The sequence below is a fragment of the Streptomyces mayteni genome (assembly GCF_054783955.1).
Map to the genome: position 1 here is coordinate 1 of NZ_BAAGPR010000012.1, position 55,930 is coordinate 55,930.

A 55,930-nucleotide genomic window follows, 5' to 3' on the forward strand; every position below is an offset into this window, starting at 1 on the left:
CGCCGGGACACGAACGCGGCGGCGATCGCCGCCGCCATGTCGGTGGCCGCCGCCGAGGTCGTGGTGCGTGGCGCGCCCGGCGGCCTCGACGCGCCGGTGCTGCCCGGCGGCCTGACCCTCTCCGGCGGCCAGCGGCAGCGGATCCGGCTGGCCAGGGCGCTGCTCGCCGACCCCGAGGTGCTGCTCGCGGTCGAGCCGACGTCCGCCGTCGACGCGCACACCGAGGCGGCGATGGCGCGGGGGCTGCGTGCCGCCCGCGCCGGCCGGGCCACGGTGGTCGGCAGCACGTCGCCGCTGCTGCTCGACCAGGCCGACGTCGTGTACTACCTGGTCGACGGCCGGGCCGTGGCCGTCGGCGCGCACCGCGAACTGCTGGCCGCCGAGCCCGGCTACCGGCGCCTGGTGGCGCGCGGCGTCGAGGACCCGAAAGCCCCGGCAGACCCAGCAGCCCCGGCAGACCCGGCAGCCTCAGCAGGCCCAGAGGTCCCGGAGGACGCGGCGGGCGCGGAGGACGGCGACGGCACGCCGGCCGCGGCGGTGCTCCGGTGAGCGCCGGCTCCGGGCTGCCGGTCGCCGGCCCGGCCGAGGTGCGCCGGGCGGTGGTCGCGCTGGTCCGCCAGGACGGCCGCGGCTTCGCCGCGCTGCTCGGGCTCAACGCGCTGGCCGCCGGCGCCGGGTTGGTCGCCCCCTGGCTGCTCGGCCGGGTCGTCGACGAGGTCAGGGCGGGCGCCGGGGTGGCCGTCGTGGACCGGTTGGCGCTGGTCATCGTGGTGTGCGGGCTGCTCCAGCTGGTGCTCGTCCGCTGGGCGCGGCTCGTCGGGCACCGGTTCGGCGAGCGGACCCAGGCGCGGATCCGCGAGGACTATGTGGACCGGGTGCTCGCGCTGCCGCCCTCCGTCGCCGAGCGGGCCGGCCAGGGGGACCTGGCCGCGCGGGGCACCACCGACGTCACGGCCGTGGGCCGCACGCTGCGGGACGCCGCGCCGGACGTGCTGATCGCCGGGGTCCAGGTCGCGTTCATCCTGGGCGCGGTCGTCGCGCTCAACCCGCTGCTCGGGGCCTGCGGGCTGCTCGGTCTTGTCGGCTGCTGGATCTCGCTCCGCTGGTACCTGCGTCGGGCCAGGTCCGCCTATCTCGCCGAGGGCGCCGCCAACTCCGAGCTGGCCGAGCTGCTCGCGGCCACCGCGGCCGGGGCCCGCACGGTCGACGCGCTCGGGCTGCGCGGGCGACGGCTCGCCGGCTGCGAGACGGCGGTCGCCGAGTGCCGGACCACCAGGATGCGCACGCTGTTCCTGCGCGGCGTGCTGTTCCCCACCACCGACCTGTCGTTCGTGGTGCCGGTGGTCGGGGTGCTGATGGTGGGCGGGGCCCTGTACGGCGAGGGCCTGGTCAGCCTGGGCACGGTCGTCGCGTCCGCCCTCTACCTCCAGCAACTGGCGGGCCCGCTGGAGTCGATCCTGTTCTGGGCCGAGCAACTGCAGAGCAGCGGCGCCTCGTTCGCCCGCGTCGAGGGCGTGGGCCTGGCGTCGGCCGGCCCGGCCGACCGCGGCCGGGCGCCGGAGGGCGACCTGATCGAGCTGACGGGCGTGGGCTACGCGTACGGCGGCGGCGACGACGTGCTGCACGGCGTCGACCTGACGGTGCGGCCCGGGGAGCGGCTTGCCGTGGTCGGCCCGTCAGGCGCCGGCAAGACGACGCTGAGCCGGCTGCTCGCCGGCATCGACGCGCCGCGCGTCGGCACGGTCACCGTGGGCGGGGCGCCGGTCGTCGAGCTGGCCCCCGACCAGCTGCGCCGACAGATCCTGCTGGTCACCCAGGAGCACCACGTCTTCCTCGGCACCGTCCGCGACAACCTGCTGATCGCCGCGCCGGCCGCGGCGGACGCCGAGCTGTGGGCGGCGCTCGACGCGGTCGGCGCCGACTGGGCGGCCGAGCTGCCGGCCGGTCTCGACACCGAGCTCGGCCCCACCGGGCACCGGGCCGACGCCGCGCAGGCCCAGCAACTCGCCCTGGCCCGCGTCGTGTTGGCCGACCCGCACACGCTGGTGCTGGACGAGGCCACCGCGCTGCTCGATCCGGCGACCGCCAGGCACGCCGAGCGCGCGCTGGCCGCCGTGCTGCGGGGCCGCACCGTCATCGCCATCGCGCACCGGCTGCACACCGCGCACGACGCGGACCGGGTCGCGGTGCTGGAGGACGGCCGGTTGACCGAACTCGGCCCGCACCACGAGCTGGTGGCGGCGGACGGCGCCTACGCCGCGCTCTGGCGGTCGTGGCACGGCACCTGACGTCCGCCGCTCCGCCCGCCGGCCGTCTCGCCTGCCGAGCCGGGCATTGACGGTCAGGGGTGGCCATGCTTGCATCGATGGCATGTCCGGTGCCCGGGTTCTGACGCGCCGCCGCTGCGTGGACTTCGTCCGCGTGGCCGCCGCGATCTGTTGCGCCTCCAGGTGATCCCCGCGCCCTCGGCGCGTCCGTGACCTCGATCTGACCGCCGTTCCGCGCGGTCCTGCCGGCTCTCCGAGCCACCGCCCACCCCTCGCCACCCGCCGGCGTCGCCGTGCTCCGGCGCGTGCGGGGTCGCCTCCGCCCGCCCGCCGACGGCCGCCCGCACGGCGGTGCCGTCGGAGGGTCGGTCCCTCGTGCCCGCGTCCCGTACCTCCGCACGTCCCGCCGCCCCCCGAAGGAGACCGCATGTCCGGATCCACCGCCATCGTCGCCCAGGTGATCCGGGACGACGCCGAGGCGCTGCGGGTCGCCGCCGAACTCGCCGACGCCTTCCGCGTCGGCGCCGCCGAGCGCGACGCCCGGCGCCAGCCGCCGCGCGAGGAGGTGGACCGTCTCTCGGCCAGCGGCCTGCTCGCCGTCACCGTCCCCGCCGAGTACGGCGGGGCCGACGTCGGCGCCGGCACGCTCGCCGAGATCTTCCGGCTGCTGGCGACGGCGGACGCCAGCCTGGCGCAGATCCCGCAGAGCCACTTCGTCTACGTCAACGTGCTGCGGCGCCAGGGCACCGCGGAACAGCGGGAGTTCTTCTTCGGCGAGGTGCTGGCCGGCCGGCGGTTCGGCAACGCCCAGTCCGAGGCCGGCACCCGGCACACGCAGGACTTCCACACCCGGCTCGAACCCGAGCCGGACGGCGACGGATACGTGCTGACGGGCGTCAAGAACTACGCGACCGGGGCCCTGTTCGCCGACTGGATCCCGGTGCTCGCCCGCGCCGCCCACGACGACGACCGGCTGCACGTCGCGTATGTGCCGTGGAACGAGCCGGGGTTGACCGTGGTCGACGACTGGGACGGCATGGGCCAGCGCACCACGGCGAGCGGCACGGTGCGCCTGGACCGGGTCCGGGTGGAGCCGGACCGGGTGGTGCCCCACCACCTCACCTTCGACGGCCCTCAACTGCACGGCGCCACCGCCCAGTTACTCCACGCGGCGATCGACGTCGGGATCGCCGGCGGGGCGTTGGCGGAGGCCGCCGAGTTCGTGCGGACGAAGAGCCGCCCCTGGTTCGAGAGCGGGCTCGGGACGGCCGCCGACGACCCGCTGCTGATCCAGCGCTTCGGCGAACTCGCCATCCGGGTGCGGGCCGCCGAGGCACTGCTCGTCGCCGCGGGCCGGGCCGTGGACGCCGCGGCCGGCGGGCTCACCGACGAGAGCGCCGCCGAGGCGTCCGTCGCGGTGGCCGCGGCCAAGGCGTTCGCCGGCGAGGCGGCCGTCGACGTCTCCTCGGCGCTCTTCGAGGTAGCCGGCACCCGCGCCGCCGCCGACGGCCTCAACCTGCACCGCCACTGGCGCGACGCCCGCACCCACACGCTGCACGATCCGGCCCGCTGGAAGGTGCAGCACATCGGCCGCCACCTGCTCAACGGCACGCCGCCGCCCCGGCACGGCCTGCTGTGACCACCCTCGCGAACGAGTCCACCCTCGCGAAAGAACGGAGAGCTCCCGTGTCCCTCACCTTCCACTGGTTCCTGCCCACCAACGGCGACAGCCGGCACGTCGTGGGCGGCGGCCACGGCGCCGCCGTCACGGCCTCCGGCCGCGACCGGCCGCCGACGGTCGGCTACCTCGGCCAGATCGCCCGCGCCGCCGAGCAGTTGGGCTTCGTCGGCGCGCTGACCCCGACCGGTGCCTGGTGCGAGGACGCGTGGCTCACCACCGCGATGATCAGCCAGCACACCGAACGCCTCAAGTTCCTCGTCGCGTTCCGGCCCGGGTTCGTCTCGCCCACGCTGGCCGCCCAGATGGCGAGCACCTACCAGCGCCAGACCGGCGGCCGGCTGCTGCTCAACATCGTCACCGGCGGCGAGAGCGCCGAGCAGCGCGCCTACGGCGACTTCCTCGACAAGGACGCGCGCTACGCCAGGACCGGCGAGTTCCTGCACGTCGTCCGGGGGCTCTGGGAGGGGAAGACCGTCGACCTGGCCGGCGAGCGGCTGAGCGTCGAGGGCGCCCGCCTCACCCGGCTGCCTGACCCGGTCCCCGAGGTCTACTTCGGCGGCTCCTCGCCGGCCGCCCTCGACGTGGCCGCCCGGCACGTCGACGTCTATCTGACCTGGGGCGAGCCGCCGGCCCAGGTGGCCGCGAAGATCGCCAGGGTGCGGGAGACGGCCGCCGAACACGGCCGCTCCCCGCGGTTCGGCATCCGGCTGCACGTGATCAACCGCGACACCTCGGACGAGGCGTGGGCCGAGGCGCGGCGGCTGCTCGACGGCTTCGACCCGGCAACCGTGGCCGCCGTCCAGGAGGGCCTCGGGCACAGCGAGTCCGAGGGGCAGCGCCGGATGCTGGCGCTGCACGGCGGCCGCCGGGACGGCCTGGAGATCCACCCCAACCTGTGGGCCGGCATCGGGCTGGTGCGCGGCGGCGCCGGCACCGCGCTGGTCGGCAGCCACCAGGAGGTCGCCGACCGGATCCTGGAGTACCACGCGCTGGGCATCGAGGAGTTCGTGCTCTCCGGCTACCCCCACCTGGAGGCGGCCTACTGGTTCGGCGAGGGGGTGCTGCCGCTCCTCGAACGGCGCGGCCTGTGGCACCACCCGTCCCGCGCCGATCGTGAACCCGCCGCTCCCCAGGTCCCGTTCGCCGGCGCCCGCGCCTGACCACCCCCCGGAGGCAGAACCCCCATGGCCGTCGTCGTCTCGATATCCGGAAGCCCCTCGCCCGTCTCCCGCACCGCCGGCCTCCTCGACCACCTGGGCGCCCGGCTGGCGCGCCAGGGCCACGACGTGATCCCGCTCGACGTCCGCGCCCTGCCGCCTGAGGCGCTGTTCGGCGCCGACCTCGCCCACCCGGCGATCACCGAGGCCGGCCGGCTGCTCGGCGAGGCCGACGGGGTGCTGGTCGGCACCCCCGTCTACAAGGCCGCCTACTCGGGGCTGCTGAAGGCGCTCCTCGACCTGCTGCCGCAGTACGCGCTGGCCGGCAAGACCGTGCTGCCGCTGGCCACCGGCGGCAGCACCGCCCACGTGCTGGCCATCGACTACGCGCTGCGACCCGTCCTCTCCTCGATGGGCGCCACCCACATCACCCCCGGCTGGTTCGTCCTCGACCGCCACGTCCTGGTGGCCGAGGACGGCTCGGTGACCCTCGACCCCACGGCCGCCGAACCGCTGGAACAGCTCGTCGACCGGTTCTCCGCCCACCTCGGGGCCCGAAGGCTGCGCAGCGTCTCCTGACCCCGCGCCCGGGCCGGCGGCAGGCGCCGATCCGCTCATCGGTTTGCCGCCGGCCAACCCGGTCGGATAGGAAGCACGCATGCTAAGAGGTACGAAGGTCGGGCTCAGGGCCCGGCACGAGGACGACATACCGATCCTGGAGGCCGAGCTCGCCGCCGACGTGGTCACCGCCTCGCGGGCCACAGGCGACCCGTGGCGGCCGATTACGCCAGGCTCGAAGGAGTCGCAGTTCGCGGTGGACGACACGGCGCGGGGCTTCGCCCACTTCTCCGTGGTGGAGCTGGCGGGCGGCACGCTGGTCGGCACCGCGACGCTGTGGGGCATCGACACCCACAACCGGTCCGCGCACATCGGGCTCGGGCTGCTGCCGTCCGCCCGCGGCAATGGCTACGGCACCGACGTGGTCGCGGTGCTCTGCCACTACGGCTTCGTCGTGCGCGGCCTGCACCGGCTCCAGATCGAGACGCTGTCGGACAACGAGGCGATGCTGCGCTCCGCCGAGCGGAACGGCTTCGTCCGCGAGGGCGTGCTGCGCTCCTCGTCCTGGGTGATGGGCGAGTTCCTGGACGAGGTACTGCTCGGGCTCCTCGTCCAGGACTGGAAGCCGGCCAGGAACGGCTGACCGCGGCCCGCCGCTCAGCCCCAGCGCAGCTTTACCCGCTGTTCCGCGAGGCCGAGGACGGCGTCGCTCGCCTTGCCGAGGACGGCGAGCAGCACGATGGTCAGCACGAGCACGTCGGTGCGGCCGGTGTTCTGGCTGTCGATCAGCAGGTAGCCGAGGCCCATCGTGGAGGCGATCAGCTCGGCGGCGACCAGGAAGAGCCAGCTCTGGGCCAGGCCGAGCCGGACCCCGGAGAGGACGGCGGGGGCGGCGGCCGGGAGCAGCACCTGGGCGAGCAGGGCCGGCCCCGAGCGACCGTAGGCGTGGCCGAGCTCGATCAGGCGGCGGTCGGCGTGGTCCAGCGCCGAGGAGACCGTGGTGTAGACGGGGAAGAACGCGCCGACGGCCACCAGGGTGAGCTTCGGCGTCTCGCCGATGCCCAGCCAGAGCAGCAGCAGCGGCACCCAGGCCAGCGAGGGCACGGCGCGCAACGCGCCCACCGTCGGGGCCAGCAGCGCGCGGGCCGGGCGGGAGAGGCCGACGAGGGCGCCGAGCAGCAGGCCGGCCGCGGTGCCGGCGGCGAAGCCGAGCAGCACGCGTTGGACGCTGATCGCGACGTGGTGCCCCAGGTCGCCGTGGGCCGCCAGGTCGCCGAGCGCGCGCCAGACGTCGGCGGGCGGCGGAAGCTGGGCGCGGGTGTAGGCGCCCGAGTGGGCGGCGAGCTGCCAGGCGAGCAGGAGCAGCGCGGGCAGCAGCAGGCCGGCCGCGCCGCGCGCCAGTCGTCGCGTCAACGGTCCGCCGCCGCGGTGGCGAACTCGGGCGCGAAGAGCGTGTCGAGCGCCTCGGCGACCGTCTCCTCGTCGGGCACCTGCCGCTCGGCCACCAGCAGGGGCGCCACCCGTTCCAGCACCGCGCGCTGCTCGTCGCCGGGCACCGGGGAGATGTCGAGACGGGTGCGGTCGAGGAGCTGGCGCTCGGCGACCTCGGTCGAGATGTCGGCCGCCTCGGCGAGGACGTCGACCGCCGCCCCCGGGTGGTCGAGGATCCAGGCGCGGGCCCGCTCGTAGGTGTCGACCACGGTCTGCACCAGCTCCGGGTGGGCGTCGAGGAAGTCCTCCGCGACGTTGAGGAAGCCGTAGGAGTTGAAGTCCAGATTGCGGTAGATCAGCCGGGAGCCCGCCTCCAGCTCGGTCTGCGCGGTATAGGGGTCGAGGCCGGCCCAGGCGTCGACCTGGCCGCGCTCCAACGCGGTCCTACCGTCCGCGTGTTGCAGGTTGACGATGGACACGTCGGAGGCGTCGAGACCGGCCTCGCGCAGCGCCTGGAGCAGGAAGAAGTACGGGTCGGTGCCCTTGGTGGCGGCGATCTGGCGGCCGGCGAGGTCGGCGACCGAGTCGATGTCGGAGCCGGCCGGCACCACAAGCGCCGACCACTCGGGCTGGCTGTAGACGCTGACGGTGCGCAGCGCGGTGCCGTTGGCGCGGGCGAGCAGCGCGGGGGTGCCGGCCGTCGAGCCGAAGTCGACGGCGCCGGCGCGCAGGTTCTCGTTGGCCTTGTTGCTGCCGAGCGACTGCAGCCAGCTGACGGTCACGTCCCGGTCCGCCAACTCCTCCTCCAGCCAGCCCTGTTCCCTGATGACCAGCGATTCGGGGTTGTAGTAGGCCCAGTCGAGGCGGAGTTCCACGGACCCGCCGCCGGAGCCGGCGGCGCCCCCGGAGTCCTCGCCCGCGACGCAGCCGGCGGCGGCGAACAGCAGAGCGGCGGAGAGGGCGGCGCGGAGTCGGGTGTTCGCGGTCATCGCAGGGCTTTCTGGGAGGTGGAGCGGTGGTCGGGCACGCCGAGTCGGCGCAGGAGTTCGCCGCGCAGCGGCGGCAGGGTGGGGTCGTCGTGCGCGCGGGGGCGCGGCGTGGGGACGTCGAGGGTGGCGACGACGGAGGCGGGCCGGTCGCCGAGCAGCACGATCCGGTCGGCGAGCCGCAGCGCCTCGTCCACGTCGTGGGTGACCAGCAGCACCGTGGTGCCCGAGGTCCGCTGGACGTCGTCGAGCAGGTCCTGCATGCGCAGCCTGGTCAGCGCGTCCAGCGCGGCGAACGGTTCGTCGAGCAGCAGCACTCCAGGACGTCTCGCCAGCGCCCTGGCCAGCGCGGCCCGCCCCGCCATGCCGCCGGAGACCTGGCTCGGGCGGTGCCCGGCGTAGTCGGCGAGCCCGACGACCTCCAGCCAGTGCGCCACCTCGGCCGCCCGCCCGGCCCGTGGCGTGCCCGGCGGCAGCCCGAAGGCCACGTTGGCGGCGAGGCCGCGCCACGACAGCAGCCGCGGATCCTGGAAGACAACCGCCGCCCGTGGATGCGTCCGGCGCACCGGGACGCCGTCCACCAGCACCTCGCCGGCGCTCGGCCGGTCGAGCCCGGCGATCAGCCGGAGCACCGTGGACTTGCCGGATCCCGAGGCGCCGAGCAGCGCGACCGTCTCGCCGGCGGCCAGCGTGAGGCGCACGTCGGAGAGCACCCGGTGGTCGCCGAAGTGCCGTGACACGCCCCGCAGTTCGACGGAGGCCGGGTTCGCCTGGCGGGCGGTCACGAGCCCGTCTCCGCCCACACCTCGGCGAGCAGCTCGTAGGACCGCACCCGGTCCCGGTGGTCGTGGGTGATCGTGGTGACCAGCAGCTCGTCGGCGTCGGTGGCGTCGCGCAGCTCCCGCAGCAGCGCCGCCACCCGCTCGGGGGAGCCGACGAACCGGGTGTCGACGCGGTCGGCCACCAGGGCGCGGTCGGCCGCGGTCCACGGCTCCCGCGCGGCCTCCTCGGGGGTGGGGTACCGCATCGCGCCGCCGCCGGCGCGGATGCTCCGCACCCATGGCCCGTAGCCGGCGGCGAGCTCCCGGGCGGTGGCGTCGTCCGGCGCGACGACGACGTCGGCGGAGACCATCACATGCGGCCGGTCGAGCTCGGCCGAGGGGCGGAACGCCGCCCGGTAGGCGGCCACCGTCTCCAGCACCGTGCCGGGCGACACGTGGTAGTTGGCGGCGAAGCGCTGCCCGCGCTCGCCCGCCACCCGGGCGCTCTCGCCGGCGCTGCTGCCCAGGATCCACAGCTGGAGGTCCGCGCCCTCGCCGGGCACGGCGTGCGCGGAAAGGCCCTCGGGGGAGCGGTAGGCGCCGCCGATCAGGGCGCGGATGTCGTCCACCTGCTCGGCGTACTCCGGGGGTTGGGCGCCCGGCAGGGCGAGCAGCCGCTGCTGGAGCCGGAAGCGGGGCGAGTCGAGCAGCCCTGACGGGTCGAACGGCGGCGGGATCAGCAGCGGGCCGATCCGGCGGGCCGGGCGCGGCTCGCGCGGCGCCCGCGGCCGGGCGCCGTTCGCCGACGGCCCCCGGTGTCCGGATCGACCGAGGCCCAGATCGATCCGGCCCGGGTGCAGCGCGTCGAGGAGGCCGAACTGCTCGACGACGGAGAGCGCGGTCTGGTGGCCGAGCTGCACCGCGCCCGAGCCGACCCGGATGCGGCTGGTGGCGCCGGCCACCAGCGCGATCACCAGGGCCGGCTGCGAGCCGGCCACCCCGGGCGCCAGATGGTGCTCGGCGATCCAGTATCTGAGGTAGCCGAACTCCTCGGCGCGGCGCGCCAGATCGCGGGTGTCGGCGAGCGCGGCGCCGGCCGTGGAGCCGGAGCCGATCGGCACCAGGTCGAGGACGGACAGTGGTACGGGCCCCGTGGCCATGGCACGCCTTTCGGTCCGGAGGAGGGACGAGAGCCGGGGACGGCCGGCACACCGGAGGGGGGCGGTGGCCGGCCGCCGATCAGGGCGCGGCGGTGGCGGCCGCGGCTGTCGGCCGCTCGCGCCGGCCGGCGTACGTGCTGCGCGGCCGGGCCAGGCCGTAGTGGTCGCGCAGCGTCGTGCCGGTGTACTCGGCGCGGAACAGGCCGCGGCGGCGCAGGATCGGCACCACCTCGTCGGCGAACACGTCGAACCCGCCGCTCAGCCACGGCGGCATCACGTTGAAGCCGTCGGCCGCCCCGCCCTCGAACCACTCCTGGATCTGGTCCGCCACCCGCTCCGGGGTGCCGACCACCACCTGGTGGCCGCGGGCCCCGGCGAGCCGGTGCAACAGCTGTCGCAGGGTGGGCTGTTCGCGCTCGATGAGGTCGACGATCAGCTGGAAGCGGCTGGACTCGCCGCGTTCCCCGCCGGTGTCGATCGCCTCGCGGGGCACCGGCCGGTCCAGGTCGGCGACCCCGAACCGGACGCCGAGCAGCCGCTCCAGCAGGTCGAGCGAGTACTCGGGCTGCGTCAGCTCGTTGAACTCGTCGTGCAGCGCCCGCGCCTCGGCCTCCGTGGAGCCGATGAACGGGCTGATGCCAGGCAGCACCAGCACCTGGTCCTGGTCGCGGCCCAGCGCGGCGGCCCGCCGCTTGATGTCGGCGTAGAAGTCCCGCGCCGAGCCGAGCGTCTGGTGCGCGGTGAACACGGCCTCCGCGTAGCGGGCGGCGAACGCCCGGCCGTCCTCCGACGAGCCGGCCTGCACATAGACCGGGCGGCCCTGCGGGGTGCGGGGCGTGTTGAGCGGCCCGCGCACCCTCAGGTGCCGGCCCTCGTGGTCGATCGGGTGGATGCGGTCGGTGTCGGCGAACAGCCCGGAGCCCTGGTCGGCGACCAGCGCCTCGTCCTCCCAGCTGTCCCACAGCTTGGTCACCACGTCGAGGAACTCCCGTGCCCGGTCGTACCGTTCGGCGTGCACCGGGTGCGCGTCGAGGCCGAAGTTCCCGGCCGCCTGCGGCGCCCCGGTGGTGACGATGTTCCAGCCGGCGCGGCCCTGGCTCAGATGGTCGAGGGAGGCGAAGAGCCGGGCCAGGTTGTAGGGCTCGGAGTAGGTGGTGGAGGCGGTGGCGATCAGCCCGATCCGGCTGGTGACCGCCGCCAGCGCGGCCAGCCAGGTGAACGGCTCCAGGCGGAACCGGCTGGCGTAGCGCACGTTGTCGGGCAACGAGGGCCCGTCGGCGAGGAACACCGCGTCCAGCTTGGCGGCCTCGGCGCGGCGGGCGATCTCCTGGTAGTAGCCGATGTCCAGGATCCGGTCCGGGGCCGAACCGTGGTAGCGCCAGGCCGCCTCGTGGTGGCCGCCCGGGTAGACGAACAGGTTGAGCCGCAGCCGGCGTTCCTGGGTCCCGGTCATGCTTCCTCGACTTCCTTCACCTCGGGGGCGACCACGTCGGTGTCGACGCCGAGGCGGGTCAACAGGTCGGCGCGCAGCGCCGCGTACTCGGGGCTGCCGGGCGCACGCGGCGCGGGCAGCGAGATCGTCAGGTCGGCGGCGATCCGGCCGGCGTCCAGTACCACCACGCGGTCGGCGAGCGCGATCGCCTCGTCCACGTCGTGGGTCACCAGCAGCACCGCCGGCCGGTGCTGCTCGCACAGCTGCCGCAGCAGCGCGTGCATCCGGATCCTGGTCAGCGCGTCCAGCGCGCCGAACGGCTCGTCGGCCAGCAGCAGTTCGGGCTCGCGCACCAGCGAGCGGGCCAGCGCGACCCGCTGCTGCTCGCCGCCGGACAGCTCCACGGGCCAGGCCCGCTCCCGCCCGGCGAGACCGACCTCGGCCAGCGCCGTGGCCCCACGCTCGTGCGCCCCGGGACCGGTGAGCCCCAGCGTCACGTTCTCCAACAGCCGCCTCCAGGGCAGCAGCCGGGCGTCCTGGAAGACCACCGAGACGTTCTCCGGCGCGTCGAGCCGCTCGAAGCCGGTCACGTCGTTGTCGATGCCGGCCAGCACCCGCAGCAGGGTGCTCTTGCCGGAGCCGCTGCGCCCGATCAGGGCCACGAACTCGCCGGGCGCGATGGTCAGATCGAGCGCGTCGAGCACCCGCCGGTCACCGAACGCCCGCACCAGGCCCGTGATGTGAACGGCGGCCGTCCCCGTGCTCAGTCCGCCAGCGTGCGTCGCCATGACAGCGCCCTCCTCTGCACGATCCTGACCAGGCCGTCGGAGATCAGGCCGAGCAGGCCGTAGACGACGAGGCCCACGATGATCACGTCGGTCTGTCCGTAGGTGCGCGCCAGCTCCATCATGTAGCCGATGCCGCTGGTGGCGTTGACCTGCTCGACCACCACCAGCGCCAACCAGGCGTTGGTGACGGCGAACCGCATGCCGAGCAGGAAACCGGGCAACGCCCCTGGCAGCACCACGTGCCGCAGGAACTGGAGGTGGTTGAGCCGCACCGTCTCGGCCAGCTCGACATAGCGACTGTCGATCGTCCGCAGCCCGTTGTGGGTGTGCACGTAGATCGGCACCAACACGCCCAGGGTGATCGTCACGATCTTCATCGTCTCGCCGATGCCGAACCACAGGATCAGCAGCGGGATCAGGGCGAGCGACGGGATGGACCGCTTGATCTGCACAGGACCGTCGATGACGCCCTCGCCGAGCCTGCTGAGCCCGGCGACGACGGCCAGCACCAGGCCGGCGGCCACCCCGAACCCGAGGCCGGCCAGGGCGCGTTGCGCGGACGCCCACAGGTTCTCCTGGAGCCGGCCGTCCTCGATCAGATCGCGGGTGGTGGTCACCACCTCCCAGGGTGCGGACAGGTTGCGCTCGTCGATCCAGCCGGCGGCCGAGCCGACCGACCAGATCGCGAGCAGCAGCAGCGGACCGATCGCCCAGCCGTAGCGGATCGGCCGCCCGGGCCCGAGCCGCCGCCGGCGACGACGCGGCGGCGCCGGCGGCCTCGTCACCTCGGGCGGCGCGCTCGACGGCGCCTCGGTGGCCGTCACGAGCCACCACCCCCGGCGTCGGCGAGCGCGTCCGCCGCCACCGTCTCGAAGCGGCGGTCGAACAGGGTCTCGGCGTCGAACGGCTCGCGCTCCAACTCGGCGGCCAGCAACTCGATGGTCTGCTGCTGTCGCTCGATGGCGCCCGACCAGTCGGACAGGAAGTCCGGATCCCCGTTCTGCTCCACCAGATACTCGCCGTCCTCGACGGACAGCCCCTGGTCCTCGACGTAGTAGCCCTGGATCCACTCCTCCGGGTGCTCGTTGGCCCAGGTCAGCGCCTGTGCCCAGAGCCCGATGAACTCCCTGACGGCCGCTGCCTTCTGGGGATCGGCCACGGTGGAGGTGGGCACCCACAGATGCCCCGGGTCGTCGCGCAGCCCGTGGTAGATGGTGGTGCCGCCGTCCGGGCCGTACTGCTCGACGTAACGCCGGATGTTGACACCGCCGATCGGCGCCACGTCCACCTCGCCGTTGCCGAGCGCCGTCGGGTACACGTCGCCGGTGCTGGGGATCTCCACCAGCTCGACGTCGTCCGTGGTGAGCCCCGCCGCGTCCAACACCCGCAGCACCAGGGCGCCCTGCGCCTGCCCCGGGCTGAACGCGATCCGCTTGCCGCGCAGGTCCTCCAGCGACTCGACGTCCGCGCCGGGCGCGATGCCGAGCTGGTAGATCGGGTGGTCGATCGGATCCTGCCGGAAGTTGGCGGCGACCAACTTGGTGTCGAGCCCCGTCCAGTGCGCGTGGATCGACGGGATCTCGGCCGCCGAGCAGACGTCGAGGGCATCGGCCCGGAACGCCTCCGAGCACTGCGGCCCGCCGCTGATGTTGGCCCACTCCACGGTGAAGGGGATCTCGTCGATCAGCCCGGAGAGCTCGAACGCCACCTGCGCCTCCGGCGTGCCGATGGTCAGGGTCGTCTCAGGATCGACGGTCGCCGGTATCTCCGCAGCGGCCAACTCCTCGTCGGTGGCCCCGCTTTCCGCGTCGTCGGTGGCGCAACCCGCGAGCAGCAGCGGAGCGATGAGGGCGGCGGCGATCGCGACACGTCTGGCCGGGGAGGGGTTAAACCTGGGCATGGCGGTTCCTGGGAATTGTTCTTGGGCAGCGGAAAGCGGCACGGTCGGCGGAAGACGAACGGTGCCCGATGCGAGAGTGCGGGAGACTCGAGAGCGCGGAAGGAAAAGAGGTCAGCGACACATGGCGGTCGCGACACGCATCAGATCGACCGCGCGCCGCTGGCTGAGCTGGGCGAAGGTCCGCATGCCGAGAAATTAGCGAACACCTGGGCGAACGGTCAACAGGGCTCGCGAGGACGTCATGACCGTGCAATACGGCTTTATATTGTGACCGGAGAAACCCCATGTCGGCGGCGCCGATGAACACCGCGGAACGGAATATGAACTCGCGCGGGTCCGAGGAGGCACAGGCACCACCCCGCACCCGCGCGTACCCTCAGACCCAGATCACACGCACGGTGTTCCTGCTCCGCCGCGAGATCAGCTGAGCTGCTTCCTCCGGTGACCCCAACTCCGTGACGGTGAACCACCGGTCGCGGACGACCTGAGTCGGCCCATCAGGGTGGGCGAGGCACCATGCGGCGACGCCGGCGTCCAGATCTCCTGACTCGGTGGTGTACTCCTCGACCAGCGCGCAGAGCCGGGGCGCAGTGTCCTTGACGAGCGCGTCGACCTCACGGTCGAACCAGTCGGGGCGAGCGGGTTCCTCGTTGTTCAGCGGGGATACCGTGGTCATGCGAAGTCTCCTTCTCCTGAGGCGCAGTCACCTAAGGGGTAGGAGACCACGCGTAGATGCGGTAGTTCTACCCCTAGAATGAGTGAGAGCTCTCATCTTCATTCGTGTGGGTGATAGCGGATGCCAGGAGGAAGAGAGATCGGGGATGGCAGATCAGGTGCCGACGTTGCGACAGCGACGTCTGGGGCTGGAGTTGCGCAAGATGCGTGAGCGAGCGGGGCTCACCTCCACTGCTGCGGCAGCGGAGATCGGCGTACCTCAGGCCCGTATGAGCATGATCGAGGCGGGAAGGTATCGCGTAGGTGCCGACAGGGTGCGGACGATGGCCCGCGTCTACTCATGTGACGACACCGAACTGGTTGATTCCCTGAGCGCGATGACCGGGACTCGACCACGGGGCTGGTGGGAGGAGTACCGGGAACTTCTGCCTGCCGCCTTGGTCGAGGTCGCGGAACTCGAGCATCATGCGACCGCGCTGCGGGCGGCCGTGGTGGTGACGATGCCTGGACTGGTGCAGAACCTCGACCACACTCGGGCCGCGATGAAACAGGGCGTTCCACGTCTACTGCCGCACGAGATCGAACACCGCGCCTCGTTCCGTGTGAAGCGACAGGCAGTTCTTTATGGTGACCCGCCCGTTCCTTACACCGCAGTGATCCATGAAGCCGCCCTCCACATGGGGTTTGGCGGTCCAGACGTCACCAGGGAGCAGCTTGAGACCCTGGTCGAGGTGAGCACCCGAACCAACATCACCATTCTCGTGGTCCCCTTCGGCTCGTCGGACTTCCCGGCCTCCGGGCAGCCATTCACCTATGTGAGCGGGGCCGTACGGCAGCTGGACACCGTGATCCTCGATTCGGACCACGGCTGTACCTTCTTGGATGCTGAGGCTCAACTTTCCAGGTATGCGGCGCTGTTCGACCGCATGGAGAGCTGCGCTCTGACAGCAGGCAAGAGCAGAGATCTGATCCGCCGTATGGCGAAGAGTAGGTAAGGAAGCTTGATGAGTGCCTGCGCGTGGGAGAAGTCCTCTTACAGTAACGAGGGGGCCAACTGTGTCAATCTCGGTACATCACCCGAGGGTATTATCTGTCTACGGGAGAGCGATGACCCGGCTGTGGTGCTGGTGAGCACGCCAGCGGCGGTGCGTGGCCTTTTTGGGGCTATATGGGGGGGTTGCCTGCCGGGTTCATCGTCAAGTGGGAGGATGGGATGATGACCTCGCCACAGGCCGTGGCGTGGCAGAAGTCGTCGTTCAGCGGGCAGGCATCCAACTGCGTGAATCTCGCTATCGCTCCCGATGGCGCCGGCGTTTGGCTACGCGAGAGCGACGAACCGGCCGTCGTGTTGGCCAGCGGTCAGGAAGCCATGCTCGGTCTACTCAGCGCGATACGGCAGGGGTACCTGTCAAGGACCGGGGACGGTCCGTCCGAATGATGTCCGCCCCTGACTCCCGCCCAGGTTTGGGTGTTTGTCCCTCACGGTGTGGTCGTCGAAGAAGGCCGGCGCTTCCTCGCCCAGCGCGTCGCCGACCTGGACGGGGTCGTCGAGGCCGGGGGCCTCGATGTTCAGTGGCGTGGTGAAGTGCTCGAACTTGACGTAGTCGGAGACGGGTTCGGACACGATGCGAACCCGGCGGACGGCCACGCCGCGCCCGACCGTTCGAGAGACCAGGTCGAACCACCCCGCGAGCACTCCGCGAGCGTGTTCGTGGGTCCACCGGCCCGCCTCCCAGCGGGCCACGTCCTCGCGCTCCTCCGCCACGGCATAGGTGTCCCGCATCTCCAGATGAAGGGCTGAGTGCCGGGCGGAGCCGAGCAGTTCGTCGAAACCAGGGACCTTCGACTTCATCGCACGCCCTCCTGGTGATCTCGACCACGCGGTGGTCCGACGATCGGCGAGCGCCGGCGCGCGCGTCAAGGGCGCGGGTGGGCGGGTCAGTTCGCGCCGGGTGGGCGGGCCAGGAGGGCGTCGCGTTCGGGGCCGGCGGAGGCGAGGGCCTCGTGGTGGGCGGTGGCGAGGAGGTCGGTGAGCCGGACGCGGCGGTCCTCGGTGGCGGAGAGCACGGCCGCGTCCACCATGGCCAGGCTCATGACGTTCTCGTGGATCTCGCCCCGGGGCGTGGCGCCGGTGCGGAGGGCGTGGACGAAGGTGGCGAGCGCGCCCGCGATGTCGTCCGTCCGTCCGTCGGCGGTGGGTTCGGGGAGCGGGACCGTCGAGGACAGTGGCGGGCCCTCGCCGTCCCAGGTGGCGGAGCCGTGCTCCCCGCTGAGGCGCCAGCTGCCGTTCCAGGAGGTCTCCAGACCGGGGGCGCACCAGCTGCCGGTGTAGACGTAGCGGACGCCGCCGGTCATCTCGAAGACGGCGGTGGCGGCCGCGTCGCCCGCGTACCAGCTCCAGGACGGGTTGAACTCCTCGCAGCGGACCGAGACCGGCTCGGCGTCCAGCACGTAGCGGGCGGCGTCGAAGGGGTGGATCGCCATGTCCAGGAGCAGCGGGTGCGCCATGGCGTCGCGGAAGCCGCCGAAGCGCGGGGCGCGGAAGAACTCCGTGGTGAGGATGCCGAGTCGGCCGAGCCGGCGGGCCCGGTCCCGGAAGGCGCGCAGCTGCCGGTGGTGGCTGCGGGACTGGCTGACCATGAACAGCTGGCCGGCGTGCTCGGCGGCCGCCGCCAGCCGCAGCGCCTCGGCCACCGAGGCCGCGGCCGGCTTCTCACCGAGCACCGGCAGGCCGAGGGCCAGGGCCTGGAGGGTGACCGGGAGGTGCGCGGCCGGGCTGGTCACGTCGATGACGGCCCGCGCGCCCGACGCGGCGGCGACCGCCGCCAGGTCGGTGCCGGCGAGGGCGCCGGGCGTGGTGTCGGCCGCGGCACGCGCGGCGGCCGGGTCCAGGTCGACGACGCCGGCGAGCGTCACGTCGGGCGAGGCGGCGACGGCACCGAGCCAGGCCCGGCCCATCGCGCCGGCGCCCACGACGACCACCGGCAGCGGGCCGGCGTCCGACACGGTCCGGAAGGTGACGGGGCTCATGACCGGGACGCCCCGCCCTCGAACCAGCCGGTCTCGCTGCGGATCAGCTGCGACTCGCGGCGCACGTCGGCCTGCGCGGCCCAGTTCACACCGTTGGCGATGACCCGGCGCACGTCCGGGTGGTGGTAGACCGGGTAGTCCTGGTCGCCCGGGCTGAAGTAGAAGATCCGGCCGCGGCCCCGGCGGAAGGTGCAGCCGCTGCGGAAGACCTCGCCGCCGGAGAAGGAGCTCACGAAGACCAGCTCGTCGGGGGCCGGGATGTCGAAGAACTCCCCGTACATCTCCTGCTCGTCGATCACGATCGGGTGCGGCACGCCCTCCGCGATCGGGTGCGAGGGGTCGACGGTCCACACCAGCTCGCGGTCCTGGCCGTTCCGCCAGCGCAGGGTGCAGGTGGTGCCCATCAGCCGGGTGAAGATCTTCGACCAGTGGCCGGAGTGCAGCACGATCAGGCCCATGCCGGCCAGCACGTGCCGCCGCACCCGCTCCACGACCTCGTCCGACACCTCGCCGTGGGCTATGTGCCCCCACCAGGTCAGCACGTCGGTGTCGGCCAACACCGCGTCGGTCAGGCCGTGTTCCGGCTCGTCCAGGGTGGCGGTGCGGACCCGGGCGCGGTCGCCGAGGTGTTCCACGACGCCCTCGGCGATCGTCGTGTGCATGCCCTTGGGGTACAGCCGGGCGACCTTCTCGTCCCGCTGCTCGTGGCGGCCCTCGCTCCAGACGGTGACCCGCAGGGGGGAGACGGGCGATGACATGGCCTCACTCCGGTCCTGCCCGACGCTCCGAAATGTTTTTCGCTAAGCCGGGCCTCGATTTCGCAACATTCCCGCTCGACGCTAGGTGGCGCCCCAGGGCCTGTCAAGACGCTGAAGGGCCGGGTGCGGGGACGCATACCGGCGGAGTGAGGCCCTATGGTGTGTTTCGAAAACTATCGGACCGACAGGAGGCGGACTCATGACCGATGGCCGGACACCGCGCCTCACCCTGGCCCAGATCGCCGAGACGGCCGGGGTCTCGGTCTCCACCGTCTCCAAGGTCCTCAACGGCCGGGACGACGTCTCCCGGGACACCCGTGCCCGGGTCGACGCCGTGCTCCGCGGTCAGCGGTACGTGCGGCGCGGCGCCCCCGAGCCGGCGGCGGTCGGCGTCCGCACCGTCGACCTCGTCCTCGGCGGGATCGACGGCTCCTGGCCGGCGAGCGTCGCCAGCGGCATGGAGGCGGCGGCCCACGAGGCCGGGCTGCACGTGGTGATCTCCGTCGCCCGGACGCCGGCCGGCGAGGGCCGGCACGTCCCCGACTGGGTGGATCGGGCGCTGGAGCGCGGCAGTTCCGGCGTGGTGGTCGGCCTCGCCGAGCCGACCGACGACCAACTGGCCAGGCTGGCGCGGGCGCGGATCCCCTGCGTCGTCATCGACCCGCTCAGCGATCCGCCGCCCGGCGTGTGGTCGGTCGGCACCACCAACTGGTCGGGCGCCTACGAGGCGACCAGCCACCTGCTCGACCTGGGGCACCGGCGGATCGGCCTGGTCACCGGGCCACCCGGGCACCTCTTCGCGCGGGCGCGCATCGCCGGCTACCGCTCCGCCCTGTCGGCGGCCGGCGTCGACGCACCGCCGGAACTGCTGCGACACGGCACCTACGACCGGGACAGCGGCCGCGAGCAGGTGTCGGCGCTGCTCGCGCTGCCCGTGCCGCCCACCGCGCTGTTCGTCTGCTCCGACCACATGGCCATCGGCGGCTACGCGGCCCTCGCCGAGGCCGGCCTGCGGTTGCCTGACGACGTCAGCGTCGTCGGCTTCGACGACCTCCCGGAGGCCCGCTGGGTCACGCCGCCGCTGACGACCGTGCGGCAACCCCTCAAGGAGATGGGCGGCAACGCCCTCCGGGTCCTCGCCCGGCTGATCGCCGGCGAGGAGGTGGAGAGCCCCCGCGTCGAACTGGCCACCACCCTGGTGCCGCGCGGCAGCACCGCGCCCCGCCGCTGAGGGCCCCTCGGCGCGCCGGGCTCAACGGCCGGTCGCGGCCGCGCGTTGGGCGGCGAGCCGGACGGGGGCGTTGGGCGCCCCGTAGCCCTCGTAGCCGGGGTCGCGCTGGACGAGCTCGAAGAAGACCCGGCCGACGGTCTCCGTGTAGCAGTGCCGGAACGCGCCGCGCTCGTCCCGGTCGTACAGGATGCCGAGATCGCGGTAGCTCGCCAGCTCGGCCGGCGGGAGGTCGTACCTGGCGGCCAGGTCGTCGTGGTAGTTGGCGGGGATGCGCAGCAGCCGGCCGCCGGCGGCCCGGAAGCGGCGGGCCGCGGCCACCACGTCGGCGGTGGCGAACGCGATGTGCTGGACCGGGGCGGCGCCGCCGGGGGCCGGCCCGACGGTGAGCACGACGCGCACGGAGCCGTCGTCGTTGGTGACGACCCGGCTGCGCAGCAGGCCGTAGGTGTCGGCGACGTCGACGCTCTCCCCTGGCCGAAGGCCGAGGACGGCGTGGTGGAAGAGGGCCGCCTCGTCGAAGTGGTGCCAGGGCTGGGTGAGCGCCAGGTGGTCGATGCGTTCGACGAGACGCACGTCCCGCTCGGCGGTGGTGGGGGAGAAGTCCGCCGTCCAGCTGGGGAGTTCGGCGCGGTCGGTGGCGCAGAAGAACAGCTCGGTGCCGTCCGGCGCCGCCACCGCTTCGAGCGGGGTGTCCGCCGGGGCGCGGCGGCGTGGCAGGACCGGGGCGAGCAGGGCCTCGGCGCGGCGGGCGGCGGCGGCCGGGTCGGGCGACTCCAGGCCGATGGCCGCCAGGGTGAGGTCCCCGCCCCGGCCGCCGGTGCCGGTGTTGAGCAGGACACGGGCCGCCCCCTGTTCCCAGAGGCTCACCGGCTTGCCGCGGTGCCTGGCGGTGCGGGCGAAGCCGAGGGCGCGCAGCAGCGCGGAGACCGGCTCCGCGTCGGGGGTGACCAACTCGGCGAAGGCCACTCCCGAGGGCACCGTGGGCGCCGGGAGGGCGTTCTCGCTGGAAGGCTCCCCGGCGGCCTCCAGCAGTGCCAGGAGCGAGCGTTGCGCGTCGACGGCGGTGGGGCCGGCCTCCGCCTGCCGGAAGACGTCGTTGAAGACCTCCAGGGAGAGCGGGCCGCGGTAGCCGGCGGCCAGCACGTGCCGGAGGAAGCCCGGCAGGTCGAAGTCGCCCTGGCCGGGGAAGCAGCGGTGGTGGCGGCTCCACTGGAGCACGTCCATGGACGTCGAGGGGGCGTCGGCGAGTTGCAGGAAGAAGATCCGGTCGCCCGGGAGGTCGGCGATGCCGGCGGGCTCGGTGCCCCGGGCGAGGATGTGGAAGCTGTCGAGGCAGACGCCGAGCGCCGGATGGTCGGCGGCCGCCACCAGCCGCCAGGCGTGGTCGTAGGTGTCGACGTGTCGACCCCAGGCGAGCGCCTCGTAGGCGACCCGGACGCCGTGTTCCTCGGCCAGCTCGGCCAGCCGCCGCAACTGCCGGGCGGCCAGGGCGTCGTCGTCGACGGCGAGCGGCGAGACGCTGGAGCAGACCAGCACGGTGTCGACGCCGAGCCGCGCCATGAGCCGGAACTTGTGCGCGGCGCGGCGCAGGTTCCGCGCGAACACGTCCTCCGGCACGGCCTCGATGTCGCGCATCGGCTGGTAGAGGTCGATGGTCAGGCCGAGGTCGGCGGCCAGGTCGCGGACCTCCTCGGGGCCGAGCGGGCTGGCCAGCAGGTCGTTCTCGAAGAGCTCCACGCCGTCGAAGCCGGCCCGGGCGGCGGCGGCGAGCTTCTCGGTGAGGGAACCGCTGAGGGAGACGGTGGCGATGCAGGTGCGGCGGCGCACGGCGTGCTCCTTTCGCGACGGGGGACGAGGGGGAAGGGAAGGGGGCGGGGGGGAAGGGAATGGGCCGGGGGCGGGGGCGGGGGCGAACCGGGGTGGGGGGAGCGGCGGTCGGCCGCGGCGGCGAGTTCGGTGACGTCGGCGAGCATCAGGTCCCGGTCCGGGTCCCGGCCGGTGATCAGCCGGAAGGCGTCGGCGGCCTGGAACGCGGCCATGCCGGCGCCGTCCAGCGTGGCGCAGCCCGACGCCCGTGCGGTGCGCAGCAGTTCGGTCTCCAGCGGCCGGTAGACCACCTCGGCGACCCACAGCGCGGGCGTCAACAGTGCTGCCGGCAGGGGGAGTCCGGGGTGGGCCGCCATGCCGGTCGGCGTGGCGTGCACCAGCCCGTCGGCGGCGAGGAGCAGCGCGGCCAGCTCGGCCGGCTCCGCCGCGTCCGCGCGGTCCGCGCCGAACCGGCGGGCGAGCGCGGCGGCCAGGCCGGTGGCAAGCGCCGGCACGGCGTCCACCACGGTCAACCGCCCGGCGCCCAGGCCGAGCTGGTCGTGCGCCACGGCGCCGCCCGCGCCGCCCGCGCCGAGCTGCACGATCCGGCCGAGGCGGGCGTCGGGCAGCCCGCGGGCGAAGGCGGCCGCGAACCCGGTGACGTCGGTGTTGTGGCCGACCTCCCGGCCGCCGGCCAGGACCACGGTGTTGACCGCGCCCAACCGCTCGGCGCCCGGCGCGAGTTCGTCCAGGTGCGGGACGACGAGGCGCTTGCAGGGGTGGGTGACGTTCAGCCCGTCGTAGCCCAGGTCCCGGGCCGCGCGCAGCAGTTCGCCGACGGCCTCGGGGGCGACGCCGAGCCGGTCGATGTCGATCAGCCGGTAGAGGTAGCGCAACCCCTGCCGGTCCGCCTCGCGTTCGTGCACGGCCGGACTCAACGAGGGACCGATGCCGGAACCGATGAGCCCGACGAGATAGGAACCCGCGGTCATCGCGCCTCCAATTCACTAACCGGTTCGTTAGTTGTAGCCCGGGACGGCCCCGGAGGGAAGCCCCCGTTCCGGGGCGGACCGTCGGGTGATCACCGGTCCGGCCTAGAATGAACCCCTCGATCCACGCCCCGATCCACGCCCCGAGTCGACCGTCCGAGGAGCCGCATGGCCGCCGCAGTTCCGCCGCAGAGCCCGGCCGACCCGCGGGTCCGCACCAGGGACGCGGCGCGGACCAGGGCGGAGATCCTCGACGTGGCGACCCGGGAGTTCGCCCGTGCCGGGTACGCCGGCGCCCGGGTGGACGAGATCGCCGCCCGCACCCGCACCACCAAGCGGATGATCTACTACTACTTCGGCGGCAAGGAACAGCTCTTCACGGCCGTGCTCGAGCGGGCCTACTCGGTGATCCGGCAGGCCGAGCAGGAGCTCGACGTCGCGCACCTCGACCCGGTGGCCGCCATCCGGCGGCTGGTCGAGCTCACCTTCGACCACCACGAGGCCCACCCCGACTTCATCCGGCTCGTCAGCATCGAGAACATCCACGAGGCCGAGCACATCGCCGCCTCCGAGGAGCTCAGGAGGCTCGGCTCGCCGGCGATCGACGTGCTGCGCCGGATCCTGGACGCGGGGCGCGGCTCCGGGGTGTTCACGGTCGACGTCGACGCGGTGGACCTGCACGCCATGATCAGCTCGTTCTGCTTCTTCCGGGTCGCCAACCGGCACACCTTCCAGGCGCTCTTCGGGCGCGACCTGGTGGCGGCCGCGCAGCGGGAGCAGCACCGCGCCATGCTCGGCGACATGGTCGTCGCCTACCTCACCGCCGAGCGCGTCACCGACTGACCGCGGCGGCCCGGCCGCCGGCAACCCGCGCCGACGCGCGACCCCTTGACAGACCGTTCGCGGCTCCCCACCATCCCGTAGCAACTCGCTACTAACTATCCAGTGGGTTAATTGCGCCGCGTCTCCCCACCGCGCCGCCGTCCCCTTCCCCGAAGGAGCCGCCGTGACCGCCGTCCCCACCCCCGGGACCCCAGGGACCCCCGGGCAGGAACCCGCCGAGAGCCAACCGCGAAAGGCCGCGCTCGCCGCCTGGATCGGCAGCGCCCTCGAGTACTACGACTTCTTCATCTACGGCAGCGCCGCCGCGCTGATCTTCCCCGACGTCTTCTTCGACGAGTCCGACCCGGCCAACGCCACCCTGCTCTCGCTGGCCACCTTCGGCGTCGCGTACGCCGCCCGCCCGGTCGGCGCGCTCTTCCTCGGTCACTACGGCGACCGGCTGGGCCGGAAGAAGATCATGGTCTTCACGCTGATGCTGATGGGCCTCTCCACCTTCGCCATCGGCTGTCTGCCGACGCGGGAGCAGGTGGGCACGCTGGCGCCCGTGTTGCTGGTGCTCTGCCGGGTGCTCCAGGGGATCTCGGCCGCCGGCGAGCAGGCCAGCGCCAACTCGATGACCCTGGAGCACGCGCCGGGCGGCCGCCGCGGCTACTACACCAGCTTCACCATCAACGGCACCCAGGCCGGCCAGCTGCTCGCCACCCTCGCCTTCATCCCGGTCGCCGCGCTCCCCGACGACCTGCTGCTCTCCTGGGGGTGGCGGGTCCCGTTCTGGCTGAGCGTCGTGGTGGCCGTCGTCGGCTACCTCATCCGCCGCAACCTCGGCGAGACGCCCGCCTTCGAGGAGCAGGCCGCCACCGAGGGCGTGGCCAGGATGCCGCTCGCCGTGCTGCTTCGCGACCACTGGGCCGACGTGCTGCGGGTGGTCGGCGGCGCGCTGATCGCCTCGGTCAGCACCATCTTCACCGTGTGGGCGCTGGCCTACGCGACCAGCGACGCCGTCGACATCGACCGGTCCGACATGCTGTGGGTCGGCGCTCTGGCCAACCTGGTGGCGCTCGGCGCGATCCCGCTCTGGGCCGATCTCTCCGACCGGATAGGGCGGCGCCCGGTCTTCCTGATCGGCGCGGTGGGCAGCGCCGGGATGATGTTCGCCTACCTGTGGGCCATCTCCAGCGGCTCCTACCCGTTGATCCTGCTGCTCGGCATCCTCACCTTCGGCGTGGTCTACAGCGCGGCCAACGGCGTCTGGCCCGCGTTCTACGGCGAGATGTTCCCCACCAGGGTCCGCCTCTCCGGGATGGCCGTCGGCACCCAGATCGGCTTCGCCGTCGCCGGCTTCGCGGTGACCTTCGCCGCCCGGATCGCCGGCCCGGACGGCGACCGCTGGGCCGCCGTCGCCCTGTTCACCGCCCTGCTGTGCGTGCCGCCGGTGATCGCCGCGTTCTCCGCCAGGGAGACCCACGACGTTCCCGCCGACCGGCTCGGCCTGCCCGCATCGCCGGCGGGGATCGGGGAAGGATCTTCGGTGACGGCGGGGGATTGCCAGGGCCGGTAAATCGATACATCCTCGTGAAGGACGCGAAACGGGACGCCTCGGAAGGCACTTCAACCATGGCATCACCACTGGGTGTTCAGCTCTACACCGTGCGCGACGCGCTCGCCGCCGATCGGGACGGCGTGCTCGCGCGGATCGCCGGGATCGGCTACACCGCGGTCGAGCCCTTCAACCCCACCGACGACCCCGAGGGCTTCCGGCGGGTCGCCGACGACCTCGGCCTCACCGTGTCCGGGGCGCACGCGATCCAGCTCCTGCACGGGGAGACCGGGCCGGTCTTCGAGGCCGTGGCCACCCTCGGCACCGACCTGGCGATCCTGCCGGCCGGCATCCCCGAGGAGGAGTTCACCAGCCGCGAAGGGCTCGCCAGGGCCGCGGAGCTGATCAACGGGCTCGCCGAGCAGGCGGCCGGACACGGGCTGCGGCTCGGCTACCACAACCACTGGTGGGAGGTCGAGCCGCTGGTCGACGGCCGGCACGCCATCGAGGGGCTGGCCGAACTCCTCGCCCCCGAGGTGGTGTTGGAGCTCGACACCTACTGGGCCGCGGTCGGCGGCGCCGATGTGCCGGCGCTGCTCGGCCGCCTCGGCGAGCGGGTGGTCGCGCTGCACGTCAAGGACGGACCCGCGGTCAGGAACGAGCCGCACGTGGCCGTCGGCTCAGGGGTGATGCCGGTGCCCGAGGTGCTGGCCGCCGCGCCCGGCGCGCAGCGGATCGTGGAGCTCGACTCCTGCGACACCGACCTCTTCGACGCGCTCACCGAGAGCCGTGCGTACCTCGTCGGACTGGGGTCGGCATGAGCGGCGGACCGGTGGGCGTCGCCCTCGTCGGCGCCGGCAACATCAGCGGGCAGTACCTGCGGACCCTCGGCAGCTTCCCCGACGTCCGGGTGCTGGCCGTCGGCGACCTCGACGAGGAGCGGGCCAGGGCGGCCGCCGCCGAGCACGGGGTACCGGTGGCCGGCGACGTGGACGCGGTGCTCGCGGTCCCCGAGGTGGAGATCGTCGTCAACCTGACCGTCCCGGTGGCGCACGCCCAGGTGGCCACGGCCGCGCTGCGGGCCGGCAAGCACGTCTACGGCGAGAAGCCGTTCACCGCCACCCCGGCCGAGGGCGAGAAGGTGGTGGCCGAGGCCGCCGAACGCGGGCTGCTGCTCGGCGGCGCGCCCGACACCTTCCTCGGCGCCGGTATCCAGTCGGCGGTGCGGGCGGTCAGGGCCGGCCGGATCGGTACCCCGATCGCGGCTGCCACCGCCACCCAGAGCCTGGGCCCCGAGGGTTGGCACCCCGACCCCGCTTTCTTCTACCAGCCGGGCGGCGGGCCGCTGTTCGACATCGGCCCCTACTACCTGACCGCGCTGGTCGCCCTGTTCGGCCCGATAGCCGGCGTCCACGCCGGCGGTGGCCGGGGCCGGGCGGTGCGGAGCGTCGGCTCGGGGCCCAAGGCCGGGCAGGAGTTCCCGGTCGACGTGCCCACCCACGTCCAGGCGCTGCTGGAGTTCGCCTCCGGGGAGACGGCCACCTCGGTCTTCAGCTTCGACTCCTCGATCCGCCGGACCTCCATCGAACTCACCGGCAGCGAGGGCTCGTTGGCGGTCCCCGACCCCAACACCTTCGACGGTCCACTGCGGTTGCTGCCCAACGGCGAGGACGAGTGGGTGGAGCTGCCGATCGAGGGCTCCACCGCGGGCCGGGGCCTCGGCGTGCTGGAGATGGCGCGGGCCCTGCGCGGCGGCGTGCCGCACCGGGCCTCCGGCGCGCTGGCGTTCCACGTGCTCCGGGTGATGGCCGCGATCGCGGAGTCCGCCGAGAGCGGCGAGCCGCGCCGCCTCGACGCGGCCGGCGCCCCGCTGCCGGCGGCGCCGGAGCCGCTGCCGCTCGGCTGGGACCCGTACGCGGCGCAGCTCTGAGCGCTCCGACGGACGTGGCACGACAGGCCGTTGCCAAACTGCGGTGGACGTTGCCCGACCCGCTGAGCGGGCCGCCCCAGGATCCCGCCCGGTCCCCTCGACCGGGCGGGATATCGTCGTTTCCCCGGAGTCGGCCTCGGAGTTGACCCGTGAGTCGGTGCGGCGTGGGGTGCCGTTGTGGCGTGATTGGCCCATTGTTTACCGAGTATTCAACACGTACATATCCCGTATCGTGTCGCGCCGGACGTCACTCGAAAGGGAGATCGATGCGCCGCGACACCAGTGCGGAGACCCCCGCCGGCATATCCGGCGAGCCACCACACCGGCCGGACATCCAGGGCCTCCGCGCCGTCGCGGTGGGCCTCGTCGTCCTCTCGCACGCCGGGGTGCGGGGGTTCGACGGGGGCTACGTCGGCGTCGACGTCTTCTTCGTGATCTCGGGCTTCCTGATCACCTCGCTGCTGCTCCGCGAACTCGACGCGACGGGCCGCCTCTCGTTCCCGAGGTTCTACGCCAGGCGCGCGATGCGCCTGCTGCCGGCCGCGACGCTGGTCGCCCTCGTCACCCTGGTCGGCGCCCGCGTCTACCTGTCCAAGCTGCGGTTCGAGGAGTACACAGGGGACGCGCTGGGCGGGCTGCTCTACGCCGAGAACATCCGGCTGGCGATCACCGGCACCGACTACCTCTCCGAGGGCACCCCGCCTTCGCCGTTCCAGCACTTCTGGTCGCTCGCCGTCGAGGAGCAGTTCTACCTGCTCTGGCCGCTGCTGCTGTGGCTCGGCTGGCGGGCGCTGCGCCGCCACCGGGCGCGCGTCGCGGCGCTGACCGCGGCGCTCTGCCTGGTGTCGTTCTGGCTCAGCGTGACCGTGACCGAGAGCTCGCCCTCCTGGGGCTACTTCGGGACGCACACCCGGTTCTGGGAGCTGGGCGCCGGAGCGCTGCTCGCCCTGGGCGTCGGGCGGTTGAACCGGCTGCCGGCCCCGCTCGCGGCGCCGATGACCTGGCTCGGCCTCGGCTGCGTGCTGCTGGCCGCCGTCTGGTTCGACGACACGACGCCCTACCCCGGGTACCACGCGCTGCTGCCGGTGCTCGGCACCGCGCTCGTGCTGGCCGGCGGCTGTTCGCCCGCCAGGGGCGACGCCCGACTGCTGCTCGCCATCCGGCCGGCCACCTGGGTCGGCGGGGTGTCGTACGGCTGGTACCTGTGGCACTGGCCGCTGCTCGTCATCGGCCCGACGGCGCTCGGCAGGGCCGACGACGACGGGCTGACGCTCCCGGTGCTGCTCTGCGTGGCCGCCCTGCTGCTGGCCTGGGGGACGCTCCACCTGGTGGAGAACCCGCCGCGCTTCCACGTGGGGCTGCGGCACCGCCCGCACCGGGCGTTGGGCGTCGGCTTCGGCCTCTCGGCGAGCGCCAGCGCCGTCATCCTCGTCGCGTCGGCCTTCCCGCCGCCGATCAGTTCCGGCTCGTCGGCCCCGGCGCTCGGCGAGGCGCTGGCCGGCGCGGCCGATCCGCGGGGGGAGTTGGCGCGGCTCCTGGCCGAGCCGGGCGACGGGCTGCCGAGCAATCTGACGCCGGCCCTCGACCGGATCAGGGAGGCGCGGTCCGCGCTCTACCGGGACGGCTGCCACGTGGAGGACGACAGCGACAGGACCCCGCACTGCGTCTACGGCGACCCCGACTCGGAGCGGGTCGTCGTGCTCTACGGCGACTCGCACGCCGCCCAGTGGTTCCCGGCGCTCGACCGGCTGGCGAGGGACAACGACTGGAAGTTGGTCACCCTGACCAAGGCGTCCTGCAAGGTGCCCACCGTCACCACGATCCGCGACCACCGCGCCTACGAGGGGTGCGACACGTGGCGGACCGAGACGCTGGACTGGATCCGGGAGCTCGGACCCGAACTGGTGATCGCCTCCTCCTCCGAGGAGGGCGACCTCGCCGGCCCCACCGACGACCCGCTGCGGGAGTGGGCCGACGGCTACCGGGGGACGTTCGAGGCCCTCGCGGACAGCGGGGCCCGGCTGGCGCTCCTCCTCGACACCCCCTGGCCGGTCGGCGACCCGGTCGAGTGCGCGGCCGAACGCCCGCTGGAACTGCGGGACTGCGTGAACCGGCTGCCGGGCGCGGTGCACGACCAGGCCAGGCGGGACGCCGCCACCGAGGTGGCGGAGACGATGGGCGTCCCGGTCATCGACCCCGTCCCCTGGCTCTGCGCCGACACCGGCGAGTGCCCCGTCGCCGTGGGCGACACGTTCGTCTACCGCGACGACAACCACCTCAGCGAGGGCTACGCGGCGGCCCTCGCCCCGGTACTCGGCGACCGGCTCGCCGAACTCCGGCCCGAACTGTTCCCCGCGGGCGACGACGGCGCACGGTAGCCGGCGTGGGTCGCCGGGGCCCGGTCAGCCCGGCAGTGGTACCCGGGCGGTGAGCCCGTCCGGCCAGCGCAGGGTCACCTCGTCGTCCGGTCCGACGGTGATCTCGGGGGCGGCGGGCGGTTCGGTGTCCGGCCGGTCGAGGACGACCAGCGCGGCCACCACCTCGCCCGCCCGCGGCGGCCCCTCGGTGGCCAGCCACGGCACCGCCGTGTGGCGGCCGAGCGGCGTCACGTCCGTCAACGGTGTGACGCCCGACCTGTCGAGGCCGCGCAGGCTCCGCACCGTGGAGCGCAGCCCGCCGCCGACGGCCTGTCCTGCCGCCGTCTCCGGCGGCTCGTCGGCCGTCAGGGGCCAGCCGCCGAGCCGCAGTTCGCGGCACGAGGCGGCGGAGCCGGTGATCCGCGCCAGCCGGACCTCGACGCCGTCGCGCAGCACCGAGGCGACGGTGAGCACCGGGCCGGGGGTCACCTGCCCGACGCGTCCCGAGCCGTGGTCGGGGCTTTCGTCGGCGCCGGCGTCCACCCAGCGGACCTGGCCGCCGGAGGCCGCCGCCAGCACGCCGCCTGGCAGCTCCCCGGCGTAGTGGGTGGTGAACCCGGAGCGGTGGCTCGGGCGGCCGGCGTGGTCGAGCAGCACCACCGCGTTGTCCAGGGGGTCCTCGGCCGCCGGCCCGGCGAGCGGCGGCACGGTGGCCGTCGAGTAGCCGAGCCTGGCGTAGAGCGGGGCGTCGGTGCCGGTGGCGCCAGGCGTCGCGTGGTCGGTGCCGTGGTTGAGCAGCAGCGCCACGCCGGTGTCGCGGCGGGCCGAGACCAGCCAGCCGGGGGCCGCGACCACCCGGGCCGTGTCGCCGGTCTCGATCGGCAGCGGCTCCTCGCGCGCCGTCCACACGGGGTGGTCGGCGGGCAGGGCGAGGCCGAGCATGCCCTTGGCCGCCCAGTAGGGCGATCCTGGCCCCGAGTACGCCTGCCGCATCGCCGGCCACGGGTGGTGCCAGCCGATGGAGAGCAACCCCCGCTCGCCGTCCGGCGCTTGGTGCTCGGCGAAGTGCCGCAGGACCCCGCTCGCGGCGCGCCGCAACTGCCCGGGCGGCAGCGCGTCCACGCCGGTCAGGGCCGCGGTCCAGAACGGCGCCGCGGCGGCGAACCGGTAGATCAGGCTGCGGCCCTGGAGCAGCGGCGAGCCGTCCGCGCCGAGCAGCCGGACGGCGTCCGCCAGGTAGCGGGCGAGGTCGGCCGCCCACCGCTCGCGCAGCGCGGGCGGGCAGAGCGATCCGGTGACGTCGAACAGCTCGGTCCACAGCAGCGGGTAGAGGTGCAGCGCCCAGCCGGTGTAGTGGTCGTAGGCCCGTTCGTCCGCGCCGTCCGAGAGCCAGCCGGCCGGCCGGCGGAGCGCGGCGTGGACGGCCAGGTCGGCCTCCACGTCGGCGGCCGACCAGGGGCCGCCGACCTCGCGGAGGAAGGACTCCACGACGATCCGGAACCACACCCAGTTGATCGGCGGGTAGGGCTGGCCGACGACGGTGGCGAGCCAGTCGACGGTCCGCTCGCGGACCCCGTCGTCCAGCGCGTCCCAGAGCCAGGGCCTGGTGAGTTGGAGGATCAGCGCGATGGACGCCGCCTCGACCTTGGCCTGGCCGAGCCGGTCGGGGCGCGGCCAGTACTCGGGGGAGCGCGGGTCGGTGCCGGCGGTCAGGCCGGCCGCGTAGCGTTCGAGCAACGCGGCCTGGCCGGCGCCGCGTTCGCCGGCGATCCGGAAGCCGGCCAGCAGGAAGGAGCGGGCGAAGCCCTCCAGGCCGTCCGAGTCGCGGCCGTGGCCGCTGGCCGGGCCCGGCAGGTCGACGCGGGCCAGCCCAGGCGAGCGGTACGGGTCGAGGGCGGCCAGCATCCGGTCGGCGTGCGCGGCCCAGTGCGCCCTGGTCCAGCCGGTGTGCGGGGAGAGCGCCGGGTCCTGGGGTGGGAGAGGGATCACGCCTGCACCGCCAGGGACTCCCGGGTGACCGGGTCGAGCGGCGGCAACCCCCGTGCGTAGCGGTCGAGTTCGTCGAGCGCGGCGGCGGTCATCCGGCGGGTCTCGGAGCCGAGCGAGCCGGCGATGTGCGGGGTGAGCACGACGTTGGGCAGGTCGTAGAGCGGCGAGGCGTCGGGCAGCGGCTCGGGTTCGGTGACGTCCAGGACGGCGTGCAACGCGCCGGCGGCGCAGGCGTGTTCGAGCGCCGCGGTGTCGACCAGCGCGCCGCGCGCGGTGTTGATCAGCACCGCGTTCGGCGGCAGCGCGGCGAGTTCGGCGGCGCCGATCAGGTGGTGGGTCTCCGGGAGCGAGGGCGCGTGCAGGCTGAGCACGTCGGCCTGCGGCAACGCGTCGGCGAGGGTGGCGGGTTCGGCGCCGGCGGCCGCGATGGCCGCCGGGTCGGCGACCGGGTCGACCACCAGCACCCGGCCGAGGCCGAGCCGCACCAGCAGCTCGGTGACCCGGCGGCCGATCCGGGAGAAGCCGACCAGCACCACCGTGCGGTCCCGGCCGGTCAGTTCGCCGTGCGCCTCCCGGTAGCTCCAGTCGGTGCGGAACCTGCGGGCCTCGGCGGCCAGGAACGGCACCTTCTTGAACGCCCAGAGCACCGCGGCCAGCGTGTACTGGGCGACGGGCTCGGCGTTGGCGTCGGCGGCCGTGGTGACCAGCACGCCGCGGTCGAACACGGCGTCGGTGACGTGGAGCCGCACGGTGCCGGCGGCGTGCAGCACCGCGCGCAGCCGGGGCGCCGCCGCCAGCACCCGCTCGTCGAGGAGCGGGCAGCCCCAGGACGTCAGCAGCACCTCGGCGGTGGCGAGCCGGCGGCGGGCGGCGGGCGAGTCCAACTCGTGGGCCGCCAGCGGCTCGTGGACGGTGGCCAGCTCGCGCAGCCGGGCGAGCTCGGCGTCGCCGAACAGGGTGCCGAGCCAGCCGGCGTCCATCACCAGCAGGGTCTCGGGGCGGCGTGGCGTCACTTGACGCTCCCGGCGGCGAGTCCCGACCGCCACTGGCGTTGCAGCACCACGAACGCCAGCAGCAGCGGGACGACGGCGAGCAGCGAGCCTGCCACGACGAGGGGGGTGTACTGCGGGAACTGGCTCACGCGCGCGCTCCACTGGAAGAGGCCGAGGGTCATCGGGAACAGGTCGGGGTCGGTCAGCATGACGAGGGGGAGGAAGAAGTTGTTCCAGATGCCCACGAACTGGAAGAGCAGGATGGTCACCACGCCGGGGCGCATCATGGGCAGCGCGATGGTGAAGAAGGTGCGCAGCTCGTTCGAGCCGTCCATCCTGGCGGCCTCCAGCACCTCGTCGGGCACCGCGGCCTCGGCGTAGGCGCGGGCCAGGTAGACGCCGAAGGGGTTGGTGAGCAGCGGGATGAACACCGCCCAGAAGGTGTTGACCACCCGCAGCTCGGAGGCGAGCAGGTAGAGCGGCAGGGCGAGCGCCGTGGTGGGCACCAGCACCCCGGCCAGGGTGACGGCGAACAGGGCGCGGCGCCCGGGGAAGTCGAGCTTGGCGATGGCGTATCCGCAGGCGGCGCAGATCAACGCGCCGAGCACCGAGCCGAGTCCGGCGTAGAGCAGGGAGTTGCGCACCCAGGAGAGGAAGACGCCGTCCTCCTCGGCGAACAGGTCGCCCAGGTTGGTCCAGAGGTTCCAGTCGCCCAGCTCGAAGGCGCCGGTGGTGGAGAAGTCGCCGACGGACTTGGTGGCGGAGGTGAGCAGCCAGATCAGCGGCAGCACGCTGTAGAGCGCGGCGATCCCGAGCAGGGTGTGCACGGCGCCCCGGGACATCCAGCGGGACGAGGACGACGTTCTCATCGAGACCTCCGGGCGGAGAGGCGCATCACCAGCGCCGAGAGCAGGGCGGAGGCGACGGCGAGGAGCAGTGAGGCGGCGGCGGCCCGGCCGTAGTCGTTGCTGATGAACGCGGCCTCGTAGACGTAGAGGCTGGGGGTCCAGGTGCTGGTGACCGAGCCGGTGAAGTTGCGCATCACCAGGGGCTCGGTGAAGAGCTGGAGCGAGCCGATGACGGTGAAGACCAGGGCGACGAACACGGTGGGCCTGATCATCGGGACCTTGATGCCGAGGGCGGTGCGCACCGGCCCCGCGCCGTCCACCCGGGCGGACTCCAGCACCTCGCGCGGCACGGTGCGCAGCGCGGTGTAGAAGATGATCATGTTGTAGCCCATCCACTGCCAGGTGGCCATGTTGACGATGGACGGCAGCACGCCCGAGCTGCCCAGCGGGTCCCAGGGCAGCACGTCGTTGAGCGGGCCGATGTTGGGGCTGTAGAGGTAGGTCCAGATGAGGACCGCGATCACGCCTGGCACGGCGTAGGGCAGGAAGACGGCGAGCGACCAGAACTGGCGGAGCCGGACGGTGGCGCCGTCGAGCAGCAGGGCGAGCAGCAGCGCGCCGCCGAGCATCAGCGGGATGTGGAGCAGCGCGTAGGCGGCGACGTTGAGCACGCCGTCGTGGAAGGCGGCGTCGGTGAGCACGTCGCCGTAGTTCTCCAGCCAGACGAACACGTCGCGCGGGCCCTCGAAGCCGAGCCCGGAGAGGCGCTCGGTGAACAGGCTGAGGTAGAGGGCGTAGCCGATCGGCACCAGCACGGTGCCGGTGAGCAGCAGCGCGAAGGGAGCGACGAGGAGCAGGGTGGCCGGCGAGGTCCTGCGGCGGCGTGGCGCGCGGCTGCCGGACGCCCGGTCGGTTCCGGGGTCGCTGTCGGTGGGGGCGAGGACGGTCATGCGGGGCTCCCCTCGCGGACCGAGAGGCCGCGGCCGCGCATCTCGGAGACGGCGGCGCGCTGCACCCGGCGGACGGCGTCGGGGATGGTGGTGCCGCCGGTGGGCACCGGGCCGAGGGAGTCGGCGACGGTGGAGAACAGGCCGAGCGCGTTGGGGCCCCAGGTCCACTCGGGGACCCGGTCGCCGGCCACGTCGAGCACGTCGAAGACGGGGTCGCCGACGAAGAAGTCGTCGGGGAGGATCTCGCGGGCGATCTCGCGGTTGGGCAGGTAGGCGGGGAAGGGCGAGGTGAAGGTGGCGCCGATGCGCGGGTAGTCGGGGCCGGCGCAGAGCCAGCGCAGGAAGGTCACCGCGGCCTCGGGGACCGGGCTCTCCTCCGACACCGAGAACGCGCTGCCGCCCTGCATCCCGTTGGCCGGCTCGCCGTCCCAGGTCGGCATGGTGACGACGGCCCAACGCCCGGTGTCGTCGGGTATCGACCGCTTGAGCGTGCCGACGCTCCAGGCGGCGCCGAGCAGCCCCCAGAGCCGGCCCTCGTGCATGCCGGCGATCCAGTCCTGGGTGCCGGTGCCGCCCGAGCCGACCAGGTCGGCGGCGATCAGGTCCTGCCAGTAGCCGGCGGTCCGCAGGGTGCCCTCGCTCGCGACGTCCACCACCCAGGTGTCGCCCTCGATCCGCCACCAGGGCTGTCCCGCGCCCCAGCACATGCCGGCGAAGAACGAGCCGTCGTTGAGGGGGAAGGTGGTGATCCTGGCTGCCGGGTCCGCCGCCCTGACCGCCTCGGCGGCGGCGGCGAACTCGTCCCAGGTGCGCGGCGCCGCGATGCCGTGCTGGTCGAAGAGGTCCTTGCGGTAGTAGAAGGCCATCGGCGCCAGGTCCATCGGCACGGCCCAGGTGCGGCCGTCGGGGCGCACCGCGCGCCAGGCGGCGGGGGAGTAGCCGTCGGCCAGGTCGGCGACGTCGTCGGTGATCTCGCGCAGGCCGCCGGTGGCCAGGAGTTGGATCAGGCCCTGGTACTCGACGTGCAGGATGTCGGGCGCGTTGTGCGCGCGGATGGCGTTGGTCTGCTGGGCGTAGCCGCCGGACAGGCCGCCGGCGATCACGTTGAGTTCGACGTGCACGTCCCGCTGGGCGGCGTTGAAGGCGGCCACGTACTGGTCCATGCCGGTCATCCACGACCAGATGGTGACCCGGGTGGCACCCGAGGCGGTCGTGCGTGACGAACAGCCGGAGAGCGCGGTACCACCCGCGGCGAGCGCCGCGGCGCCGGCCGAGGCGCGCAACAGGGCGCGCCGCGACCAGCCGGTGTGAAGCGCCATTGGTTGATCCCCCTTGATCTCTCCTGACGCCCACTCCGCCCGTTGGGAGTGGTGCCGGACACTTCAACCTGTGCGATAGTTCGTGGTCAATCATTCGGAACTGAATCGATCAGAATCGATCAGAAGCGAAGGTGGTGGTGGGGGTGGCGGACGGCGCCGGCGGCACCGGCGGGCTCGCCTGGGAGCGGCAGGAGCGCATCCTGGCCGCCGTCCGGAGCTCCGGGACCGTGCGGCTCTCCGAACTCGTGCGCCGGCTCGGCGTCTCCGCCGTCACGGTGCGGCGGGACGTCACCGCGCTCGCCGACCGCGGCCTGGTGCGCCGGGTGCACGGCGGCATCACGCTGCCCTACCGCGGCCTCGGCGAACCGGGCAGGAGCGGGCCGCCCGCCGTCTTCGTCGGCATGGTGGTGCCCTCGGTCGACTACTACTGGCCCGAGGTGATCAAGGGCGCCCAGGCCGCCGTCGCCGCCGAGGGCGGCCGCCTCGTGATGCGCGCCTCGAGCTACGACCCGGCCGACGACCGCCGCCAGGTCGGCGCGCTGCTCGACCGCGGCGTCCAGACGCTGCTGGCCGCGCCCGCGACCGCCGGCGCCGCCGGGCTCGAACTGCTGCGCTGGCTCGGCGGGTTGCCGATCCCGGTGGTGCTGGTGGAGCGGCTGCCGCCGCCCGCGCTGCCCACCCTGGCGCTGGACGCCGCCACCACCGCGCACGCCCTGGGCGCCGGTCTCGCCGTGCGCCACCTGGTGACCCTCGGGCACCGGCTGATCGCCCTGATCACCTCCCGGTCCAGCCCCACCAGCCGGGCGCTGCGCGCCGGTTGGCGGGAGGCCACCGCCTCCCTCGACCTGCCGCCGCACGGCCACCTGGACATCGACGTGCCCACCTACGGCACCGCCGGCTGGGTCGACGCCTACGACGAGGTGCTGGCCCGCTGCCGGGAACGCGGCGTGCGGGCGCTGCTCGTCCACTCCGACCGCGAGGCCATCGGCATGGTCGAGCGCGCCCGCGACCTGGGTCTTCGGGTGCCGGAGGAGTTGGCCGTCGTCTCCTACGACGACGAGGTCGCCGCCGCCTCCGACCCGCCGCTGACCGCCGTCCGCCCGCAGAAGCACCGGCTCGGCGCGCTGGCCGCCGAGCTGGCGCTGGCCCGCCTCGCCGACACCGGCGAACGCCCGGTACACCGCCTCCAGTTGTGGCCCACGCTGATCGTCAGGGAGTCCTGCGGCGGCGCGGCCCCCGACCGGCCCCGGGACGGGCCCTAACCTCCGACGCCGGTGACCGCCACCATCAGCGGCAGGCCCAGGATGATGATCACCGCGCCCAGCACGTCGAAGGTGAAGCCGGAGCGGATCATCGTGGTGATCGGCACCACGCCCGAGCCGTAGGCGATGGCGTTCTGCGGCGTCGAGACCGGCAGCATGAACCCGAACGACGCGGCGAACGTCGCCGCCAGCGCCGGCACGAACGGGTCGACGTCCGCCGCCATCGCGATCGGCAGCACGATCGGCACCACCACCGCGGCCGACGCCGTGTTGCTCGTGGTCTCCGACACCAGGATCGCCAGCGCCGCCGAGAAGGCGGTGATCCAGAACAGGCTGGTCATCCCCAGCGCGTCGTTGGCCTCCGTGCCGATGGTCAGCGCAAGACCGGTGGACTCGAGCAGCGAGCCGAAGATGATCCCGGTGCCGAACAGCACGATGGTGCCCCAGTCGATCCGCGCCGCGTCGCTCCAGTTGAGCGTCGCCTCCCGGCGGGCGAAGTTCGTCGGCAGCAGGAACAGCAGCGAGGCGCCGAGCACCGCCACGATCCCCTCGTTGAGCCGGCCGCTTACCGTCTCGTACACCGAGGAGTCGGTGCCCGCGACCAGCGCCACCACGCCCGGCGTGATCCACAGCACCACCGTGATCCCGAAGGCGATGAGCGTGTTCCACTCCGCCCTGGACAGCCGCCCCAGCTCGGCGCGCTGCTCAGCCACGTACTCCTCGATGCCCTCGATCCGGCGGATCTCGGGCCGGTTGACCAACAGCAGCACCACGGCAAGCACCACGAACATCAGCGCGCAGATCGGCAGCGCCGTCGCCATCCACTGGGCGAACGAGATCCGTTCACCCGTCGCCTCCTCGATCAGGCCCCGCCCGATCAGGTTCGGCGGCGAGCCCACCGGCGTCAGCAGCCCGCCCACGCTCGCGCCGTACGCCAGCATCAGCACCAGCGCCGCGCCCACCCGCAGCCGCGTCGGGTCGAAGTCCGGCTCCACCAGACCGCGGTCCTGGAGCAGCTTGGCGATCACCGTCAGGATGCCGAGGGCGGTCGGCAGCAGCATCGCCACCGTCGCCGTGTTGGACACGAAGGCGGACAGCACGCAGGTGATCCCGCCGAACGCCACGATCACGCCGACCGTGGACCGGCCGACGCCGGGCAGCGCCAGGATGCGGAACGCGAACCGCCTGGCCAGGCCGTGCTTGAGCATCGCCTGGGCGAGGATGAACGCCCCGATGAAGGTGAAGACCGTCGACGAGCCGAACGGCGCCAGCGCGTCGTTCGCCGGCACCACCCCGAACAGCACGATGCAGCCCACCCCGATCAGCCCGCCCACCGGGATCGGCACCGGTTCCGTCACCCACAGCACCACCACGCCGAGCAGCAGCCCGGCGAGGGTCTGCTGGCTGGGCGCCATGTCGAGCGGCAGCGCCAGGAAGACCACGGCCACCAGCGGCGCCAGCCACAGTCCTGTGGTCCGCCTGGCCCGTTCGAACCGCTCCTCGGCCGGCGTGAGCCGCTGTTCGCCGAGGCTGCGGTAGGTCGCGTGGCCCAACAGGGCCTTCTGTACGTCGGTTCTGGTTCCGGGCCCGCTGTCGCTGGTTGTCATGGAGCCACCTCCGAGTTCCTGTCCCGCCGCGCCGCGGGACTCCGATCAACCTGCCGTCGAACGGCCCGGTCGTACAGGGGTGGTGCACGAAGTCGTCCCTGGGACGGGTGGGAACGCGCGGCCGGTGCGTCGAGCGCGCACCGGAAGTGGCGTGTTTCGCGCACGGCTGGCTAGAGTCGGGCCCACGCGCCCACGCGCACGCCCCCGAGGGGGCCGAGAGAGCGAGGACGGTCGGTCGGATGGCAACCCCAGGCAGTCGCGGCACGCTCAGGTCCCGCGAGCGGCGGGAGCAGATCATCAGCCTCGCGACGGACGCCGGCCTCGCGAGCGTCGAGGAGTTGGCCGCCCGCTTCGGCGTCACGGCCTCCACCATCCGCCGCGACCTCACCCAGCTCAGCGCGAGCGGCCGGCTCGCCCGCACCTACGGCGGCGCCATCGCCGTCCCGCACCGCGGCGAGGCGTCGCTCGACCAGCGCGACAGCGAGGCGTTCGAGCCGAAGCGGGCCATCGCCCGCTGGGCCGCGGAACGCGTCGAGGTCGGGCAGTCCCTGCTGCTCGACGCCGGCACCACCGTGGCCCTGGTGGCCCGCGCCCTGCCGCCCGAGGCCTCGTTGACGGTCACCACCGCCAGCCTGCCGGTGCTCCACCACGTGCAACACCGGGACGACGTCACCACGCTGTGCCTCGGCGGGCGGCTGCGCGCGCTGAGCGACGCCTTCGTCGGGCCGCTGGCCGAGGCCGCGTTGGAGCGGATGAGCTTCGACGTCGCCTTCCTCGGCGCCGACGGCGTCACCAGCGACGGCGGCCTGTGCGAGGCCGAGCTCGAACAGACCAGGCTCAAGGAGCTGATGGCCCGCCGCTCCCGCCGGGTCTACGTGCTGACCCACGCCGCCAAGCTGGGCCACCGCCCCTTCCGCGCCTGGGCCAGGCTCGAGGGGGACTGGACGCTGGTCACCGACGACGGCGCGCCGCCGCACGTCGTCGAGGAGTTCAGGGCGGCCGGCCGGGACGTCGTCGTGGTGCCCACGGCGCGGCACGCGGAGACGCACGGGGAGACGCCGGCGGAGACCGCCGCGCCTGCGTGAACCGGCGGTCCGCCGCGGGGCAGGATGGCCGACATGTCACGGCCAGCCGCACGCCACGAGACCCCGGAGGAACGGGCCGACCGAAACTTCGTCGAACTGCTCCAGGAACTGCGCGTGACGCAGACCGGGGTGCAGATCCTCTTCGCGTTCCTGCTCACGCTCGCGTTCACCGAGCGCTTCACCGACCTCGACGACTTCGAACGCGCCACCTACGTCACCACCCTGGCGCTCGCGCTCTGCGCCACCGCCCTGTTCACCGCCCCCGCCGCGGTCCACCGCGCGCTCTTCCAACGCGGCGCCAAACGGCTGCTGGTGGTCGTCTCGGCCCGGCTCGCCGCCGCCGGACTCGTCGTGCTCGCGCTCTCGTTCACCGGCGCGATGCTGCTGGTGGTGAGCGTGGTGGTCAGCCGCACGGCCGGGATCATCGCCGGCGGCTGCGCCTTCCTGCTCTGCGGCGCGCTCTGGGGGGTGCTGCCGCGGCTGCTCAGACACCGGGCCGGCCCCGGGGACCGGAACGGTGCCCGGGGCCGGCCCCTCCCTCCTGCCCCTCCCGGTCGCTAGCCAGGCCGCGCGGAGTCCGGGGCCCGAGCCGGCGCCGGAGCGGGCGCCGGGTCGGCCGCCTCGGTGTGCTCCGCGTCCTCGACCTCGGCCCTGATCCGCTCGCAGGCGCGGCTCAGCAGCCGCGAGACGTGCATCTGCGAGATGCCGAGCTGGTGGGCGATCCCGCTCTGCGTCATGCCGTGGAAGTAGCGCAGGTAGAGGATGTGCCGCTCCCGCTCCGGCAGGGCCCGCAGCGGATCCCTGACCGACTCCCGGTCCACCACCCGGTCGAAGCCCGGCTCCGGCTCGCCCAGCGTGTCGAGCAGCGAGTAGTCGCCGTCCGAACCAGGAAGTTCCGCGTTCAACGACAGCGTGCTGTAGCTCTCCAGCGCCTCCATGCCCGTCCTGACCTCGTCCTCGGTCAGGCCGCTGTGCTCGGCGATCTGCGACACGCTCGGCCCCCGGTCGTCCAGCCGGTAGCTGAGCTGGCGAGTGGACGCCCGCACCTGGTTCCGCAGCTCCTGGGTGCGCCGCGGCACGTGCAGCCCCCACAGGTGGTCGCGGAAGTGCCGCTTCACCTCGCCCACGATCGTGGGCACCGCGTAGCTCTCGAAGGGCCGGCCGCGGTCCGGGTCGTACCGGTGCACCGCCTTCACCAGGCCGAGCGCGGCGACCTGCTCCAGGTCCTCGAGCGACTCGCCGCGGTCCCGGAAGGTGCGCGCCAACCGGTCCGCCATCGGGATCCAGGCCCGCACCACGTCACGGCACAGCTCGTCCCGCTCGGCGCAGGGCGGCAGCTTCGCGATGCGCGCGAACTCCCGGCTGGTGTCGGGGGCGTCATCGTGGGGATGGCGCCGTTTTCGGGGTTGTGCGGGTGTGTTCATGGTGCGTCTCCCTGTGCTCGCCACGGAAGAGGCCGCTGACCTCAGTCTGCCCGCTAACCCCCGCCGGCACATCTCGGAAGATGACACATTGTGTTCGAGCAATCTCTTACCGTGATACAACAAGCCGCGGACAGGCCGTGACAGCGAAGGGACGGTCCATGGCGACGCTGACGGACACACGGGCCGCGGAGCACGCGCCGAGACGCCGTGGCCCCGGTCGGATCCTGGTGTCCTGGGTGACCACCACCGATCACAAACAGATCGGCACCCTGTACCTGGTCACGGCGTTCCTCTTCTTCCTGCTGGCCGGCTCCCTCGCCATGGTGATGCGCGCCGAGCTCGCCAGGCCGGGACTGCAACTCGTGACCGCCGAGCAGTTCAACCAGGCGTTCACCCTGCACGGCACGATCATGATGCTGCTCTTCGCCACCCCGCTCTTCGCCGGCTTCGCCAACTGGATCATGCCGCTCCAGCTCGGCGCCCCCGACGTGGCCTTCCCCCGGCTGAACGCGCTCGCCTACTGGTTCTACCTCTTCGGCGGCCTGCTGGTGATCGGCTCGCTCCTCACCCCGGCCGGCGCGGCCAGCTTCGGCTGGTTCGCCTACGCGCCCCTCAACGACGCCGTGCGCTCGCCGGGGCTCGGCCCCGACATGTGGGTCATGGGCCTGGCGCTCTCCGGCTTCGGCACCATCTTCGGCGCCGTCAACTTCATCACCACCATCGTCTGCATGCGCGCGCCGGGGCTGACCATGTTCCGGATGCCGATCTTCGTCTGGAACATCCTGCTCACCAGCGTGATGGTGTTGCTGGCCTTCCCGGTGTTCGCCGGCGCCCTGTTCTGCCTCGCGGCCGACCGGGTCTTCGGCGCCCACGTCTTCGACCCGGCCAACGGCGGCGCGCTGCTGTGGCAGCACCTCTTCTGGTTCTTCGGCCACCCCGAGGTCTACATCATCGCGCTGCCGTTCTTCGGCATCGTCACCGAGATCATCCCGGTCTTCAGCCGCAAGCCGATCTTCGGCTACCTCGGCCTGATCGGCGCCACCATCGCCATCGCCGGCCTCTCCATGACGGTCTGGGCGCACCACATGTTCGCCACCGGCGCGGTGCTGCTGCCGTTCTTCTCCGGTCTCTCGTTCCTCATCGCCGTGCCCACCGGCGTCAAGTTCTTCAACTGGATCGGCACCATGTGGCGGGGCTCGCTCAGCTTCGAGACCCCGATGCTCTGGTCGATCGGCTTCCTCGTCACCTTCCTCTTCGGCGGCCTCACCGGCGTCATCCTGGCCTCGCCGCCGCTCGACTTCCACGTCACCGACAGCTACTTCGTGGTCGGCCACTTCCACTACGTGGTCTTCGGCACCGTGGTGTTCGCGATGTTCGCCGGCTTCCACTTCTGGTGGCCCAAGTGGACCGGCCGGATGCTCGACGAACGCCTGGGCCGGATCCACTTCTGGACCCTGTTCGTCGGCTTCCACGGCACCTTCCTCGTCCACCACTGGCTGGGCGTCGAGGGCATGCCGCGCCGCATCGCCGACTACCTGGCCGCCGACGGCTTCACCACCCTCAACACCATCTCCACCATCGGCGCCTTCCTGCTCGGCCTCTCCACCCTGCCGTTCCTCCTCAACGTCTGGCAGACCGCCAGGCACGCCCCACGGGTCGACACCGACGACCCGTGGGGCTTCGGCCGCTCCCTGGAGTGGGCCACCTCCTGCCCGCCGCCCCGGCACAACTTCACCGAACTGCCCAGGATCCGCTCCGAGTCGCCCGCCTTCGACCTGCACCACCCCGACTTCGCCGAACGCCCGGAGGGCCGCCGCCACCACCACGACGCCACCGACTGAGCGTCACTCGGCCGTCGGGCCGACCAGCTCCACCAGCACGTCCTCCATGGTCACGAAGCCCAGCAGCCGCCCCCTGGCGCTCACCACCGCCGCCAGGTGGGTGACCGCCCGGCGCATCGCCGTCAACGCGTCGTCCAGCGGGGTGTCGAGCCGGATCTGCACCACCGGATGCGTCGCGTCCCGCGGGAAGGGCCGGTGCCGGTCCGCGGCGCCCAGCGCGTCCTTGACGTGCAGATAGCCGAGCACCGTGTTGCCTGGACCCGTCACCGGGAACCGCGAGTAGCCGGAGGAGGCCGCCACCCGCTCCAACTGGCGCGGCGTCACCAGATGGTCGACGGTCACCATCCGCGCCACCGGCACCACGATCTCCGCCACCGTCCTGGTGCCCAACTCCAGCGCGTCCCGCAGCCGTTCACTCTCCTCGGCGGCCAGGAGACCGGCCTCGCTGGAATCCTGCACCAGCCGCACCAGCTCGTCGTCCGTGAACACCGAGGCCACCTCGTCCCGGGGCGTCACCCGTACCAGCCGCAGCAGCACGTTCGCCAGCTCGTTGATCCCGAAGATCACCGGCCGCAGCGCCCTGGTCAGGCCCACCAGCGGCGGGCCGAGCAGCAGCGCGGTGCGCTCGGGCGCCGCCAGCGCGATGTTCTTGGGCACCATCTCGCCCACCAGCATGTGCAGATACGTCGCCACCGCGAGCGCGATCGCGAAGGCGATCGGATGCACCAGGCCGTGCGGCACGTGGACCACCCGGAACAGCGGCTCCAACAGGTGCGCCATCGCCGGCTCCGCCACGGCGCCGAGCACCAGCGAGGACGCGGTGATGCCGAGCTGCGCGGTCGCCATCATCGCCGACAGGTGCCGCAGCGCCCACAGCACGGTGCGGGCGCCGCGCTCGCCCGCCTCGGCCCGCGGCTCGATCTGGTCGCGGCGCACCGAGATCAGCGCGAACTCGGCGCCCACGAAGAACGCGTTGGTCACCAACGTCAGCGCGCCGAGCGTCAGTTGCCAGAACGTCATCGCGACACCCCCGCGCCAGGATCGGCTTCCCGCTCGGGCGGGGCGGTGATCCGCACCCGCGCCGCCCGATGCCGCTCGACGGCCAGCACGTCGAGCCGCCAGCCCGCCAGCTCCACCTGGTCGCCGGCCGCCGGGATCCGGCCGAGTGCCGTGGCCACCAGGCCGGCCACCGTCTCGTAGGGCCCCTCAGGCAGGGCGAGACCGACCGCCGTCAGCTGGTCGATCCGCGCGCCGCCGCCCGCCTCCCACACCCCGGGCCCCGCCCCGGCCAGCTCGGGCACCTCCTCCGGGTCGTGCTCGTCGCGCACCTCGCCGACCACCTCCTCCACGATGTCCTCCAGCGTCACCACCCCGGCCGTGCCGCCGTACTCGTCCACCACCACCGCCATCGACCGCCGCCCGCGCAGCCGCTCCAACAGCCGGTCCACCGGCAGGCTGGCCGGCACCAGCGGCGCCTCCGTCGCCAGCTCGGCGACCGGCACCAGCGAGCGCCGCGCCTCGTCCACCGCCAGCACGTCCTTGATGTGCACCATCCCCACCACGTCGTCCAGGCCCTCGTCGTACACCGGGAACCGCGAAAGGCCGGTGGCCGACGTCAGGTTCGCCGCGTCGGCCGCGCTCGCCGTCCGCCGCAGCGCGTGCACCCCGACCCGCGGCGTCATCACGCTCTGCGCCGTCAGCTCGCCCAGGTGCAGGGTGCGCACGAACAGCTCGGCCGAGTCCGAGGGCAGCACCCCCTCGGCCGCCGAGTGCCGGGCCAGCGCCACCAGCTCCTGCGGGGTGCGCGCCGAGGCCAGCTCCTCGGTCGGCTCCAGGCCGAACCAGCGGACGATCCGGTTCGCCTCCTCGTTCAGATGCCGGATCAGCGGCCCGAACGCCGCCGTGAAGCCCCACAGCAGCGGCGCCACCGTCCGCGCCACCCGCCGCGGGTGGGTGATCGCCCAGTTCTTCGGCATCAGCTCGCCCACCACCATCAGCACCACGGTGGACAGCGCCACGCCGAGCGCCACCGCCAGCGTGGACGCCGTCGAGCCCGGCACCCCTGCGGACCGCAGCGGCCCGCGCAGCAGCCTGGCGAGCGACGGCTCGGAGAGCATCCCGATCACCAGCGACGTCACCGTGATCCCGAGCTGCGCCCCGGACAGCTGGAACGTCAGCCGCCGCACCGCCTTCACCACCCCGGCGGCCCCCGGCTCACCGGCCGCCGCGGCCCGCTCCAGATCGCCGCGCTCCACCGTGGTCAGGGAGAACTCGGCGGCCACGAACACCGCGCAGGCCAGCGTCAGCAGCAACGCCACGAGCAGTAGCAGCAGTTCGATCAACATGTCGCCCCCATCCGAGGTCCGGGCGTGGTCCGGCCGTCACCTTGTGTGATCGGCCGGCCGGCGCGTCGTCTTGAGCCGTTTGCCCGAGTTTCGGGCGGGTACCCGGGCCCGGCTGGCCGCACGAACCGCGCGGCCACGGTCAGGACGGAGGGCGAGCCGAGATGGAACTGGGCACCGATCCCTATGTCGCGGCCGAGCCGGCGCCCGGCGGCGACGGCCTGCTGCGGATCACCCTGGGTTCAGGGCGGACCATGGACCTGGCCTGCAGCGTCCCCGTGGACGGCGTGCTGCGCCTGCGACTGGCCAGGCCGCTCCCACACCACCGCGCCTCCGACTCCGTGCTGCTCGCCCTCCCCGACCGGCGGGCCACGCTGCGCCGGGTGGCGGGCGGCACCGCCATCACGGGCCCGGGCGTCGAGGCGTTCTGGGAGAGCGGCGACCCGGACGCCGTGGAGAGCGGCGAGGGCGCCCCCCAGGCCCTGCGCTTCGGCACCTTCGAACGCTTCTCCGAGGCCGAGGGCGCCACCCTCCCCTTCCAGGCCGGCTACCGCCCGGCGACCGCCGAGCGCCCCGCCGCCTGGGTGGAGACCATCCACCTCGCCCCCGACGCGGCCGTCTACGGCGGCGGCGAGAGCTACCAGGGCATCAACCTGCGCGGCCGGCACCGCAGGCTGCGCAACATCGAGGAGAACCGGGCCGCCGGCCGCGACTCCGCCTACCTCAACGTGCCGCTGCTCTGGTCCGACGCCGGCTGGGGCATCTTCGCGCACACCGGCGAGCCGGTGGACGCCGACATCGGCGCCACCCACGCCGAGGCCGCCAGCTTCCACATCGCGGGCGACGACCTCGACCTCTTCCTGCTCAGCGGCGACGCCCCCGCCATCCTCGACCGCTACCGCGCCCTCACCGGGCAGCCCCGCCGGCTGCCCGACTGGGCCTTCGGCGTGTGGATGAGCCGCTCCTCCTACTTCACCGCCGACGAGATGGTCCGCACCGTCGACGAACTGACCGCCGCCGGCTGCCCGGTCGACGTCATCCACGTCGACGAGTGGCTCGACGAGAACGTCCTCGACGCCTCCTCCTGGACCGCGGGACCCGACCGCCGCCGGTTCCCCGCCGGCTGGACCAGGGCGCTCGCCGACCGCGGCGTGCGCACCAGCCTGTGGATCAACCCGTACGTGCTGCGCGGCACCCCGCTCGCCGACCGGCTCACCGAGCAGGGCTACCTCGTGCACCGCGCCGACGGCAGCCCCGCCGCCACCTCCGACAACCCGGACAACCTGCCCGTCGACTTCACCAACCCGGCGGCCCGCGCCTGGTGGCGCGAACGGCTGGTCGCCACCTTCCGCGAGGAGGGCAACTCGGCGCTGCTCACCGACTTCGGCGAGGAGATCGCCGACGACGCGATCTTCGCCGACGGCAGCACGGGACCCGAGCGCCGCAACTCCTACGGCCTGCTCTACCAGGACGTGGTCCGCGAGGCCGGCGACGAGGCACTGGACGGCGACTTCGTGCCCATCGCCCGCTCCGGCACCGCGGGATCGCAGCGCGACCCGGCGCACTGGGCCGGCGACATGCCCTCCACCTGGAGCGGCCTCGTCTCCACGCTGCGCGCCGTGCTCTCCATGTCGCTGAGCGGGTTCTCCATGGTCACCTACGACGCCGGCGGCTACTGGACCCCGGCCTCCTTCCAGCAGGCCGAGGGGCTGCGGAAGGCGATGGAGCCGGACGCCGTGTTCGCCGACGTCGACCCCGAGCTGTACGGGCGGTGGGCGCAGTGGGCGGCGTTCTCGCCGATCATGCGGTTCCACGGCATGGGCCGCCGCGAACCCACCGCCTACCCCGAGCCGTACCGCTCGGCCGCCATCGCGGCCTGCCGGCTCCGCCACCGGCTCGTCCGCTACATCGCCGAGGCGGCGAACGGGCTGCCGCTGATGCGGCCGATGCCGCTGGCCTTCCCTGGCGACCGCGAGGCCAGGGACGCCGACCTCCAGTACCTGCTGGGCCCCGACGTGCTGGTGGCCCCACTGCTCGCGCCGGGCGGCCGGCGCGCCCTCTACCTGCCCGCCGGGGAGTGGGTCGGGCTGCTCGGCTGCCCCACGCTCACCGGGCCAGGCTGGCACGAGGTGAGCTGCGCGCCCGACGAGTTCCCCGCCTTCGTCCGCGCCGAGCGCGGCCCTCAGGCGGTGCTTGGCGCTCCGCGGGAAGTACCGTGATGGGCCGTCGATCGTCTGCGGGTTCAGCGTCGCCGGTCGCGCCCACGCGGCGCAGCCGCCGGCGCCGTGCGGCCTTGCCGAAGCGCACCGGACGTTACCGAGTCGGCTCAGGACCAGCCTGACGTGCCGCGCCAGCGGCGTCCGGCTCCTGGAACGCCGTGAGCAGCCGCTCGGCGGCCAGCGTCGGCGTCAACGCGCCGTCCCGCACCTGCTGTTCGAGGGTGGGTGCCAGACCGCGCACGGCAGGATGGCCGTGCAGCCGGCCGAGCAGTTCGTCGTGGACCATCGACCAGGTCCACTCGACCTGCTGGTCGCGCCGCTTCGCGGCCAGCCGGCCCGCCGCGTCCAGGGCGCGGCGGTGCGCCTCCACCTTCTCCCACACCTCGTCGAGCCCGACGCCCTCCAGCGCGCTACAGGTGAGCACCGGCGGCGACCACACCGGGTCCGGCGGGCGCAACATCCGCAGGGCGCCCCGGAGTTCCCGCGCCGCGGCCCTGGCCTCGCGCTCGTGCGGGCCGTCGGCCTTGTTGACGGCGATGACGTCGGCGAGTTCGAGGACGCCCTTCTTGATGCCCTGGAGCTGGTCACCGGTCCTGGCCAGGGTGAGGAAGAGGAAGCTGTCGACCATGCCGGCGACCGCCGTCTCCGACTGGCCGACGCCGACGGTCTCGACCAGCACCACGTCGTAGCCCGCGGCCTCCATCACGACCATCGTCTCGCGGGTGGCCCGCGCCACGCCGCCGAGCGTGCCGGCGGAGGGCGAGGGGCGGACGAACGCGTTCTCGTCGACGGCGAGCCGCGCCATCCGGGTCTTGTCGCCGAGGATCGAGCCGCCGGTGCGGGTGGACGACGGGTCGACGGCCAGCACCGCCACCCGGTGCCCGAGCCCGGTGAGCAGGGTGCCGAGCGCGTCGATGAACGTCGACTTGCCGACCCCTGGCACCCCGCTGACGCCGACCCGCCGCGCCCGCCCGGCGTGCGGCAGCAGGTCGAGCAACAGCCGCTGCGCGAGCCGCCGGTGGTCGGGCCTGGTGGACTCCACCAGCGTGATCGCCCGCGCCACCTGGGCCCGCGTGCCGGCGAGCACGCCCTTGGCGTAGCCGTCGACGTCGATGGCGGGCCGCGTCACGTCGCGAGCTCGAGGCCGAGGCCCTCGGCGAGCGTCACCAGCAGGTCGTAGGCGGCCTCGGGGATCACGGTGCCGGGCGGGAAGACGGCCGCGGCGCCCATCTCGCGCAGCGTCGGCACGTCGTCGGGCGGGATGACGCCGCCGACCACGACGGTGATGTCCTCGCGGCCCGCCTCGGCCAACTCGTGCCGCAGGGCGGGCACCAGGGTGAGGTGGCCGGCGGCCAGCGAGGAGACCCCGACGATGTGCACGTCCGCCTCGACGGCCTGGCGGGCCACCTCGGCGGGGGTCTGGAACAGCGGGCCGACGTCGACGTCGAAGCCCAGGTCGGCGAAGGCCGACGCGATCACCTTCTGGCCGCGGTCGTGCCCGTCCTGGCCCATCTTGGCGACCAGGATCCGGGGCCGGCGGCCCTCGGCGTCCGCGAACGCGGCGACCAGCGCCCGGGTGCGCTCCACGCCGGGCAGCGACCCGGCCTCCTCGCGATACACCCCTGAGATGGTACGGATCTGGCCGGCGTGCCGCCCGAACACCTTCTCCAGGGCGTCGGAGATCTCGCCGACCGTGGCCTTGGCGCGGGCGGCGTCCACGGCGAGGGCGAGCAGGTTGGCGTCGCCCGAGGCACCGAGGGTCAGGGCCCGCAGCGCGTCCTGGCAGGCCGCCTCGTCCCGCTCCTCGCGCAGCCGCCGCAGCTTCTCGATCTGCTGGGCGCGCACCGCCGTGTTGTCGACCTTCAGGACCTCGATGCGCTCGTCGGCCTCGACCCGGTAGAGGTTGACGCCGATCACGGGCTGCCGGCCGGAGTCGATCCGGGCCTGGGTGCGGGCGGCGGCCTCCTCGACGCGCAGCTTGGGGATGCCGGCGTCGATGGCCTTGGCCATGCCGCCGGCCGCCTCGACCTCCTCGATGTGCTGCCAGGCGCGCCGCGCCAGGTCGTGGGTGAGGCGCTCGACGTAGGCGGCGCCGCCCCAGGGGTCGATGACCCGGGTGGTGCCCGACTCCTGCTGGAGCAGTATCTGGGTGTTGCGGGCGATCCGGGCCGAGAAGTCGGTGGGCAGGGCCAGCGCCTCGTCCAGCGCGTTGGTGTGCAGGGACTGGGTGTGGCCCTGGGTGGCGGCCATCGCCTCCACGCAGGTGCGGGTGACGTTGTTGAACACGTCCTGGGCGGTCAGTGACCAGCCGGAGGTCTGCGAATGGGTGCGCAGCGACAGCGACTTGGGGTTCCCCGGGTCGAACCGCCGCACCAGCCTGGCCCACAGCAGCCGGGCCGCGCGCAGCTTGGCGATCTCCATGAAGAAGTTCATGCCGATGCCCCAGAAGAACGAGAGCCGGGGCGCGAAGGCGTCGACGTCGAGGCCGGCCTCGACGCCGGCCCGCAGGTACTCGACGCCGTCCGCCAGGGTGTAGGCCAGCTCCAGGTCGGCGGTGGCCCCCGCCTCCTGGATGTGGTAACCGGAGATGGAGATCGAGTTGTAGCGGGGCATGTGCCGCGAGGTGTGGGCGAAGATGTCGGAGATGATCCGCATCGAGGGCTGCGGCGGGTAGATGTAGGTGTTGCGGACCATGAACTCCTTGAGGATGTCGTTCTGGATGGTCCCCGCCAGCATCGAAGGCGGCACGCCCTGCTCCTCGGCGGCGACGATGTACAGCGCGAGCACCGGCAGCACCGCGCCGTTCATCGTCATCGACACGCTCATCCGGTCCAGCGGGATGCCGTCGAAGAGCTGCCGCATGTCGTAGATCGAGTCGATCGCCACCCCGGCCATCCCGACGTCGCCGGTGACCCGGGGGTGGTCGGAGTCGTAGCCGCGGTGGGTGGGCAGGTCGAACGCCACCGACAGGCCCTTCTGACCGGCCGCCAGGTTCCGCCGGTAGAACGCGTTGGACGCCTCGGCCGTGGAGAAGCCGGCGTACTGCCTGATCGTCCAGGGCTGGTTGACGTACATCGTCGGATAGGGGCCGCGCAGGAACGGCGCCACGCCCGGATAGGTGCCGAGGAAGTCGAGCCCGGCCAGGTCCTCGGCCGTGTACAGCGGCCGGACGCCGATGCCCTCGGGCGTCTCCCACACCAGGTCGTCCACGGAGTGGCCGCTGCCCTCCTTGACCGCGGCCCGCCACTGCTCGGCGCCGACGGCCTCCGCCGCGCCCTCGCGCGCCGCGCCCTCGCGCGCCGCGCCCTCGTCCGGCGCGAGCGGGACCTCGGCGAAGTTCGGGAACTCGTGCATCACGCCACCCCCAGCGATTCGAGAACCGAGGTGAGCACCGCGACCACGTCGCTGCCCACGAAGACGAACTCATCGACGCCCGCGGCCCGGTACTCCGCCTCCCGCTCGCCCGGGCGCCCGGCGAGCAGCACCCGGCGGGCGCCGGCCGCCCTCAGCGCGGCCGCCACCTCGGCGGCCCGCTCGGCGTAGAGCGCATCGCTCGAACACAGGCAGGCCACCGAGGCGCCGCTGGCCGCGAACGCCGCGGCCACGGTGTCCGCGTCCACCGAGGCCGGCTCCTGGACCGGCTCGATCCCGGCCGCCTGGAACAGGTTGGCCGCGAAGCCGACCCGCGCCGTGTGCGCCGCCACCGGGCCGATCGCCGCCAGGAACGCCCGCGGCCGCTCCCCGGCGGCGTCCGCCCGGGCGCGGAGCGCCTCGAACGCCTCGTCCCTGCGGACCACGGGCAGGCCACCGGCCGGCCGGGCCGGCGCCGGGGAGCGCTCCGGCAGTCGCTCCGTCAGGTTGGCGAACTCGCTGACCCCGGTGATCGGTTCGCGCCGCTTCGCCAGCCGCCCGCGCCGCCGCGCCCACTCCGCAGCGAGACGCTCGGCGACCAGTCCCGAACGGAGCGCCGCCTCCTGGCCGCCCGCCCGCTCGATCTCCTGGAACCACGCCCAGCCGGCCCGCGCCAGCTCGTCCGTCAACGACTCCACGTACCAGGAGCCGCCGGCCGGGTCGATCACCCGGCCCAGGTGCGACTCCGCCAGCAGGATCGCCGACGTGTTGCGGGCGATCCGCCGCGCGAACGCGTCCGGCAGGCCGAGCGCCTCGTCGAACGGCAGCACCGTCACCGCGTCCGCGCCGCCCGCGCCGGCGGCCAGCGCCGCCACCGTGGTGCGCAGCATGTTCACCCACGGGTCGCGCCTGGTCATCATCACCCGCGACGTCACCGCGTGCTGCCGCTGGGCCCCGGCGGCCGCCGGGGCGCCGCTCGCCTCGGCCACCCTGGACCACAGCCGGCGGGCCGCCCGCAGCTTGGCGATCGTCACGAACTGGTCGGCGGTGGCCGCGTACCTGAACTCCAGTTGGCCGAGCGCCGCCTCGAGCGAGAGACCGGCCCTGGTCAGCTCCCGCAGATACGCCACCCCGGTCGCCAACGAGCAGCCGAGCTCCTCGGCCGGGCTGCCGCCCGCCTCGTGGTAGGGCGACGCGTCCACCACGACGGCCCGCAGCCCCTGGTGGTCACGGTGGCAGCGGGCGGCCAGGCTGGCCGCCGCCCAGAGCCTGGTGGTCAGCTCGTCGTGGTCCCCGGTGCGGGCCGCCAGGCCCAGCGGGTCCGCGCCGAGCCCCCCGAGCGGCGCGCCTGGCGCCAGGCCGCGCTCGTCCGCGATCCGCAGCAACTCCCTGGCCGCCGCGTCGAATTCGGCACCCGGTTCCAGCACGACGGGCGCCAGGTCGAGCAGCACCCCGTCCAGCGCGGTGGCCAGCTCCGCCACCGGCACGCCGGCCGAGCCGACCGCCAGCCACACCGACGTGACGCCGTGCTCCAGGTCCGCCAGCACCGCCTCGTTGGTCACCCGTGGATCCGGATCGCCGTGGAACTGCCGCACGTCCCAGCCGGCCACCGCCGTGCCCTCGGGGCGCGCGCCCCTGACGAACGGCGCGAAGCCCGGGAAGCCCGCGTCGGGGGCCGCGTCCTCCGCCGTGTACAGCGGCCGGGTGACGACGCCGTCGCCCAGCGCGGTGGACAGCGCCTCCTCGGCGGCCCGACCGTCCAGATCGGAACGGCCGGCCTTCCGCAGCACGCCGGCCACGAGCTCGCGCCACCGCTCCCTGGACACCTCGGGGAAGCCCTCGGCCAGGGGAAGCTCCTCCCCGGTCGCCGGCATCGGCCCCTTCGCCATGGCTCTCCTCTCGTCCCACTCGCTGGGAGATTCGCACGCCGGGCTGAATTCTCCATAAAGGGAGACTCAAGGCGAGAACAAGCGGACCATTGTTGGCAGGGTACGCGGCGGGGGTCCCGGTGTCGTGGCCCTGCCGCACGGTGCCACCCGAACCAGCCGCGAGCAGGCGTTTTGCGGCCAGCGCGCCGATGCCCCACGCGCCGGCGCGCAACCCCACTGTGCGCGCCGGCGCGCCCCCGGCCGGCGTGGCCGCCGGCCCCGGTCCAAGCCGGCTACCCCCGGCTCCCCGGTGCTGCGCGTTTTCCCGGCCGAACGACAGCATCGAACGGTTTCGCGGAGGCTGTCACGCGATCCCGGTGTCGCAGTGCCGCCATGTCCGCTGTACGACACGGCCACGGCGGCCCCGCCCGGGGGTGCGCCCCGGCGCTCGGGCTGCGCCCCGCGCCCCGCCGGGGCACCATGGAGCCATGGCCACCGGCGGCACGGGCACCGAGGGACGCGGCGGGCACCGAGGTGTCCCGCACACCGCCGACCTGCGCGTCGCGGCCTGGGGGCCGACCCGCGAGGAGTGCCTGAGCCAGGCCGTGCGCGGCGTCGTCGAGTCGTTCGCCGACCCCTCGACCGCCGGCACCCCACGGTGGCGGCACACCGAGATCCACGCGGACGCCGACCCCGACCTGCTCGCGGCACTGATGGACGACATCGTCTACCGGCTCGACACCGCGGACGAGGTGCCCGTCGGCCTCGACCTCGACCCGATCCCCGGTGGGCTGCGGGTCGGCTACCGGATGGCCGACGCCCACGACCTCGAACCCGTCGGCGCCGCGCCCAAGGCCGTCACGCTGCACGACCTGGCGCTCGACCGGGGCCCGGCCGGCTGGACCTGCTCCGTGACGCTCGACGTCTGAGCGACCGCCCCTGCCCCGCGAGGCGTACGGGAGGAGAACCGCGCCATGACCCAGCACCCGCGTCCCAGCACCCGGCTCACCGCGGACGGCGACTTCCGCTACCGCATCCCGCGCCACGGCGCCATGCGGGTGCCCGGCGTCGTGTTCGCCACCCCGGAACTGCTGCCGGAGGCGTCCGGCGACCAGGCCCTCGACCAGGTGGCCGACGTGGCCACGCTGCCCGGCATCGTCGGCGCCTCCTACGCCATGCCCGACGTCCACTGGGGCTACGGCTTCCCCATCGGCGGGGTGGCCGCCACCGACGTCGCGGCCGGGGGAGTGGTCTCGCCGGGCGGCGTCGGCTTCGACATCTCCTGCGGGGTCCGGCTGTTGGCCGCCGACTGCGACCGAGCCGAGCTCGCCCCGCGGCTGGCCGCCCTGCTCGACGCCCTCGGCCGCCGCACCCCGCGCGGCGCCGGGCGCGGCGCCGTCTGGCACCTCGGGCGCCGCGACCTCGACCGGGTGCTGCGGGAGGGCGCCGGCTACGCCGTCGACCGCGGCCACGGCGTCCCAAGGGACCTGGAACGCTGCGAGGACGGCGGGGTGTTGACCGACGCCGACCCGGAGGTCGGCCGGGTCGGCGACCGGGCCAGGGAACGCGGCCTCGGCCAACTCGGCAGCCTGGGCTCGGGCAACCACTTCCTCGAGGTCCAGGAGGTCGAGACCGTCCACGACGAGGCGGCGGCGCGCGCCATGGGCCTCACGGCCGGCCAGGTCTGCGTCATGATCCACTGCGGCTCCCGGGGCCTCGGCCACCAGGTCTGCACCGACCAACTGCGCACCATGGGCCCGGCCATGCGGCAGCACGGCATCGAGGTGCCCGACCGGCAACTCGCCTGCGTGCCCGCCGACTCGACCGAGGGCCGCGGCTATCTGGCCGCCATGGCCGCCGCCGCCAACTACGCCCGCGCCAACCGGCAGTTGCTCACCGAGTCGAGCCGCGCCGCGTTCGCCGGGATCGTCGGCCGCCACCTCGACCTCGTCTACGACATCTCCCACAACCTGGCCAAGATCGAGACCCACCGGGTCGACGGCGTCGACCGCCGGCTCTGCGTGCACCGCAAGGGCGCCACCCGCGCCCTGCCGCCCGGCCATCCGGAACTGCCGCCCGACCTCGCCGACACCGGCCAGCCGGTGCTGATCCCCGGCACCATGGGCACCGCCTCCTACCTGCTCGCCGGGGTCCCCGACGGCGACGCCTGGCACTCCACCTGCCACGGCGCCGGCCGGGTGGAGAGCCGGCACCAGGCCGCCCGCGAGGTCGACGGCGGCCGGCTGCGGCGGGAGTTGGAGGGCCGGGGCATCGCGGTGCGCGGCACCACGGCCCGCGGCCTGGCCGAGGAGGCGCCAGGCGCCTACAAGGACGTCGACGCCGTGGTCGCCACCGCCGAGGGCGCCGGCCTCTGCCGCCGGGTTGCCCGCCTCGTGCCGCTCGGCGTCGTCAAGGGCTGACACCCCCTAGAAGCGAAGCGCACCCCCACTCACAGCAGGGCCGCGCCGCTCACCATGCCCGCCACCCCGAGCAGCAGCAGGACGACGATGAAGGCGATCGCCTTCCGGCCATCGCGCCGGTCGGCGGCCAGGTCGGTCGTGTAGACGGCCGGGTCGTCCGGGACGTAGTGGACGGTCAGTTCCCGGCCGAGGGACCGACTCGGCTCGGGGATGCCGTCCAGGGAGAGGACGGTGACCTCGGTGCCCTCGACGGTGGTGAAGGTGACGACGGGGGCGTGGTTGATGATCTCGCTGCCCTCGCCGTCCTGGTAGACGTCCCTGGTGACGGCCACGACGCGAGCCGGGACGGCGAAGGACGAGGCCAGCCGGGCCTCACGCTCCCGCGCCAGGCGGATGTCGGGACTGTACGTCCCGACCACGGTCAGCAGGCCACCGGCGCCGAGCAGCGCCCACGGCCACTCCCGGATGACGGCCGCGTGGATCACGAGACCCAAGAACACCAGGAAGACCAGGCAGTTCGGGCCGCTCCGCCCGCTCTTCTCCCCGTCGGTGTCCAGCACCACCTGGAACCTGTCAGGACGGCCGGGCGGGTAGCGCACCTCGACCTCCCGGCCCACCCACGCCTCATGGATCGCGGAGCCGTGCCGGCCCGCGTTCGGCAGGGTGAACTCCCGCCCGGAGGCCGGGTCCTGGAAGGCCACCGTCACCGGAATCCCCGGAATCTTGGACTCCCAGTGGGCCGGTAGGTCCACCCGCACGATCCGCGCCCGCACCCACACCGCCCGCTGGGCCCGGCTCAACCCGGCGAAGGAGAGCGCGTAGCCGACGAGCGCGAGCCCGGCGGGCAGTACCCACCAGAAGCCGAGTGCCTCGTGAAAGTCCATCCGAACTCCCCTGCCGCCAACGAGATCACGAGGTCACGGGGTCACGCCGTCCCCGGCGTACAGGTAGCCGCCCGGCCTGGCCGGGTCGGCCACCAGCAGCACCTGGTCGCCGACGCGCGGGACCCGCAGCTTCGACACCACGGTCTGGAGGGCGATCCGGTCGCCGCCGGCCGACGGCTGGACGACCAGGTCGACGACCGGGTCGAAGTTGACCAGCTTGCCGGTGTCGTCGATCGACACCACGACGGCCGG

50 protein-coding genes and 1 pseudogene (1 of these 51 cut by a window edge) are annotated in these 55,930 nt (G+C 73.7%); 22 read left to right on the top strand and 29 right to left on the bottom strand.

Annotated features, from left to right (window positions below; all coding sequences use genetic code 11):
• The 6 genes from ACYVPE_RS08085 to ACYVPE_RS08110 all read left to right on the top strand — a co-directional run.
• A partial coding sequence (locus ACYVPE_RS08085) for an ATP-binding cassette domain-containing protein (RefSeq protein WP_461032745.1) occupies positions 1 to 549 on the top strand: 549 nt, incomplete at its 5' end.
• Positions 546 to 2,288 (top strand): ABC transporter ATP-binding protein, encoded by a 1,743-nt coding sequence (locus ACYVPE_RS08090; protein WP_461032746.1) that lies wholly within the window; start codon positions 546 to 548, stop codon positions 2,286 to 2,288. The genes ACYVPE_RS08085 and ACYVPE_RS08090, both read left to right, overlap by 4 nt.
• Before the next feature lie 406 nt (positions 2,289 to 2,694).
• Positions 2,695 to 3,906 (top strand): SfnB family sulfur acquisition oxidoreductase, encoded by a 1,212-nt coding sequence (locus ACYVPE_RS08095; RefSeq protein ID WP_461032747.1) that lies wholly within the window; start codon positions 2,695 to 2,697, stop codon positions 3,904 to 3,906.
• Positions 3,907 to 3,953: 47 nt separating this feature from the next.
• On the top strand, positions 3,954 to 5,108 hold the full coding sequence (locus ACYVPE_RS08100) for an LLM class flavin-dependent oxidoreductase (protein WP_461032748.1): 1,155 nt from the start codon (positions 3,954 to 3,956) through the stop codon (positions 5,106 to 5,108).
• A gap of 24 nt (positions 5,109 to 5,132) precedes the next feature.
• Positions 5,133 to 5,684 (top strand): NADPH-dependent FMN reductase, encoded by a 552-nt coding sequence (gene ssuE / locus ACYVPE_RS08105; protein ID WP_461032749.1) that lies wholly within the window; start codon positions 5,133 to 5,135, stop codon positions 5,682 to 5,684.
• Between the two features lie 79 nt (positions 5,685 to 5,763).
• The gene (locus ACYVPE_RS08110; protein WP_461032750.1) at positions 5,764 to 6,306 is read left to right on the top strand and encodes a GNAT family N-acetyltransferase; all 543 of its coding nucleotides are present in this window, start codon (positions 5,764 to 5,766) and stop codon (positions 6,304 to 6,306) included.
• A gap of 14 nt (positions 6,307 to 6,320) precedes the next feature.
• Here the strand turns inward: ACYVPE_RS08110 and ACYVPE_RS08115 are convergent, their stop codons facing one another.
• The 10 genes from ACYVPE_RS08115 to ACYVPE_RS08160 form a co-directional block, all read right to left on the bottom strand.
• Complete coding sequence (locus tag ACYVPE_RS08115) at positions 6,321 to 7,076, bottom strand: ABC transporter permease (RefSeq protein ID WP_461032751.1); 756 nt, start codon at positions 7,074 to 7,076, stop codon at positions 6,321 to 6,323.
• Positions 7,073 to 8,083 carry an aliphatic sulfonate ABC transporter substrate-binding protein gene (locus tag ACYVPE_RS08120; protein WP_461032752.1) on the bottom strand — a complete coding sequence of 337 codons (1,011 nt, stop codon included), beginning with the start codon at positions 8,081 to 8,083 and terminating at the stop codon, positions 7,073 to 7,075. Before ACYVPE_RS08120 ends, ACYVPE_RS08115 begins: the two co-directional genes overlap by 4 nt.
• Complete coding sequence (locus tag ACYVPE_RS08125) at positions 8,080 to 8,865, bottom strand: ABC transporter ATP-binding protein (protein WP_461032753.1); 786 nt, start codon at positions 8,863 to 8,865, stop codon at positions 8,080 to 8,082. Before ACYVPE_RS08125 ends, ACYVPE_RS08120 begins: the two co-directional genes overlap by 4 nt.
• Positions 8,862 to 10,001 carry an LLM class flavin-dependent oxidoreductase gene (locus ACYVPE_RS08130; protein ID WP_461032754.1) on the bottom strand — a complete coding sequence of 380 codons (1,140 nt, stop codon included), beginning with the start codon at positions 9,999 to 10,001 and terminating at the stop codon, positions 8,862 to 8,864. The genes ACYVPE_RS08125 and ACYVPE_RS08130 overlap by 4 nt, the downstream gene beginning before the upstream one ends.
• A gap of 79 nt (positions 10,002 to 10,080) precedes the next feature.
• The gene (locus ACYVPE_RS08135; RefSeq protein ID WP_461032755.1) at positions 10,081 to 11,454 is read right to left on the bottom strand and encodes an LLM class flavin-dependent oxidoreductase; all 1,374 of its coding nucleotides are present in this window, start codon (positions 11,452 to 11,454) and stop codon (positions 10,081 to 10,083) included.
• Positions 11,451 to 12,221 (bottom strand): ABC transporter ATP-binding protein, encoded by a 771-nt coding sequence (locus tag ACYVPE_RS08140; RefSeq protein ID WP_461032756.1) that lies wholly within the window; start codon positions 12,219 to 12,221, stop codon positions 11,451 to 11,453. The genes ACYVPE_RS08135 and ACYVPE_RS08140 overlap by 4 nt, the downstream gene beginning before the upstream one ends.
• Complete coding sequence (locus ACYVPE_RS08145) at positions 12,197 to 13,045, bottom strand: ABC transporter permease (protein WP_461032757.1); 849 nt, start codon at positions 13,043 to 13,045, stop codon at positions 12,197 to 12,199. Before ACYVPE_RS08145 ends, ACYVPE_RS08140 begins: the two co-directional genes overlap by 25 nt.
• Entirely contained in the window at positions 13,042 to 14,121 is a 1,080-nt protein-coding gene (locus ACYVPE_RS08150; RefSeq protein WP_461032758.1) for an ABC transporter substrate-binding protein, read from the bottom strand. The genes ACYVPE_RS08145 and ACYVPE_RS08150 overlap by 4 nt, the downstream gene beginning before the upstream one ends.
• A 111-nt stretch (positions 14,122 to 14,232) precedes the next feature.
• Positions 14,233 to 14,307 (bottom strand): putative leader peptide, encoded by a 75-nt coding sequence (locus ACYVPE_RS08155; protein WP_394814695.1) that lies wholly within the window; start codon positions 14,305 to 14,307, stop codon positions 14,233 to 14,235.
• A gap of 190 nt (positions 14,308 to 14,497) precedes the next feature.
• Positions 14,498 to 14,797, bottom strand: coding sequence for a hypothetical protein (locus tag ACYVPE_RS08160; protein ID WP_461032759.1), 300 nt, complete (start codon positions 14,795 to 14,797; stop codon positions 14,498 to 14,500).
• 145 nt (positions 14,798 to 14,942) lie between these two features.
• Between ACYVPE_RS08160 and ACYVPE_RS08165 the strand changes: the two genes are divergently transcribed.
• From ACYVPE_RS08165 to ACYVPE_RS08175, 3 genes are read left to right on the top strand one after another with little or no spacing between them, the layout of a single operon-like run.
• Entirely contained in the window at positions 14,943 to 15,791 is an 849-nt protein-coding gene (locus tag ACYVPE_RS08165; RefSeq protein WP_461032760.1) for a helix-turn-helix domain-containing protein, read from the top strand.
• 9 nt (positions 15,792 to 15,800) lie between these two features.
• Positions 15,801 to 16,013, top strand: a complete 213-nt coding sequence (locus ACYVPE_RS08170) for a DUF397 domain-containing protein (RefSeq protein WP_461032761.1) — start codon at positions 15,801 to 15,803, stop codon at positions 16,011 to 16,013.
• Entirely contained in the window at positions 16,013 to 16,234 is a 222-nt protein-coding gene (locus ACYVPE_RS08175) for a DUF397 domain-containing protein (protein ID WP_461032848.1), read from the top strand. The genes ACYVPE_RS08170 and ACYVPE_RS08175 overlap by 1 nt, the downstream gene beginning before the upstream one ends.
• On the opposite strand, the gene ACYVPE_RS08180 is transcribed toward ACYVPE_RS08175, so the two are convergent.
• The 3 genes from ACYVPE_RS08180 to ACYVPE_RS08190 form a co-directional block, all read right to left on the bottom strand.
• Entirely contained in the window at positions 16,205 to 16,648 is a 444-nt protein-coding gene (locus tag ACYVPE_RS08180) for a DUF6879 family protein (protein ID WP_461032762.1), read from the bottom strand. The two genes, ACYVPE_RS08175 and ACYVPE_RS08180, sit on opposite strands and share 30 nt — an antisense overlap.
• Positions 16,649 to 16,734: 86 nt before the next feature.
• Positions 16,735 to 17,826 carry a Gfo/Idh/MocA family protein gene (locus ACYVPE_RS08185; protein ID WP_461032763.1) on the bottom strand — a complete coding sequence of 364 codons (1,092 nt, stop codon included), beginning with the start codon at positions 17,824 to 17,826 and terminating at the stop codon, positions 16,735 to 16,737.
• Positions 17,823 to 18,584 (bottom strand): ThuA domain-containing protein, encoded by a 762-nt coding sequence (locus tag ACYVPE_RS08190; RefSeq protein ID WP_461032764.1) that lies wholly within the window; start codon positions 18,582 to 18,584, stop codon positions 17,823 to 17,825. The genes ACYVPE_RS08185 and ACYVPE_RS08190 overlap by 4 nt, the downstream gene beginning before the upstream one ends.
• Before the next feature lie 199 nt (positions 18,585 to 18,783).
• Here ACYVPE_RS08190 and ACYVPE_RS08195 point away from each other — a divergent pair, with 199 nt between their 5' ends.
• Positions 18,784 to 19,815: a LacI family DNA-binding transcriptional regulator gene (locus ACYVPE_RS08195; RefSeq protein WP_461032765.1), complete on the top strand. Its 1,032-nt coding sequence runs from the start codon at positions 18,784 to 18,786 to the stop codon at positions 19,813 to 19,815.
• A gap of 21 nt (positions 19,816 to 19,836) precedes the next feature.
• On the opposite strand, the gene ACYVPE_RS08200 is transcribed toward ACYVPE_RS08195, so the two are convergent.
• Both ACYVPE_RS08200 and ACYVPE_RS08205 read right to left on the bottom strand, forming a co-directional pair.
• Complete coding sequence (locus ACYVPE_RS08200) at positions 19,837 to 21,642, bottom strand: TIM barrel protein (protein ID WP_461032766.1); 1,806 nt, start codon at positions 21,640 to 21,642, stop codon at positions 19,837 to 19,839.
• A 110-nt stretch (positions 21,643 to 21,752) separates the two neighbouring features.
• Positions 21,753 to 22,613 (bottom strand): annotated as a pseudogene (locus ACYVPE_RS08205) (shikimate dehydrogenase); the annotation flags it as partial.
• A 165-nt stretch (positions 22,614 to 22,778) separates the two neighbouring features.
• Between ACYVPE_RS08205 and ACYVPE_RS08210 the strand changes: the two are divergent.
• From ACYVPE_RS08210 to ACYVPE_RS08230, 5 genes are all read left to right on the top strand, one after another.
• A complete protein-coding gene (locus ACYVPE_RS08210) occupies positions 22,779 to 23,453 on the top strand; it encodes a TetR family transcriptional regulator (RefSeq protein WP_461032767.1) in 675 nt (224 codons plus the stop codon).
• Positions 23,454 to 23,616: 163 nt separating this feature from the next.
• The gene (locus tag ACYVPE_RS08215) at positions 23,617 to 25,011 is read left to right on the top strand and encodes an MFS transporter (protein ID WP_461032768.1); all 1,395 of its coding nucleotides are present in this window, start codon (positions 23,617 to 23,619) and stop codon (positions 25,009 to 25,011) included.
• Positions 25,012 to 25,067: 56 nt separating this feature from the next.
• Positions 25,068 to 25,811 carry a sugar phosphate isomerase/epimerase family protein gene (locus ACYVPE_RS08220; protein ID WP_461032769.1) on the top strand — a complete coding sequence of 248 codons (744 nt, stop codon included), beginning with the start codon at positions 25,068 to 25,070 and terminating at the stop codon, positions 25,809 to 25,811.
• Positions 25,808 to 26,920 (top strand): Gfo/Idh/MocA family protein, encoded by a 1,113-nt coding sequence (locus tag ACYVPE_RS08225; protein WP_461032770.1) that lies wholly within the window; start codon positions 25,808 to 25,810, stop codon positions 26,918 to 26,920. Before ACYVPE_RS08220 ends, ACYVPE_RS08225 begins: the two co-directional genes overlap by 4 nt.
• Before the next feature lie 266 nt (positions 26,921 to 27,186).
• Positions 27,187 to 29,298 carry an acyltransferase family protein gene (locus tag ACYVPE_RS08230; protein WP_461032771.1) on the top strand — a complete coding sequence of 704 codons (2,112 nt, stop codon included), beginning with the start codon at positions 27,187 to 27,189 and terminating at the stop codon, positions 29,296 to 29,298.
• A gap of 24 nt (positions 29,299 to 29,322) precedes the next feature.
• On the opposite strand, the gene ACYVPE_RS08235 is transcribed toward ACYVPE_RS08230, so the two are convergent.
• Genes ACYVPE_RS08235 through ACYVPE_RS08255 form a run of 5 tightly spaced genes read right to left on the bottom strand, consistent with a single transcriptional unit; the run spans position 29,323 to position 35,375 of the window.
• A complete protein-coding gene (locus ACYVPE_RS08235) occupies positions 29,323 to 31,266 on the bottom strand; it encodes a DUF2264 domain-containing protein (protein WP_461032772.1) in 1,944 nt (647 codons plus the stop codon).
• Complete coding sequence (locus ACYVPE_RS08240; RefSeq protein WP_461032849.1) at positions 31,263 to 32,246, bottom strand: hydroxyacid dehydrogenase; 984 nt, start codon at positions 32,244 to 32,246, stop codon at positions 31,263 to 31,265. Before ACYVPE_RS08240 ends, ACYVPE_RS08235 begins: the two co-directional genes overlap by 4 nt.
• Positions 32,247 to 32,275: 29 nt before the next feature.
• Positions 32,276 to 33,127: a carbohydrate ABC transporter permease gene (locus ACYVPE_RS08245; protein ID WP_461032773.1), complete on the bottom strand. Its 852-nt coding sequence runs from the start codon at positions 33,125 to 33,127 to the stop codon at positions 32,276 to 32,278.
• Positions 33,124 to 34,056, bottom strand: a complete 933-nt coding sequence (locus tag ACYVPE_RS08250) for a carbohydrate ABC transporter permease (protein WP_461032774.1) — start codon at positions 34,054 to 34,056, stop codon at positions 33,124 to 33,126. The genes ACYVPE_RS08245 and ACYVPE_RS08250 overlap by 4 nt, the downstream gene beginning before the upstream one ends.
• Positions 34,053 to 35,375: an ABC transporter substrate-binding protein gene (locus ACYVPE_RS08255; RefSeq protein ID WP_461032775.1), complete on the bottom strand. Its 1,323-nt coding sequence runs from the start codon at positions 35,373 to 35,375 to the stop codon at positions 34,053 to 34,055. The genes ACYVPE_RS08250 and ACYVPE_RS08255 overlap by 4 nt, the downstream gene beginning before the upstream one ends.
• A 143-nt stretch (positions 35,376 to 35,518) precedes the next feature.
• Between ACYVPE_RS08255 and ACYVPE_RS08260 the strand changes: the two genes are divergently transcribed.
• On the top strand, positions 35,519 to 36,637 hold the full coding sequence (locus ACYVPE_RS08260) for a substrate-binding domain-containing protein (RefSeq protein ID WP_461032776.1): 1,119 nt from the start codon (positions 35,519 to 35,521) through the stop codon (positions 36,635 to 36,637).
• Here the strand turns inward: ACYVPE_RS08260 and ACYVPE_RS08265 are convergent.
• Complete coding sequence (locus ACYVPE_RS08265) at positions 36,634 to 38,244, bottom strand: SLC13 family permease (RefSeq protein ID WP_461032777.1); 1,611 nt, start codon at positions 38,242 to 38,244, stop codon at positions 36,634 to 36,636. The two genes, ACYVPE_RS08260 and ACYVPE_RS08265, sit on opposite strands and share 4 nt — an antisense overlap.
• Positions 38,245 to 38,483: 239 nt before the next feature.
• Here ACYVPE_RS08265 and ACYVPE_RS08270 point away from each other — a divergent pair, with 239 nt between their 5' ends.
• A complete protein-coding gene (locus ACYVPE_RS08270; protein ID WP_461032778.1) occupies positions 38,484 to 39,329 on the top strand; it encodes a DeoR/GlpR family DNA-binding transcription regulator in 846 nt (281 codons plus the stop codon).
• A gap of 24 nt (positions 39,330 to 39,353) precedes the next feature.
• On the top strand, positions 39,354 to 39,890 hold the full coding sequence (locus ACYVPE_RS08275; RefSeq protein ID WP_461032779.1) for a DUF6328 family protein: 537 nt from the start codon (positions 39,354 to 39,356) through the stop codon (positions 39,888 to 39,890).
• On the opposite strand, the gene ACYVPE_RS08280 is transcribed toward ACYVPE_RS08275, so the two are convergent.
• The gene (locus tag ACYVPE_RS08280; RefSeq protein WP_461032780.1) at positions 39,887 to 40,753 is read right to left on the bottom strand and encodes a SigB/SigF/SigG family RNA polymerase sigma factor; all 867 of its coding nucleotides are present in this window, start codon (positions 40,751 to 40,753) and stop codon (positions 39,887 to 39,889) included. The two genes, ACYVPE_RS08275 and ACYVPE_RS08280, sit on opposite strands and share 4 nt — an antisense overlap.
• 158 nt (positions 40,754 to 40,911) lie before the next feature.
• On the opposite strand from ACYVPE_RS08280, the gene ctaD reads away from it, so the two are divergent.
• Positions 40,912 to 42,594 (top strand): aa3-type cytochrome oxidase subunit I, encoded by a 1,683-nt coding sequence (ctaD, locus tag ACYVPE_RS08285; RefSeq protein WP_461032781.1) that lies wholly within the window; start codon positions 40,912 to 40,914, stop codon positions 42,592 to 42,594.
• 3 nt (positions 42,595 to 42,597) lie between these two features.
• Here ctaD and ACYVPE_RS08290 read toward each other — a convergent pair whose 3' ends face one another.
• Both ACYVPE_RS08290 and ACYVPE_RS08295 read right to left on the bottom strand, forming a co-directional pair.
• Complete coding sequence (locus ACYVPE_RS08290; RefSeq protein WP_461032782.1) at positions 42,598 to 43,614, bottom strand: hemolysin family protein; 1,017 nt, start codon at positions 43,612 to 43,614, stop codon at positions 42,598 to 42,600.
• Entirely contained in the window at positions 43,611 to 44,936 is a 1,326-nt protein-coding gene (locus ACYVPE_RS08295) for a hemolysin family protein (protein WP_461032850.1), read from the bottom strand. Before ACYVPE_RS08295 ends, ACYVPE_RS08290 begins: the two co-directional genes overlap by 4 nt.
• 164 nt (positions 44,937 to 45,100) lie before the next feature.
• Here ACYVPE_RS08295 and ACYVPE_RS08300 point away from each other — a divergent pair, with 164 nt between their 5' ends.
• Entirely contained in the window at positions 45,101 to 47,155 is a 2,055-nt protein-coding gene (locus ACYVPE_RS08300; protein WP_461032783.1) for a glycoside hydrolase family 31 protein, read from the top strand.
• A gap of 94 nt (positions 47,156 to 47,249) precedes the next feature.
• Here ACYVPE_RS08300 and meaB read toward each other — a convergent pair whose 3' ends face one another.
• Genes meaB through ACYVPE_RS08315 form a run of 3 tightly spaced genes read right to left on the bottom strand, consistent with a single transcriptional unit; the run spans position 47,250 to position 52,380 of the window.
• Complete coding sequence (gene meaB / locus ACYVPE_RS08305; RefSeq protein WP_461032784.1) at positions 47,250 to 48,284, bottom strand: methylmalonyl Co-A mutase-associated GTPase MeaB; 1,035 nt, start codon at positions 48,282 to 48,284, stop codon at positions 47,250 to 47,252.
• Entirely contained in the window at positions 48,281 to 50,509 is a 2,229-nt protein-coding gene (gene scpA / locus ACYVPE_RS08310) for a methylmalonyl-CoA mutase (RefSeq protein WP_461032785.1), read from the bottom strand. The genes meaB and scpA overlap by 4 nt, the downstream gene beginning before the upstream one ends.
• Entirely contained in the window at positions 50,509 to 52,380 is a 1,872-nt protein-coding gene (locus tag ACYVPE_RS08315; protein ID WP_461032851.1) for a methylmalonyl-CoA mutase family protein, read from the bottom strand. The genes scpA and ACYVPE_RS08315 overlap by 1 nt, the downstream gene beginning before the upstream one ends.
• Positions 52,381 to 52,862: 482 nt before the next feature.
• Between ACYVPE_RS08315 and ACYVPE_RS08320 the strand changes: the two genes are divergently transcribed.
• Entirely contained in the window at positions 52,863 to 53,303 is a 441-nt protein-coding gene (locus tag ACYVPE_RS08320; RefSeq protein ID WP_461032786.1) for an archease, read from the top strand.
• Positions 53,304 to 53,348: 45 nt separating this feature from the next.
• Positions 53,349 to 54,794, top strand: a complete 1,446-nt coding sequence (locus ACYVPE_RS08325) for an RtcB family protein (RefSeq protein WP_461032787.1) — start codon at positions 53,349 to 53,351, stop codon at positions 54,792 to 54,794.
• Positions 54,795 to 54,823: 29 nt separating this feature from the next.
• On the opposite strand, the gene ACYVPE_RS08330 is transcribed toward ACYVPE_RS08325, so the two are convergent.
• Entirely contained in the window at positions 54,824 to 55,678 is an 855-nt protein-coding gene (locus ACYVPE_RS08330; RefSeq protein ID WP_461032788.1) for a DUF3592 domain-containing protein, read from the bottom strand.
• Between the two features lie 33 nt (positions 55,679 to 55,711).
• Positions 55,712 to 55,930: the 3' portion of a hypothetical protein gene (locus tag ACYVPE_RS08335; protein WP_461032852.1), read on the bottom strand. The gene runs 207 nt beyond the window's last position; only the last 219 of its 426 coding nucleotides appear in the window; the start codon falls outside the window, past its right edge; it ends in the stop codon at positions 55,712 to 55,714.

Bases quoted from the DNA above. Each gene is read 5' to 3' on its own strand.
- ACYVPE_RS08095 (WP_461032747.1), top strand. From the start codon at position 2,695: ATGTCCGGATCCACCGCCATCGTCGCCCAGGTGATCCGGGACGACGCC.
- ssuE (WP_461032749.1), top strand. From the start codon at position 5,133: ATGGCCGTCGTCGTCTCGATATCCGGAAGCCCCTCGCCCGTCTCCCGC.
- ACYVPE_RS08110 (WP_461032750.1), top strand. From the start codon at position 5,764: ATGCTAAGAGGTACGAAGGTCGGGCTCAGGGCCCGGCACGAGGACGAC.
- ACYVPE_RS08120 (WP_461032752.1), bottom strand. From the start codon at position 8,083: ATGACCGCGAACACCCGACTCCGCGCCGCCCTCTCCGCCGCTCTGCTG.
- ACYVPE_RS08130 (WP_461032754.1), bottom strand. From the start codon at position 10,001: ATGGCCACGGGGCCCGTACCACTGTCCGTCCTCGACCTGGTGCCGATC.
- ACYVPE_RS08135 (WP_461032755.1), bottom strand. From the start codon at position 11,454: ATGACCGGGACCCAGGAACGCCGGCTGCGGCTCAACCTGTTCGTCTAC.
- ACYVPE_RS08140 (WP_461032756.1), bottom strand. From the start codon at position 12,221: ATGGCGACGCACGCTGGCGGACTGAGCACGGGGACGGCCGCCGTTCAC.
- ACYVPE_RS08150 (WP_461032758.1), bottom strand. From the start codon at position 14,121: ATGCCCAGGTTTAACCCCTCCCCGGCCAGACGTGTCGCGATCGCCGCC.
- ACYVPE_RS08160 (WP_461032759.1), bottom strand. From the start codon at position 14,797: ATGACCACGGTATCCCCGCTGAACAACGAGGAACCCGCTCGCCCCGAC.
- ACYVPE_RS08165 (WP_461032760.1), top strand. From the start codon at position 14,943: ATGGCAGATCAGGTGCCGACGTTGCGACAGCGACGTCTGGGGCTGGAG.
- ACYVPE_RS08170 (WP_461032761.1), top strand. From the start codon at position 15,801: ATGAGTGCCTGCGCGTGGGAGAAGTCCTCTTACAGTAACGAGGGGGCC.
- ACYVPE_RS08175 (WP_461032848.1), top strand. From the start codon at position 16,013: ATGACCTCGCCACAGGCCGTGGCGTGGCAGAAGTCGTCGTTCAGCGGG.
- ACYVPE_RS08180 (WP_461032762.1), bottom strand. From the start codon at position 16,648: ATGAAGTCGAAGGTCCCTGGTTTCGACGAACTGCTCGGCTCCGCCCGG.
- ACYVPE_RS08185 (WP_461032763.1), bottom strand. From the start codon at position 17,826: ATGAGCCCCGTCACCTTCCGGACCGTGTCGGACGCCGGCCCGCTGCCG.
- ACYVPE_RS08190 (WP_461032764.1), bottom strand. From the start codon at position 18,584: ATGTCATCGCCCGTCTCCCCCCTGCGGGTCACCGTCTGGAGCGAGGGC.
- ACYVPE_RS08195 (WP_461032765.1), top strand. From the start codon at position 18,784: ATGACCGATGGCCGGACACCGCGCCTCACCCTGGCCCAGATCGCCGAG.
- ACYVPE_RS08210 (WP_461032767.1), top strand. From the start codon at position 22,779: ATGGCCGCCGCAGTTCCGCCGCAGAGCCCGGCCGACCCGCGGGTCCGC.
- ACYVPE_RS08220 (WP_461032769.1), top strand. From the start codon at position 25,068: ATGGCATCACCACTGGGTGTTCAGCTCTACACCGTGCGCGACGCGCTC.
- ACYVPE_RS08225 (WP_461032770.1), top strand. From the start codon at position 25,808: ATGAGCGGCGGACCGGTGGGCGTCGCCCTCGTCGGCGCCGGCAACATC.
- ACYVPE_RS08230 (WP_461032771.1), top strand. From the start codon at position 27,187: ATGCGCCGCGACACCAGTGCGGAGACCCCCGCCGGCATATCCGGCGAG.
- ACYVPE_RS08240 (WP_461032849.1), bottom strand. From the start codon at position 32,246: ATGGACGCCGGCTGGCTCGGCACCCTGTTCGGCGACGCCGAGCTCGCC.
- ACYVPE_RS08245 (WP_461032773.1), bottom strand. From the start codon at position 33,127: ATGAGAACGTCGTCCTCGTCCCGCTGGATGTCCCGGGGCGCCGTGCAC.
- ACYVPE_RS08250 (WP_461032774.1), bottom strand. From the start codon at position 34,056: ATGACCGTCCTCGCCCCCACCGACAGCGACCCCGGAACCGACCGGGCG.
- ACYVPE_RS08255 (WP_461032775.1), bottom strand. From the start codon at position 35,375: ATGGCGCTTCACACCGGCTGGTCGCGGCGCGCCCTGTTGCGCGCCTCG.
- ACYVPE_RS08265 (WP_461032777.1), bottom strand. From the start codon at position 38,244: ATGACAACCAGCGACAGCGGGCCCGGAACCAGAACCGACGTACAGAAG.
- ACYVPE_RS08270 (WP_461032778.1), top strand. From the start codon at position 38,484: ATGGCAACCCCAGGCAGTCGCGGCACGCTCAGGTCCCGCGAGCGGCGG.
- ACYVPE_RS08275 (WP_461032779.1), top strand. From the start codon at position 39,354: ATGGCCGACATGTCACGGCCAGCCGCACGCCACGAGACCCCGGAGGAA.
- ACYVPE_RS08280 (WP_461032780.1), bottom strand. From the start codon at position 40,753: ATGAACACACCCGCACAACCCCGAAAACGGCGCCATCCCCACGATGAC.
- ctaD (WP_461032781.1), top strand. From the start codon at position 40,912: ATGGCGACGCTGACGGACACACGGGCCGCGGAGCACGCGCCGAGACGC.
- ACYVPE_RS08290 (WP_461032782.1), bottom strand. From the start codon at position 43,614: ATGACGTTCTGGCAACTGACGCTCGGCGCGCTGACGTTGGTGACCAAC.
- ACYVPE_RS08300 (WP_461032783.1), top strand. From the start codon at position 45,101: ATGGAACTGGGCACCGATCCCTATGTCGCGGCCGAGCCGGCGCCCGGC.
- scpA (WP_461032785.1), bottom strand. From the start codon at position 50,509: ATGCACGAGTTCCCGAACTTCGCCGAGGTCCCGCTCGCGCCGGACGAG.
- ACYVPE_RS08315 (WP_461032851.1), bottom strand. From the start codon at position 52,380: ATGCCGGCGACCGGGGAGGAGCTTCCCCTGGCCGAGGGCTTCCCCGAG.
- ACYVPE_RS08320 (WP_461032786.1), top strand. From the start codon at position 52,863: ATGGCCACCGGCGGCACGGGCACCGAGGGACGCGGCGGGCACCGAGGT.
- ACYVPE_RS08325 (WP_461032787.1), top strand. From the start codon at position 53,349: ATGACCCAGCACCCGCGTCCCAGCACCCGGCTCACCGCGGACGGCGAC.
- ACYVPE_RS08330 (WP_461032788.1), bottom strand. From the start codon at position 55,678: ATGGACTTTCACGAGGCACTCGGCTTCTGGTGGGTACTGCCCGCCGGG.